Here is a 57,671-nt window from a genome sequence, read left to right as displayed (position 1 = left end):
CTACCAACTGAGCTATAGCGGCTTAACGCTAAAATATTTTTAATACTTACCGGCTAAAGCCAGTAAATGGTGCCGCCACCAAGAGTCGAACTCGGGACCCTCTGATTACAAGTCAGATGCTCTACCAACTGAGCTATAGCGGCATAATATATGCGCAGTTTACTTTTAAGTACTTCTATAAGAAGTGGTGCCGCCACCAAGAGTCGAACTCGGGACCCTCTGATTACAAGTCAGATGCTCTACCAACTGAGCTATAGCGGCTTTAATAAAAGCAAATTGTGTTTTACTCCCAAAGAGAGTTTTGACCAAAACTGGTGCCGCCACCAAGAGTCGAACTCGGGACCCTCTGATTACAAGTCAGATGCTCTACCAACTGAGCTATAGCGGCAAACTCAAATTTTGGTCGGGACGGCAGGATTTGAACCTGCGACCACTAGCACCCCATGCTAGTGCGCTACCAGGCTGCGCTACGCCCCGAAACCGACAATTCAAAAGTAAAACTCTGTCCGTGTCAGCGGGTGCGTATATTACTATAACGAATTGAAAAGGGAAGAGTTTTATTCAGTTTTTTTAAAAATTAATCACGAGCCGGGCCTTTACAGCAAAAATTGCTTAGCTATTGATCTAAATATACTTATTAACCAAGCAAATAACCAGCCAACTCCCTTCAGCAAACAATCCACTCACTTTACGAGAAACAACCCACTCTTTAAAGCTGCACGCCCCTCTTAGGAGAAGCAAAGCATAAAAAAAGCCATTCTTAGTACTAAGAATGGCTTTCTGTAGAAACAAAAGCTTTGTATATAAAGCATCGCTGCTCTATCCAATGACCAACTTGTTCTAACTGAATGAACAACAAGACAGTGGTTATTAATAGAGGCAACCTAATACATTGCCCAAGCAGGATTACTCATGCATGTAATCTTCTACTTTTGACTTAAGTTTTTGCCCAGGACGAAAAGTCACAACAGTCCGTGCGGTAATAGGAATTTCCTCACCCGTTTTGGGGTTACGACCAGGACGCTGACTCTTCTCGCGCACCTCAAAGTTACCAAATCCAGACAACTTTACCTGCTGCCTTTCAACCAGCGACTCACGAATGACATCAAAAAAACCTTCGACAAGATCTTTTGCATCTTTCTTAGACAAACCGATAGAGTCTACTAAGTTCTCAGCAAGATCCGCTTTAGTCAACGACCCCATAACACTACCCCCTTACAACAGCACTAAGCTCTTCCGATAATGCAGCAACAACCTTTTCAACAGAATTGTTCACTTCTTCATCACTAAGAGTGTGTGAAGGATGCTGCCACGTCAACCCCAAAGCAACACTTTTTTTCGTTTCATCAATGCCTTGCCCCTGATAAACATCAAAAACTAAGACATTTTTGAAAGCATCTCCAGCCGATGAACGAATCACCTTCTCTAAATCACTTACCGGTACGGAATGATCTACCAATAAAGCAAGATCGCGACGCACTTCTGGGAACTTAGAGATGGCTTTATATTCTGGTAAGCGCGCATTGAGCACTGCTTCTAAAGCAATATCAAACACGTAGAGAGGCTGATTTGCCCCAAGCGACTTCGCAAGTTGTGGGTGCAACTCACCCATAAGACCAACAAAACAACCATCAACAAAAATATCCGCCGAACGGCCTGGGTGCAAAAATTCGCAAGCAGAGCGTTCATAGGTAGGTTTTGTACCACCATTCAAAGCAAAAATTGTTTCCACATGAGCTTTAAGGTCATAAAAGTCCACCTTTTCCCCATTATGATACCAAGCCTCGCCATCACGAGGCCCTGCCAACAACCCTGCAATCTGTAACTGTTGATCAAGTTCTTCAAGCGCATCGACCGATCCAATAAAGCGGCGTCCGGTTTCAAACAAGCGAACACGAGATTGCTGACGGTTTTGGTTATACAGATACGCCTTAACCAACCCAGGCACCAAGCTTGGGCGCATAACCCCCATATCGGCAGATATCGGATTAGCCAATGGCACTGGCTCAATATTTGGCAAGAATTGCTTACTTAACACAGGGTCAATAAAACTATAAGTAACAGCTTCTTGATAGCCTTGTGAGACCAAAACAGAACGCAACACTTGAATTTGCGTTTTTGATTCAGATAAAGGCGTGAAATTTACCGCCGCCTGAGGCATGGAAGAAGGAAGATTATCATATCCGTAGATACGGGCAATTTCTTCGATCAAATCCGCCTCGATAGCAATATCAAAACGATGAGACGGCACTTTCGTTGTCCACGCTTCATCCGTCACGTCAATCATTTCCAAACCTAAACGGGTCAAAATATCCGTTACCAGCGCTTTTTCGATAGACATAGCTAGATATTGATCTAACTTCTTACGACGCAAAACCACCGTCGCAGCTTTTGGTAAAGAAGCCTCATTAACGGCATGAACAACTGGCCCAACTTGACCGCCAGCGATCTGCAATACCAATGCTGTCGCCCGTTCAACCGCCTTCTCTTGCAATGTTGCATCCACACCGCGCTCAAAACGATGAGAAGAATCCGTATGCAAGCCATAAGAACGCGCTTTACCAGCCAAGGCAAGCGGTGCAAAGAATGCACTTTCCAAGAAAATATCTTTTGTCTCTGCATTGACACCAGAGCCTTCACCCCCCATCACACCAGCAATAGCTAAAGGAGCCTTCTCATCAGCAATCACCATGGTGTCGTCACGCAACACCACTTCTTGACCATCAAGCAAGACGATTTTTTCGTCTTTATTCGCCATACGCACCACAATTGAACCGGACAAATTTGCCAGATCAAAAGCATGCATTGGCTGCCCCAATTCCAACATAACATAATTCGTAATGTCGACGATCGGGTCAATCGAGCGAATACCACTGCGACGCAATTTCTCAACCATCCATAGAGGTGTAGGCACTGAGACATCAACACCACGAATAACTCGACCTAGGTAACGAGGGCAAGCGCCTGTGACGTCGACACGAACGGGAAATGTATCATCAATGGCTACTGCTGCTGGAGCAATCTCAACGGGCGTTAAATCTATTTTATTCAAGACGCCAACTTCGCGAGCCAAACCAGCAACACTTAGACAATCACTGCGATTGGGCGTCAAATCAACATCAATAATCTGATCATCCAAGCCCAAGAAAGCACGGAAGTCTTGCCCTGTCACAGCAGAAGCAGGCAACTCCATGATGCCATCATTGTCATCATTCACCCCTAACTCAGAGGCAGAACATAACATGCCGAACGATTCAACTTGACGCAGTTTGGCTTTTTTGATTTTAAAATCGGCACCAAGCACAGCACCAATTTTAGCAAATGGAATTTTAATGCCTGGGCGCGCATTAGGCGCACCGCATACAACCTGAAACCGCTCCGTACCATCAGATACCTGACAAACTTGCAGCTTATCAGCATTTGGGTGGGGCTCAGCGCTCATAATTTCACCCACTACCACACCGGAAAATGCAGCTGCAGCAGGCAATACTTCATCCACTTCAAGGCCAGCCATAGTAATCTGAGCCACCAAATCATCACTACTGATATTTGGATTGACCCACTCTCTTAGCCAATTCTCACTAAATTTCATATAAACATCCTAGATCGACTGGTTACTTGAACTGTTTAAGGAAGCGTAAATCGTTCTCAAAAAACATACGAAGATCATCTACTTTGTAACGCAGCATGGCAAAACGCTCAACACCCATCCCAAAAGCAAACCCCGTGTACTTCTCTGAGTCAATTCCAGACATTTCAAGTACTTTTGGATGAACCATGCCACAACCCAACACTTCTAACCAAGACTCTTCGCCTTTGCTGTTAGTACGCATAATATCCACTTCGATAGATGGCTCAGTAAATGGAAAATAGCTAGGGCGGAAACGTACTTTAAGGTCATCTTCGAAAAAGACATTCAAGAACTGCTGCAATATACCTTTTAAATCTGCAAACGAGATATTTTCATCGATCAGCAAGCCTTCCACCTGGTGAAACATAGGCGTATGCGTTTGATCTGAATCACAGCGATAGACACGACCTGGACAAATAATACGGATCGGTGGCTGAGTATTTTCCATGGTACGCACTTGAACAGGTGATGTATGGGTTCTAAGCACAGTAGTAGGATTAAAGTAGAAGGTATCTTGCATCGCTCGAGCGGGATGATGCGCCGGAATGTTCAAGGCCTCAAAGTTATGGTAATCATCTTCGATTTCTGGGCCGGCAGCCACATCGAAGCCAATACCACGAAAAAAGGTTTCAATTCGTTCCATAGTACGCGTCACAGGGTGTAACCCACCCACTTCTTGACCCTTACCAGATAACGAAATATCAATGGTTTCAGTCGCAAGTTTAGCATCAAGTGCCGCCTTTGCTAACGAACTCTTACGCTCAGTAATTTTTTCCTGAACTTGGCTTTTTGCCTCATTAACCATTTGACCAAACTTTGGTCTATCCTCTGCAGAAACATGACCAAGCTGTTTCAACAAAGCCGTAAGAGCGCCCTTCTTACCCAAATAATGCACACGTACATCATCCAGTGCGGACTCACTCTCAGATGCAGCCACTGCGCTTAGCGCATCAGCAAGAATCTGCTTTAGGTTCTCCATTTATACACTCCAAAAAATAAAATAGGGGAAGAACCATTGGCTCTTCCCCTATCAAAGACTGCATTGAGTAACTCGCTCTATTAAGACAGAATCTTTCAAGATTGAATCACCCTAGGGCTACGTCAGAATTAAGCCAAGCTTGCTTTCGCTTTAGTAACGATAGCAGCAAAAACTTCTTTCTCGTACACAGCAAGATCAGCCAATACTTTACGGTCAATTTCAATGGCTGCTTTTTTCAAGCCAGCAATGAAACGGCTGTAAGATAAACCGTTGATACGCGCAGCAGCGTTAATACGAGCAATCCACAAAGCGCGGAATTGACGTTTACGCTGACGACGGTCACGGTACTGATACTGACCTGCTTTGATAACAGCTTGTTTCGCTACACGAAATACACGACTACGTGCACCGTAGTAACCTTTAGCTTGCTTTAAAATCTTCTTGTGACGGCGACGAGCCTGAACACCACGTTTTACGCGAGGCATAATATAAACCCTTTACTAGTGAAATGAATGAACTAAAAAATAAATCTAAACTTAGATGTAAGGCAACATGCGTACAATTAACGCTTTGTCGCTCTGCGCGATCTGGTTCATAGAACGAAGATGACGCTTACGCTTAGTCGATTTCTTAGTCAAAATGTGACTAGTATGAGACTGTTTATGTTTAAAACCATTCGCAGTACGTTTGAAGCGCTTAGACGCGCCACTGTGTGACTTAATTTTGGACATGATAAAACCACTCTCGCATTCGTTAATGTTAATGTAATTTCTTAATAATATTGTCTTTTAAAAACCTAAGCTTTTCTTAGAATATTATTTAAAATTACTTCTTCTTTTTGGGGCCTAGCACCATCGTCAATTGACGACCTTCCATTTTCGCGGCTTGTTCTACTACACCATATTCCTCTAAGTCTTGAGCGACTCGATTCATAAGCTGCATGCCAAGCTCTTGATGGGCCATTTCACGACCGCGGTATCGTAGTGACACCTTAGCCTTATCCCCGCCTTCAAGGAAACGTATCAGGTTGCGGAGTTTTACCTGATAATCCCCTTCCTCCGTCCCTGGACGGAATTTCATTTCTTTAACTTGGATCTGCTTAGCATTTTTCTTTTGAGCAGCTTTCGCTTTTTTTGCCTCAAAAATATGCTTACCGTAGTCCATGATTTTGCAAACAATTGGATCTGAATCAGCAATTTGCACTAGATCTAAAGAAGCGTCCTGCGCTGCTTTTAGTGCCTCGTCTAGCGAGACAACGCCAACTTGTTCGCCATCGGCTGCGATTAAACGCACTTCGTTAGCTCGGATGTTTTCGTTGATTAAAGGACGCTGCTTACTGGCACTACGTCCACGATTCATATTACCTTTTATAGCTATATCTCCATTTATTGTTTACGGCTACGGCGAGCAACTTCGTTTTGAAGCAATACTTCAAAATCGGAAACACTCATTACCCCAAGATCTTCGCCGGTACGAGTACGAACAGCAACTTGCTGTTGTTCTACTTCTTTATCCCCAACGACAATCAAATAAGGTACGCGTTGAATTGTGTGCTCGCGGATTTTAAACCCGATCTTCTCGTTTCTCAAGTCAAGTTTTGATCTAAAGCCGTTTGAATTTAATCTTTTTTCCAAATCAGAGCAGTAATCTGCCTGACGATCTGTGATATTCATGATAACAACTTGTTCAGGCGCTAGCCAGAGGGGAAACGCACCTTCACTCTCTTCAATTAAAATACCGATAAAACGTTCCAAGGAACCAACGATGGCTCGATGCAACATTACAGGTGTTTGACGAGAGCCATCTTCAGCCACATATTGCGCCCCAAGACGAGTCGGCATAGAGAAATCTACCTGAATAGTACCACATTGCCAAATACGACCAATGGCGTCTTTCAAGGAAAACTCTATTTTAGGACCGTAAAACGCCCCTTCACCAGGCAACTCTTCCCAGTCCAAATGAGCAGAATTCAATGCATCGGCTAATGCTTTTTCTGCCTTATCCCACACTTCATCCGACCCGACACGCTGTTCAGGACGAGTAGACAAGCGATAAATAATATTATCAAAGCCAAAATCCGCATACACTTCATGCAGCAACTCGATAAACTCAGACACTTCTTGCTGAATCTGACCTTCTGTCACAAAGATATGGCCATCATCTTGGACAAAATTACGCACCCGCATAATGCCATGCAACGCACCAGACGGCTCATTACGGTGGCAAGAACCAAACTCCGCCATACGAAACGGCAAGTCTCGATAGCTCTTAAGACCCTGATTGTATACTTGAATATGGCAAGGACAATTCATGGGCTTAACGGCATAGTCTCGATTTTCTGAATGGGTAGTAAACATGTTTTCATGGTACTTACCCCAGTGGCCAGACTTCTCCCATAAAACGCGATCAACGATTTGTGGGGTTTTCACCTCTTGATAGCCATTCTCACGCTGCTTATTACGCATGTATTGCTCAACAGCTTGATACAAGTTCCAACCTTTAGGATGCCAGAACACCATACCTGGCGCTTCTTCTTGGACATGAAACAAATCCAGCTTCTTGCCTAACTTGCGATGATCACGTTTTTCCGCTTCTTCAATACGTGTTAGATACGCTTTTAGCTCTTTCTTGTCACTCCAAGCAGTACCGTAAATCCGCTGTAGCATTTCATTATCGGAATCGCCACGCCAGTACGCGCCAGCCAATTTCATCAATTTAAAATGACGTAAGACACGAGTATTTGGCACATGAGGGCCACGACACATATCCACATATTCTTCATGATGATACAAACCAACACGCTCAACAGAATCATCCATATCATCAATCAAAGCGACCTTATAGGTTTCACCACGGTCCACAAAAAGTTGACGGGCCTCTGCAATAGGGGTCATATGCTTAACGACATCGTAATCGTTTTTTACCAATTCACCCATGCGTTTTTCAATCGCCGCTAGATCTTCTGGTGTAAACGGACGCTCGTAAGCGATGTCATAATAGAAACCATCGCTAATCACAGGCCCAATAGCCATTTGCGCCGTTGGATACAATTGTTTAACTGCGTGACCAACAAGGTGGGCAAAAGAATGACGAATGATTTCCACACCTTCAGGGTCTCGGCCCGTAATGATGCTCAATTCAGCGTCATCAGAAATCAGTTCACAAGCATCAACTAGCACACCATTAATGCGACCAGCCACCGTTGCCTTCGCAAGACCTGGGCCGATATCTTCAGCCACTTGCATGACAGTAACTGGATTAGAAAAAGTACGTTGGCTGCCATCTGGCAGAGTAATTACAGGCATTTTATTCCCCTATCGGAGTCAGTGGTGCTCCATACCAAAGAGCACATGTCAATTTCAGGCCGTTAAACTACCATTTTTCGCCTCATCTTGCGAATCCTTATTTGGCAGAAAAAAAGACAAACAAACCAATGAAAAAGGAATCATAGAAAATCAAGGTATTTTTCTTCCCTTTTGCCATAGACATTCTTGAGAGGCAGAGTAAAATTGGCATCCGTTTCGCAACACACTTAATATCTGAAAGGCCTTATGGATCTTAATATTCTTGACAACTACTGCATTGAGACAACTCAATCAGAACCGGACCTATTAATTGAGTTGGTTGAGAAAACCTACTCAGATATGGGTTACCCAAACAAGTTGTCAGGCAAAATTATTGGTCGTACTTTGAAACTTCTTAGTACGATCAAACAGCCTAAGCGCGCACTAGAGATCGGTATGTTTACTGGTTACTCTGCTTTATCCATCGCCGAAGGTATGCCCGAAGATGGTGAACTAATCTGTTGTGAAACCAACCCAAGAGCAATCGAGTTTGCTCAGTCCTTTTTTAATCGTAGCCCTAACGGTCACAAGATCACACCGATTTTTGGCCCCGCTTTGGATACGATTCAAGACCTTGAGGGCTCCTTCGATTTCGTCTTTATCGATGCTGATAAACGCAACTACTTGAACTACTATGAAGCAGTGCTTCCTTTAGTTGTTTCTGGCGGACTCATCATTATTGACAATTCTATTTGGCAAGGGCGCGTTCTTGACCCAAAAGAAAGCAGCGATGTTGCGGTCAATGATCTTAATCGCCTGATTGCGCACGATAAACGAGTCGAAAATGTCCACCTCAACGTCCGCGACGGTCTGAACCTCGTCGTAAAACGTTAATTCCTATTTTTTTAGAAACTTGGCTCGCTTGAGAATTTCAAAAGCGAGTCGAGTTTATATGCTATTTAAAAGACATTAAGTTAAGAGGCAGCGATTTTGGTCGTTTTTAAAATCACAAATACTATTACTGGTAAACATTATATAGGCACCTCATTCAATAGCGGCTTCCAACGCTTTGAGCAATATGTTGAGGCTGCCAACGAAGGGTTAGACTTTCCTCTATATGATGACATTCGAGAGCACGATCTTAGTGCGTTCTCTGTCGAAGAATTGTTCGAAACCGATGACAAAGAAGAGCTTTACGAACTTGAGAAAGACTACGTCTCGATTTACAACGGTGAAAGCCTTCGTGGTTACAAAATAGGCCAAACAACCACCAAAGCCGCCACACTGAGCTTTGGTAAAAAAGCGTTGTTTGACTCTAATGGCGTTTCAACTGCAGAACAGCCTAAAAAAACCAGAAAGGCCGCAACAAAAAAGTCAGTTGAGCTCCCCATCAAAAAAGAGGTAGAGCCAAAACCGACGACTCATTCCTTTTTTGGCGAGCTCATTGGTGAAGATCGTTTAGACTCTCCTGCATCGGCCGCAAAAGCAGCAGACCCAAAAAAACCATCAGACGTCTCTAAAGTGGAACGCCCTAAAAGCAAAGCCAGCATTCAACGCATGCTACGCGAAGCGGAAAAGGCAGCCAAAAAAGAACGTGAAGATAAGCTAAAAGCACAACAACAAGCTGAAGCGGAAGAAATGGCACTGATTATGGCAAAAATTGACATCACATCAAAATCTGCCATGTCGGCTTTTCGCCGACGTAAAGGGTAGCACTACGGGATAGCCCCCCCCCCTAACCAGCCCTATAAATAAAAAATCCCAATCAAGGTTGCTTGATTGGGATTTTTTTGGAAAGAGATAAAGCCTGCATCAATAAGCAAGCTTGCCGACAATTACGCCCGTGCTTTTTTCAAGGTTTCAGAAATCATAAAGGCCAACTCAAGAGACTGATCCGCATTCAAACGTGGATCACAATGGGTATGGTAACGATCACCAAGGTCGGATTCTGACACCTGAAACGCCCCGCCCACACACTCTGTCACATTCTGCCCCGTCATTTCGAAATGCACACCGCCAGCATAGCTACCTTCTGCTTTATGCACTTGGAAGAACTGCTGCACTTCACGCAACACATGATCCACGTGACGAGTCTTGTAGCCAGAGCTGGCTTTAACCGTATTGCCATGCATGGGATCACTGCTCCAGACAACCTGCTTACCTTCACGCTGAATCGCCTGAATTAGCTTAGGCATGCCCTCTTCAACTTTATCAGCCCCCATACGGACAATAATATTCAAACGTCCCGCTTCATTTTTAGGGTTCAAAGTATCACATAAACGCAACAAATCTTCAGGGTCCATTGTTGGACCAGCTTTTACTCCAATTGGGTTTTGTACACCCCGCAAAAACTCCACATGAGCGCCGTCCAGCTGGCGAGTACGATCCCCAATCCACAACATGTGAGCAGAACAATCGTACCAGTCACCAGACAAACTATCTTGGCGCGTCAAAGCTTGCTCATACGGCAACAGTAACGCCTCATGGGAGGTATAAAACTCGGTTTCATGTAGTTGACTCACATTACCGATACCACACGCCTCCATAAACTGCAGAGCATCGTCAATTTTATCGGCAATACCTTGGTATTTTTCACCTGCTGGACTGGCTTGTAAAAAGTCATTATTCCATTTGTGCACCTGATGAAGATCTGCATAGCCACCCTGAGCAAAAGCTCGCAGCAGGTTCATTGTCGAGGCACTTTGGTTATACACTTTGATCAGGCGCTCTGGATCGGGGATTCGAGCAGACGAATCGAACTCAATGCCGTTGATAATGTCACCACGATAACTGGGTAATTCGACCCCATTAATGGTTTCCGTGCCAGCGGATCGAGGTTTCGCAAACTGGCCTGCCATGCGCCCCACTTTAACCACCGGACACTTACCTGCGTAAGTCAACACCACAGCCATTTGCAGCATGACTTTAAAAGTGTCGCGAATGTTATTAGCATGAAACTCTGCAAAGCTTTCCGCGCAATCCCCACCTTGCAACAAAAAAGACTCGCCTTTAGCCACTTTGGATAAGGCTTGTTTCAACTGTCGAGCTTCACCAGCAAACACTAACGGTGGCATTTTTTCTAGTGTCTTTTCAACTTGCACCAAATGCTCCGCATTTGGGTAAACAGGCTGCTGCAGGGCCGTCTTCGTCCTCCAACTCTCTAAATTCCAGTTACTCATATCGTTTTGACCTTATTCTATTTAAATTCACTCTTTTTCTATGACTGCTTATACAGGCAAAAAAACCAACATGCCCTTTTCTTTAAAATCGATTGTCTTTTTTCTTAACGAGCGACAACCCAAAGGATTAATGCATCTTTACTAGAAGTAGAGACAACCACATGACCCATAGTGGCATCATAATACACACTGTCCCCTTCTTTTAATTCAATTGGCTCATAGAACTCAGAGAAAAAATTAATTTTCCCTTCCAACACTAACAAGAACTCTTCCCCATCATGACGCACCCACTCTTTAAATTCAGCGAAGGAGCGTGCCCGCACTGTCGTCTTAAACGGCACCATTTTTTTACGACTAATGGAGTAATTCAATAGCTCATGCTCATAGGTCGCCGTTGGGTGTGGCTCCCCTCGACCCTTACGAGTGATATCACGGCGACCAGCAATAGAATGCTCACTTGCTTCAACAAACAGCTGAGGCAAATCCATTCCCAGCCCCTGAATTAACTTCTGCACAATTGTGAAACTTGGCGATACCTGATCATTCTCAATTTTCGATAATGTTGATCGGGCAATCCCTGTTCGTTTGCTGACTTCCTCAAGCGTCCACCCCTTTGTCAGTCGAATCTCTTTTACTCGTTTACCCAGCTCTAAAGGCTCAACGAATCGATCGGGGTCTGACGCGGTAGCCGTTTCTAAAGATGGTCGACTTACCATAATTCACCTATCACGTTGATGTACTGAAAGTTTACTAAAAGACACCACGTTAACCTATCCAATATTTGCACCATCATGCTTATGCATTAAAAAACCTGCTTTCGCAGGTTTTTGTGACAACGCCATTCACTATGCTTTACGCATTATGAGTAACCAGCGGCTGCATTGCCACCTCGCAACGAGCCAGATCAAAACCTTTGACAGACACATAATCCACCAACGTCTGATAATCCTGACCCTGAGCATTATTCACCAACACCCACATAGCAGAAGAGCGAGTACCGGTACGACAAAATGCAAAAGTCTTTTTACTCTCTTCAAGGGAGGCTTGCTGTTGAGACACTTGCTTCTGCCCTAAGACACTCAAGTTAACAGGATTGTAAACATACTCTAAACCATGCTCCCGCGCCGCCATCTCTAGATCGGCTGAGACAGGCTGGTCATCAGACTCACCATCAGGGCGATTATTAATCACCCGCTCAAAACCCATGGCTTTTATCTCAGCAAAATCCTCAACCAAAGCCTGAGGACCAACAAAATACATCTCATCTAATGCAATTGGATCATTCATAACGCCTCCTTCACACACTTTTCAATTAGGATCGATACAACACTTTAATCAAATGATAACCGAATTGCGTCTTAACCGGACCTTGAATTTTCAATAACGGACCAGAAAATGCCGCTTTATCAAACGCAGGCACCATATCCCCTTTGTGGAACTCGCCCAAGTCCCCCCCTTTTTTACCCGATGGGCAAGTGGAATACTGTTTGGCTAACTTATGAAAATCCTCGCCCTTATCGAGCCTCACTTTAATCGATTCTGCTTCCGCTTTTGTTTTTACTAAAATATGACAGGCACTGGCTATTGCCATAATACTCTCCACCAAATAACCATGACTAAATACCTCATTTTAACCTAATTGATGTGCTAGGATTGTATAAGATAACTAAAAAATAGGGTAACTCAACGATGATAGGCTTCACCGCAATAAAAGACCTTTCGCTACTCCTTGTCGAACCGTCTGATACACAAAAGAAAATTATAGGCAAAGCCCTGAAAGATGCCGGAGTAAAGCAAATTGATTACACCAACAACATTAAAGAAACACTGGAAAGTCTCGCCAACTTTCCACCAGACTTAATCATCTCTTCCATGTATTTGCCCGATGGTACAGCCGATGACCTAATCGATACCATTCGCAATAACCCAGAGACTGAAAACCAGTGCTTCATGCTCGTCTCAAGTGAAAAAAATCGCGACCACTTAGAACACCTTAGACAATCCGGCGTCCTTGCCATCCTTCCCAAACCCTTCTCAACTCGAGACTTACAACGGGCAATTTACTCAGCAGTAGACTTGATTGTCGAAGAAGAAATTGATTTAGAACTGTTCGACCCAAGAACACTACGTGTCCTTGTAGTAGATGACAGCAAAATGGCTCGCAAGCATGTTAGCCGCACACTCAACACCATGGGTATAGAGCAAATCCAATTAGCAGAGAATGGTCGACAAGCCATTGAAAAACTCAACACAGAAGAATTTGATTTGATTGTCACGGACTACAATATGCCAGAAATGGATGGCAAAGAATTAACCGATGCCGTCCGTCAAAACCCTGCCATTGCACACATCCCCATTCTTATGGTCAGTTCCAACTCTGAGGACAGCCAACTCTCCAACATTGCTCAAGAAGGCGTCGACGCCATTTGCGGCAAGCCATTCGAACCTGGCACAGTAAGACAACTACTTGCCCAAATACTAAACTAGCCTATTCTTTGCCATCATTTACAAGACAAAATTCGCTTACAAGTGTTTTGAAAAACTTGTAAGCGTTAAAAAACCACCAAACAATTATGAAACAAATTAAAAACTAATCTAGTTCTATTCTATCTCGTCCATTATTCTTGGCCTCATACAGCTTTTTATCCGCAACCCTAACTGCATCATCAAGGCTATCCTGTTTTTGGTGACACACACCAATACTACACGTCACTTTTATCTTCGCCCCAGTAAATTCCTTTGTACGCAGAGACGCTTGAAAATCAACTAACTTTTGCTCAAAAACATCATCGCTTTCATTTGATACCACACAAAACTCTTCTCCACCAAAGCGACATGTTAATGATTCAGGAAAAGCAAGACTGATCTCTTTGCCAACCAACTCCAACAATGAATCGCCAATCATATGCCCATATGTGTCATTAACGAATTTGAAATGATCTATATCGATCATCGCAAATCCCCCCCCATCTCCATGGGAAAGCGCTTGCTGATAAAAAGACTCACCTTCATCGAAAAGGTAACGACGATTTTTCAACTTAGTCAGCACATCAATATTAGCCAAATCCCGAATGGTTTCGAGCATTTCTTGCGATTCCAAGTTATGAGTAATACGGCAATGAAACTCTTCGTGATAAAACGGCTTTTTCAAAAAGTCATTCGCCCCAGCCTTGATAAATTTTGCAGACAGAGCACTGTTATGACCTGTTGATAATCCAATCACCACCAGATCTTTAAAGCGGTTATTATGGCGTAGCATACGCACCAGATCGTAACCATTAATTAGAGGCATATTATGATCAGTAATAAATAGACGAATCTCAGGATCTTCTTCTAATTTTGCCAGTGCTTGCTGACCATCTTCCGCTTCAACCACATTAAAACGATATTGCTCTAGTAAGGTTTTTACAAACAGGCGACTGGTGTGGGAATCATCCGCGACTAATGCTTTAATATGTTGGTTTTTTCTTAAGCGCTCGATCACTTTCATAACATGATCGAAAGAATAACGACTGTCTTTCGTTATGTAGTCCAATACGCCTTTATTTAACAATTCTAAACGAAGGTCATCATTAAAATTTCCCGTCAGCACAATACAAGAAACACCGGACTCCAATACCAAGTCCACTACTTCTCCATTAGTAGCATCAGGCAGATTCAAATCCACTATGGCAGCAAAAAACTCATCTCCATTTTGAGACGCTAAAGTTGCTTCTGCTTCCTTGTAACAAGAACAGACAATTGGCACATAAACCGTTAGCTGGCTCAACAAATGCTTTAACACATTTTGTACAACCGGACTGTCTTCAACCACTAATATTTTATATACCATGAATAAAACGATACCTTATAAAATCACATGCTTATTTAGATTATCCTCTATGACCAACGGCTTCGATACACTAAAATAACTATGAAATATGAAAATCTACAAAAAATTGGTCAAATGCATCTTTAATGCTGCCCATCTTATTTATTAAAGAAGGTAATTTGCTTTTATGCAATGTCGTCCTCATTGTGGTGCTTGTTGTATAGCACCTTCCATCTCTTCCCCTATTCCTGGAATGCCCAATGGGAAAGCCGCAGGGGAAAGATGTATACACTTACTTGAAGATTTCCGTTGCGGGATCTTTAATAGCCCTAGTAGGCCGGCAGTTTGTCAGGATTTTACCGCTGAAGAAATGATTTGTGGTCACTCAAGAGAAGAAGCCTTACTCATCATCTCAGACTTAGAAAACGCTACGTTATCAACGGACGAAACAAAAATTAGGAGCAATCAATGACCAATGCGTTAACAAGACTCGTGACCCTAGTCTTTTTTACAGCCCTTTTAAGTGCCTGTGCCAGCCAAAAAACAGGTCAAGGATTGGTAGCCAAGCCGCCTAGCGAGTCACAAATAGAAAGCAGTGTAAAAGACCAAGTCGCCTTAATGTTACACGCCTTTACCCCTGTAGCCGGACAAGCCATTCCGAACAATACGGTTCTAGATGTGTATAAACATCGTGGCTATAGCCCTATGTGGATCAAAGACAAGCAGATCAACTTGTCTATCTACAAACTGGTCGACATTCTGGAAAAAGCCAATACCCATGGCCTCAACCCGATCCACTATCATGTGGGTATCATTAAACATTACCTTTCTCTCAAAAATCCAACGCCTCAACAATTGGCAGAAATGGATGTCATCACCACCATCGCCTTGGCAAGTTACGCTCACGATTTGAGTAATGGACGCTACGAGCCACAGCTTATTGACCCGAATTGGCAACTGGATGCACCCAGCAATGATTGGAAAACACTGCTACAAATGGCTTCCGTCAACGACATGGTCAATTCATTACATTTGCTTGCCCCAAGAAGCCCACAATATCAAATTTTACAGAAATGGCTGGTCTACTATCAGGAGTTATCTAAAAAAGAGAAAGATATTTTTGTCACCCCAGGCAAACCGCTCGCCATTGGCGATCAAGGCCCACGCGTTGCACAGTTACGCGCTCGCCTTGTACAACTGGGTGATATTCGCTTTTCCACTCGAAAAGTAGATGAAGATCGTTTTGACAAGCAACTCAAGCAAGCATTAGAACGTTTTCAGAATCGTCACCACCTTATTGCCGATGGAGCAGCCGGTCCAAACACCATTAAAACTCTCAATGTCCCACTGAAGCGTCGTGCAGAACAGATTGCCTACAACCTAGAAAGATGGCGCTGGCTTCCAAGCCAACTGGAAGCCAATCGTATATGGGTCGATTTAACCAATTATTCTGTTGATATGTATTTAAATGGCAATCACACCACCATGAAAGCCATTATTGGTACACCAGATAGGAAAACCCCCGTTTTTAAAGCCATCATGACTTATATGGTGGTAAACCCAACATGGCGGGTACCGGATCGTATCGCACGTGAAAATTTGCTACCCAAGCTACAAGCCGATCCGAACTACCTCAGCAAGCATGGCTATAAAGTGTTTGCCAATTGGGGAATTGGTGCCAAACAACTAGATCCGACACAAATCAATTGGAGAGCCATTTCACAAGAGAACCTAGCGTTTCGCTTCGAGCAAACACCAGACAAAAACAACGCGCTTGGCTCTTACAAATTCATGTTTCCTAATAGAAATGAAATCTATCTACACGACACCCCAACTAAACGCTTATTTAGAGCGAGAAACCGTGCTTTTAGCTCAGGCTGCATCCGCCTTGAAAGACCCGCTCTTTTCGCAAAAAGCTTGATGACCGATGGCAAAGACCTCAGAGAGCTAGCCGCCGCAATGAAAAGCAAGAAAACCAAAGTGCTTACCCTGCCTCATTATATTCCAGTGTATTTGGTTTATTTTACAGTGGTAGCCAATGCTAACGGCATGCCAGAGTTTCGTAATGACATTTACGGCCGAGACAAGTTGATGGAAGAAGCCATGGGTTACAAAGCCTTCAGCCCACACGACTCCATCTAGCATCATAGCTAATGAAAAGCCCCACTATGATCCATAGTGGGGCTTTTCATATTTATGCAGCGCTTAGCTTAGATCACCTCATCAAACAAGATTCAGACAGCATTTAATCGGCTTAGCTCGCGATAATGCATAACGTCACTTCTTCTCTATCATGATAAAGATGCTTTATTTGGTATTGAAAGCCAACCCCCGCCTTATGAAGCCTTTCTTCAATAAGCTCAATGCACAACATCACTTCTTGATAACGTTTTTTCATAGGCAGCTTCAAATTAAAGATCGCGCGACGCGTCCAACGCTTAGCAAACCAATCCGCCATCAATTCAGCCACTTTAATCGGACGCTCCACCATGTCACATACTAGCCAATCAACAGTATAGGGCGGCTCATACTTAAACCCATCCGCTTTTTCATGCTGGACCAAACCGCTCGACATGAGCGCTTTTTGCATTGGCCCATTATCGACGGCAAACACATGAATGCCTCTTTTAACAAACTGGTAAGTCCAACCACCAGGCGCAGCACCTAAATCCACAGCGGTCATACCTTCCGTTAAATCCTTTGCCAGCTTTTTCTCTGGCACAAACTGCAGAAAGGCTTCTTCTAACTTAAGCGTAGATCGACTCGGCCCAGCAGCAGGAAAGCGCAGGCGACGAATACCCATGGGAAACTCGCTACGACATGCGGCATAGGACACGCCTAAATACGCAGACTCACCATCCAGTAAAAACACATGATGACGCACACCAATAGCCTTGTTTCGTAATACGCCAGACTTTTTCCAGCCTTGTCTTAACGGCTTATCTAATTTTTTAATCAACCCAGACAAGGCTTTGGCATCATTCGTGTCCGCTGTTTCTATCCATACTTCTTCAGCAAGGGGCAACTGACGCGCAGCACTTAACAAAGACTCCACCCGCGAGCCAGATTCAAAATGAATCAATTCATTGACTGCAATAATTTGACGAGCAAAAATCAAACGATTAAAAACCCATTGCTCAATCAAGGTTTCCGCAGGCTCAGAATGATCAAAGTGATACACAACAAAACCGGAGTCCGGCACCACTTTCGCGTAACCATAAAACCCTTTTTCCGATGATATTTGTGCCAATTCCGCCGCACAATCTTTCTCAAAACCAGGTCGGCAATATGCCAAAATATTTTTCATTCATTATCCCGTTCTAAGTCACCTTCATAACAAACAAGGCGCCTAGATTTCATTTGCCAGAAGGCCATTTTAAAAACTTCTCAGCGAAGTGTGCACGAACAAAATCACAGAACTTTGCATTAAAGTGCTCACCGTTTGACGGCATAACACTATAACTTCTCAGTTCTCCTGCCCATTCAAATGACACAGAGTAAGCATGTAGATAGCCACGATCTGCCGGCGTTCCACTATAACGATCATCACCAAAAATAGGCGAACCAAGGCTTTTTAAGGCCACACGAATTTGGTGCGTTTTGCCTGTTAGTGGTCGCACAATGAAGGCTCGAAAACCATCGAAAGAAGTAGAAAAGAATTGCGTCACCGCCAAATTGTCATTTTCTGTGGTTAAACGCCACTGCCCTCGGCGGCTGGGTACCATACCGCCTTTCACCGCCCCTTGTTTCTTTTTAGGCTTACGGTCCGACAAAGCTATGTAACGTTTTTCTATCTGATGCAACTCAAACAATTCGCCAAACTTTGCCGCTGCCTCTTTGTTCAGTGCTACCAGCAAAATCCCAGACGTCATTTTATCAAGGCGATGAACTGGATAAAACGTCATACTGGGATAATCTTGCTTTAATGCTTCCATCACCCCGCGCTCATTAGATTCAGCGTGGAAACTCATACCAACAGGTTTATTTAACACCCAAAAATCATCACAACGAAAAATAACGTTAAGCAAAGCAACCTCATACATAAGGATATAAAAAAGGCATATAAATAATAGTGCCTCTCTCAAGTTATCAGAGAAAGGTCACAACACATAAAACACCAAGGAAAACTAACGAAACACCTTATTACGGCCCGCTTTCTTCGCCTTGTATAACGCTTTGTCAGCCAGAGCCAGCACATCTTCAAAAATTGCTGTCTCTTTAGACATAGACGCGACACCAATACTCACCGTAACAGGAATACGAATACCGTGACTCGACACAATATTCAGAGACTCAATCGATGCCCTTAAAAGTTCCATTTTCGACATGGCCTCTGAACCATCCGTATTAGGCATAATAATAACAAATTCTTCACCACCATAACGGCCTATTTTATCGTGTTTTCGCAAGCAAATGGACATCGCCTCTGCCCCTTTTTGCAACACTAGATCACCCGCTTCATGGCCATAAGAGTCATTAACTCTCTTAAAATGATCAAAATCGATAATAGCAAATGAGCACGCACTAGAGGATTCTAGCGCCTCATTAAAAATGGCCAATGCTTCATTTAAGACCTTACGACGATTCGGTAATCCCGTTAGTACGTCTCTCTCAGCCAGCTCCCTTAGTTTCATATTGACACGAAACAAACGCCCAACCAATGCTTGAACAGCCAACCCAAATGCCAACAACGAATAAACAAAGACTAGAATGACCGAAACTACCTGTTCGGATTTATCCAACAAAAGACCACTACGAGGGGCATATAGCTCACACAAGACAAACGCTAAAAATGAACTAACGATGGTGCTGGCTTGCCAAGCTCGCTCATTTCTTTGAAAACTCAAAAAAGAGTAGGACGAAAACATGACTAAAAGCCATTGCAAGCCACTTCCGGAACCTAATAAAAAAAAACAAGAAAAAACGATTTGAACAATAACTAAAAAAGGAGTAGCAATCCTCACCCATCTAAGCCATTTGCTTCGATTAACAAAGAAAAACCAAATAGAAAAGACAAAACTAATAAAATAGGAAAAACATGCGAATAAATCTGGCCGTCCTAGTGAAAAAAACAGCATTAACGATAAGTCCACCAGCATCACTAGCATTAGGACTAAATTAACAGTGTATTTATCACCAAAATCAACATCTGTTTCCAGTTCCCCTTGATTCAGTAGCCTTTCAAGCAAATTATATGAGCACAATACCGCTATATTCCTAAGACAAGACAACGACAGTTCAGCCCCTGACTCAGGGATAACAATCAACTGGAAACTTTGTATAAAATAAAGGCGCTACTCTACCATTTTCTAGCTGTAAAGTGTATAAAAATTCATATACAACAAGGAGTCAAATCCCCCAAGATTGGCACAGTCACGCTGTATCGACACTTGAGGGAACCGTTCTATTTCTCAGCTAAACGAAAACGCGCAATTTGATGAACCTGTCGCATGGCCATTTTAAACTCTTCTTGTGGAGAATGATCAACCCTTTGCTCAAAAGCCGACAAAATAGCCTCTTTGGTCGCACCTTTTACCGCCATGATAAAAGGAAAGCCGAAACGCGATTTGTAACGATCATTATAATCGGTAAAACGCATAAGCTCTTCGGGTGAACATTGATCTAACCCCGCCCCCGCTTGCTCATTACTAGAGTCTTGCGTCACTTCTCCAGCCAATGCCGCCTTACCCGCCAAATCTGGGTGAGCCCGTAATAAAGCCAGTTTTGTATCATTCGTACTTTGTTCAACTACATCAAACAACAAACGCGCTAAATGCTCTTTCTGATCATAATCAGTCAGACTGTTTTTATGATCCATTGCTTGCCATGCCTGTTCAGCAACCCAAGCAGAGTGCTCATACACTGAACCAAACACTGAGATAAAGGTCTCTTTCGTCATGGCACTTGGCTTAGCATCAAACATGCCCTCCAACACTTGAAATCCCATAGAAACGGACAGCTGGTCTGTCATGTTTTTCTCCATATAACTCATCATTTTGTATAATCAATTAAGCGGTTGCCTGATAAGGAAAATGCTCATGCCAGTGTTTGGCAATATCGATGCGTCGTGCACACCAAACATCATCAAATTGACTCACATAGCTGAGGAAGCGTCTTAACCCTGCGATGCGAGCAGGACGACCGATCAGACGACAATGCAGTCCAATAGACAACATTTTTGGTTGCGTTTTACCCTCTTCGTATAAGGTATCAAACGCGTCTTTTAAGTATTGGAAAAAATGCTCGCCTGTATTGAAGCCTTGCATCGCCGCAAAACGCATATCATTGGTATCAAGGGTATAAGGTACCATTAATTGAGGCTTCCCCCCTTCCAAGCGCCAGAACGGTAAATCATCACTATAGTCGTCTGCGTTGTATAGAAATCCTCCTTCCTCCGCGACCAAACGACGAGTATTGGGTCCTGTTCGTCCTGTGTACCAGCCTAAAGGACGCTGCCCTGTCAGTTTGGTAATAACATCAATGGCTTTTTTCATATCAGCACGCTCGGTTTCTTCATCTACATACTGATAGTCAATCCATCGATAACCATGACTACAAACTTCGTGCCCTTCTTCAACAAAGACCTTAGCTATCTCTGGATGACGCTCAAGAGCCATACCAACAGCAAAGATGGTCAACGGAATCCCCATCTCTTTAAACAATGCCAAAACACGCCAAACTCCAGCACGACTACCATATTCATACAGGGACTCCATACTCATATGACGAACACCTTCTCTGGCATCCGTCCCGATCATCTCGGATAAAAACGCCTCTGAGGCCTTATCACCATGCAGAATGCAATTCTCACCACCTTCTTCATAGTTCAAGACAAACTGCAACGCCACCTTAGCATTCTTAGGCCAATTCGGATGAACCGGTTTTCCTGCATAGCCGACCAAATCACGATCATAAGACATTACTTCACCTCATAAAAAAACAATTCCATGGCAACTTCGTCATAAACACTAGATTGCCACACAACAAATAAAAAAATTGGCACAGATATTGATTAAAAGAAACAAACATTTCATATAAACAAAATGAGCCAAGTGAACCAATCAGTCAACTATTTTTATAAGCCCAAAAAAGGGCAAGCAAAAAAACAAGGCACAAAAAAAGTGCGGTTTTTTTAGTTAAACGCGCTAATAAGAGACATGAATTGGCATAGCTTATGCGGTATGCAGTTTATATACCGAGTCACTCTATTGTTAATAACACGGCCAGACCTTTTTAAGATGGGAAATTTTTGTGAATAACACCAAAACCGCACAGCATATTTCACCTAGACTGGAACTGATCAATATCAGCAAGCAGTATCCTGGCTGTCTCGCCAATGACAATATTAGCCTGAGCCTCATGCCTGGAGAAATTCATGCCCTATTGGGAGAAAATGGTGCTGGAAAAAGCACTCTAGTCAAAACCATTTATGGAGTCGTCGCGCCAGACACAGGCCAACTTATCTGGGATGGTAAAGAGATAGAGATAAAATCACCCTCCACGGCGAGAGAGCTTGGGATAGGCATGGTCTTTCAGCACTTTTCTCTGTTCGAAACGCTAACGGTCAGCCAAAATATCGAACTCTGTTTGAGCAAACCTCAACTGGCCTCTATTGGCAATCTTGCTGAGAAGATCCGTCAATTATCCCAAGAGTATGGTTTGAATATTGACCCCCATCGTTACGTACACTCACTCTCAATTGGAGAACGACAACGGGTAGAAATAATGCGTTGTTTAGTCCAATCGGTAAAACTCTTGATTCTGGACGAACCGACCTCCGTATTAACCCCTCAAGAAGTGTCTGGTCTTTTTAGCGTACTACGCACGCTCGCCAAAGAGGGGTGCAGTATTCTATTCATTAGTCACAAACTGCATGAAGTCACCGAAATTTGTGAAAAAGCCACCATTTTACGGGGTGGCAAAGTCATCAATACTTGCTCACCCGCAGACGAAACCTCCCATTCCATTGCTAAAATGATGGTGGGCGATTTAGCAGAACAAGACGCTGGTTACTCCAAAAAAGAGGGGACGGAGGTACGCTTTCAGATTCATGATCTTTCCCTTAGCACACAACACCCCTTTGGCACCTCACTAAAACACATCAATCTTGAGCTAAAAGCAGGCGAAATTCTCGGTATTGCAGGTGTTGCCGGTAATGGACAAGACGAGTTAATGGCCATTATTAGCGGTGAAGACAGCCGTCCCGTCAATGCTCATCTAACCATGAAAAACCAACCAATTGGCAATTTAAAAACCGCTACACGACGACAGTTTGGGATGGCTTATGTCCCCGAAGAACGCTTGGGCCGAGGCGCGGTTCCCGATATGAGCTTAACGGAAAATACCCTCCTTACCCACAGTCAAGGCTTTATCAAATACGGCCTAGTCCAATGGAAGCAACTAAAAGACTATGCCAAACAACTGATCAGTGATTACAGCGTCAAATGCCACGGCGAATTTTCTGAAGCAAAAAGCTTAAGTGGCGGAAACTTGCAAAAATTCATTATGGGACGCGAAATCGGTCAACGACCTGATGTATTGATTTGCGCCCATCCGACATGGGGAGTAGATGTCGGTGCAGCATTAGCGATTCACCAAGCTTTATTAGAACTACGCGACCAAGGGGCTGCCATTTTATTGATATCAGAAGACATTGATGAACTATTCTTACTAGCAGACCGAATGGCAGCCGTATGCGATGGTTATTTGTCTCCTATTGTCCGTACTCAAGACACCAACATAGACCAAATTGGCCAATGGATGGCAGGGACCTTTATTAATAATCAACAGCATGATGCTGACATGTTACAGGAGACCACAGCATGATGCGTATTCAAGCGCGAACGCAACCTAGCCAATTAATGACATTCGTCTCGCCCCTGCTGGCGATTGCTCTCACCCTTATTTTTGGCTGTATTCTCTTTTCAGCGCTCGACAAAAACCCGATTGAGGCGTTGCATGTATTACTCATTACCCCCTTGTCTGATGGCTATAATGTGGGAGAAATGCTGGTAAAAATGTGCCCCCTGCTACTTTGTGCCGTGGGCTTATCACTGTGTTATCGGGCCAATATGTGGAATATTGGTGCGGAAGGCCAATTACTTGCTGGAGCATTAGGGGGTTCGGCGGTCGCACTAGCCTTTGGCGATTCTACCAGCGCCTTAGCCTTACCTTTAACCCTTTTGGCCGGCGTTGCCTCGGGTGTTGCCTGGTCTGCCGTTCCCACCTATTTAAAACTACGCTTCAACTCGAACCTTATTCTCACCACTATTATGTTTAACTACATTGCCTTTTATCTACTGGTGTGGGCAGTCAATGGGCCACTACGAGACCCTGATGGCTACGGTTTTCCTGAATCTGCTATGTTTTCGGATCAAACCATGCTGCCGATTCTCGTTGCGGGAACTCGAATTCATTTAGGCATTTTGTTGTCTCTACTGTCTGCTGTTGTGGCTTGGTTTATCTTGTCTAAAACCCACTTAGGCTTTCAAGTGCGCGTCTTTGGCTCTGACGAACCAGCGGCGACCTACGCAGGCTTTAGCAGCAAAAAGCTCAGTTGGTTTGTTATGCTCCTTGCTGGTGCACTAGCAGGCCTAGCAGGCGTATGTGAAGTGACGGGGCCCATAGGCCAATTGGTGCCTAACGTCTCCCCTGGATATGGCTACTCCGCCATCATCGTCGCCTATCTGGGTCGCTTACACCCTCTGGGTGCGATTATTGCGGCCATCTTTTTGGCCGTACTCTATATGGGTGGTGATCTGGCACAGATTCAAATGAATATTCCCACTGCGGTGATCGGTATGTTTCAAGGCGTTTTGCTTTTCTTCTTACTGGCGTGCGATTTCTTTATTCGCAACCGCCTTGTTTTCACTCATCAAGCCACGGCTTAGGAGCCTATTTTGGACGCAGATTTCATAGCACAAATCTTATTCTCCGCAATAAAAACAGGCACTCCCTTGTTATTTATTGCTCTTGGCGAAGTCATATGTGAAAAGTCTGGGGTACTGAACTTAGGCCAGGAAGGGATGATGCTCATGGGAGCCGTCGTTGGCTTTTTGGCAGCCTACTCAACGGGCAACATGGCATTTGGCGTGCTTGCGGCAATGGCTATGGGGTGTGTCATGAGCCTTATCTTTGGTGTTTTAGTGTTGCACCTTGGCGCCAACCAAGTGGCCACGGGGCTCGCACTAACCATCTTTGGCACGGGATTAAGCGCCTTTGTCGGATCGGATTTTGTCGGCAAAACCATTCAAGGCTTTAATCCCATCCCTATTCCGTACCTATCCTCCATTCCGTACCTTGGCAAAATTCTCTTCGAGCACGATCTGTTGGTCTACCTTTCTTTCATCATGACCGTGCTCATTATGTATGTTACTAACAAAACCCGCTTGGGACTAACACTCAAAGCCGTCGGTGAAAACCCCAATGCCGCCAATGCCATTGGCATCAAGGTACTTCGGGTCCGCTATTTGGCCATTATGTTTGGTGGTGCCATGACGGGGATCGCTGGGGCTTATATGTCCTTAGTCTATACCCCTATGTGGGCGGAAAACATGACAGCTGGCCGTGGCTGGATTGCCCTTGCGCTGGTGGTCTTTGCTTCTTGGCGGGTTGGACGCATTATGCTGGGGGCCTATTTGTTTGGCTTGGCCAGCATTATGCACTTGGTTCTTCAAGGATTCGGCTGGACCATTTCGACCAACTTATTAGCCATGTTGCCTTATGTGGCAACGGTATTTGTCATGGTCATCATCAGTGCGGATAAATTTAAAGAAAAACTGTTGGCGCCTCGATCACTCGGAAAACCGTTTGATCCAAGACATATGGCCTAACCATGACGCCAATTTGAGCCATAAAAGGCCACATACCAATAATAATAGAATAAAGCGTTCCATTAACAACGACAAAACCGCCGAAGGGCACAAGGAGTTTCATCATGAAGTTAAAGAGTTTATTACTTGGCGTAGGCCTCATGCTTGGCGTCACCATGGCTCAAGCAGAAGAGCCTTTTAAAGTAGGCTTCGTATACGTTGGCCCAGTAGGAGACCTGGGCTGGAGTTACGAGCACGACCAAGGCCGTAAAGAAATGGAGAAATATTTCAAAGGGAAAGTAAAAACGACGTATGTTGAAAACGTGGCAGAAGGCGCCGACGCAGAACGTGTCATTACCCAACTTGTCAAAGCGGGCAACAAAGTCATCTTTACGACATCATTTGGCTTCATGAATGCAACCGTTAAAGCCGCTAAACGCTTCCCTAATGTGGTGTTCGAACACGCCACAGGGTATAAGCGGGCGAAAAATTTAGGCACTTATGTTCTTCGTACCTACGAAGGCCGTTATATTTCCGGTGTTGCCGCTGGATTGCTCACTAAAACCAATACCATTGGTTACATCGGAGCCTTCCCTATTCCGGAAGTTATCCGTGATATTGATGCGACCTACATGGGAGCAAAAAGTGTTAACCCTAATATCAAGCTAAAAATTGTTTGGGCAAACACTTGGTATGACCCAGGTAAAGAAACCGACGCCGCCAATGCTCTAATGGATCAGGGAGCGGACGTACTGATTCAACATACCGACAGCCCTGCGCCACTGATTGCCGCACAAAAACGTGGTGCTCGTGCCATTGGTCAAGCATCGGATCAGAGTAAATTTGCTCCTCAAGCGCATATTTTCTCAGTACGTGATCACTGGGCACCCTACTATATAAAAACCGTACAACAAGTGATGGACGGTACTTGGAAGTCGCAGGATTTCTGGGGTGGGTTCCACGACAACATGCTGCAACTGGCTTCCATCAATCCTAATTTGCCCAAAAATGTGCGTGCTAAAATTGAGGAAACATTGGCAGCCATCAAATCAGGCAAACTCAAACCGTTCACCGGACCTATTAAAGACAATACCGGAAAAATCGTTGTGCCTGCTGGTCACTCGTTGACAGACCAAGAACTAGCAAGAGTAAATTGGTATGTTCAAGGCATTACCGATAAAATCCCCCACTAGCAGTCGTTTAATATAAATGGGTTATCGATTCTCTATAGGCGGAGAATCGATAGCTTTTCATCTATCATTTTAAAAACTGGATCAAAACAGCGAAAGCACTATTGATAAAAAAGCGAAAGCACTTTATAAAACACCCCACCCCCTTGGCAGAACACCTGTAACGTCACACTTTAAACAGTGTCGCTTTAAGTAGTGGATCAACCGGCATAAGAAAAAGCGAGCACAGGAGAGAAAACCATATGGGATACCTAACGACACACATTCTGGACACAACACACGGCACCCCAGCGGCGGGCGTTGCCATCACGCTCTATGAGCTGATCGATGGCAATAAAGTCCAACTTAACACCAGCATTACAAACAGTGATGGTCGTTGTGACCAGCCTATCCTGCCCGAGAAGGACTTTCATCAAGGTGTGTATGAACTAGAGTTTGCCATCGGGGATTATTATCGCCGCTTAGACAAACAGCTTGCGGAACCACTGTTCTTGGATGAGGTGGTGATTCGCTTTGGTATCAATGATGCCACCAGCCACTACCATGTTCCTGTTTTAGTTTCTCCCTATGGCTACAGTACATATCGAGGTAGCTAAACCATGGATACAAAATGGGTACAAGAAGCGGCTAAACTGGAAAAATCAGGCATCGACTTTGTGATGGTCTCTGTGTTTAGCATAAAAGGCTCTACACCAAGGGAAATAGGTGCTCGTATGCTTGTTACACAGCATGCCACTTATGGTACCGTAGGCGGCGGTCATTTAGAATGGAAAGCCATTGCGAAAGCAAGGGAAAAACTCAGCGAAAAAGACAGTCAAACAAGCACCGAGGATTACCCTCTTGGGGCAACATTAGGACAATGTTGTGGTGGCTTTGTGACATTACTGTTTGAAAGTGTCCTGCAATCTCCGTTAACCATTGCGATTTTTGGTGCGGGACATGTGGGGCGAGCTATTGTGCATTGCTTAGAAAATATCCCTTGCCATTTAATCTGGGTAGACAGTCGTCAAGATGAGTTCCCGACACAGGTATCGGACAAGGTGACCACTAAAATAAGCGATTACCCCGTTGATGAAGTTGCCGACATGCCAGCCAATACTTTTTATTTGGTACTCACGCACAACCATCAACTGGATTTAGAGCTCACCGAAGCCGTAATAAAACGGAACGATGCGGCCTTTATCGGGGTTATTGGATCGCAAACCAAAAGTGCTCGGTTCCGCCATAAGTTAGCCAATAAAGGCTTCACTCAAGCTCAAATAGACCAAATGCATTGCCCAATGGGTGAACACAATTTGCGCTCAAAGCAGCCTGGAGAAATCGCCATATCTGTCCTTTCCCAGCTGTTAAAAGTACGCGCATCACAACACACAAAAGCATCCCTAGCGATGCCAGTTAAATGAAAAAGAGGTACCCCATGAGTGTGGAAACACTGATGACACTGGCTGAAAAAATGCCAAAAACCGAACTACACCTTCACATTGAGGGAACCTTTGAACCCGAACAGATGTTTGCACTGGCTGAACGCAACCAGATCCCGCTAAAATACTCGACCGTTGAGGATCTCAAAGCCGCCTATCAGTTCACTAATCTTCAGGACTTCTTGGATCTGTACTATCAAGGTATGTCTGTCTTGTTAAAAGAAGCAGACTTTTACGATTTGACGATGGCCTACCTAACCAAAGTACATCAAGAAAATGTTGTTCATGTGGAGATCTTTTTTGACCCTCAAGGACACCTGTCCCGTGGAGTGGATTTCGAGCCACAAATCAGTGGCATTTATAAAGCGTTAAAAGAAGCAGAAGAACAGTGGGGAATGACCTCCAAGCTCATTATGTCCTTTCTGCGGCATTTAAGCGAAGACAGTGCGTTTGAGACCCTAGAACTTGCCAAACCCTATCTTGATTGGATAGACGGCGTAGGATTAGACAGCTCGGAAATAGGCCATCCCCCAGAAAAATTTGCTCGTGTTTTCAAAGCCTGCCAAGAGTTAGGACTAAAAGTCACCGCCCACGCTGGTGAAGAAGGCCCAGCTGACTACGTATGGCAAGCCATCGATCTTATACAAGTGGATCGCATTGACCACGGCAACAGAGCGCTTGAGGATGAACAGCTCGTTAAGCAAATCAAAGCGCGCAACTTAACCCTCACCGTTTGTCCCTTATCTAACCTAAAACTGTGTGTGGTCGATGATTTAACAGATCACCCCATTAAGCACATGTTAAAGCTTGGCCTCAATGCCACTGTCAACTCAGATGACCCTGCCTACTTTGGTGGTTACATGGTGGACAACTATCATGCTTTGATAAAAGAGTCTGATCTGAGCAAAGCAGAACTACACCAATTGGCGAAAAACAGCATTGTCGGTAGCTGGATGTCAGCAGATACAAAGCAGCGACATCTGACGACACTTGATCAACTGTTTAGCACGTATTAAAAGTCACCTAGGGAAAAGCAAAACATACTGGCCATCGCCTTCTGTTTTGCTTTTTTATCGCCTGCTGTATAATTTTCTCTAAAGTATTCCCCCTCTAGGCAGCCCCATTAAGATTTCTTATGGTAAAATGCCTTCTTTTTTCATTAGAGCAAACCCCATGACTGAGACTTCTTCTCTTAACGAGACATTTTTCCGCTTACCGAGTCGCCAACGTTACGACGAAGTCATCGCATTCATTAAGAAAAAGCACAGCATTTGGACCTTATCCGATGCACAGGGCTGCTTAATCCTCCCCCTTGGCCAAGATAAAATATTGCCTATTTGGCCAACGCCAGAATTAGCGCTTTCATGGGGACAAAAAGACTATCCCGATTTTACCCCTTTGGAGATTTCTAGCATGGATTGGGTAAGCAAATGGTTGCCAGGTATGGAAAAAGATGGTTTTGATGTAGGCGTCGCACCTAACCTTGCGGGTGAATGCATTGTGTCAAGCGCACAAGAACACGCTGGTGATATTCAAGGCTAAACAGCCTTGATATACGCTTCTCCATAAGGATTGTGTGATGACATGGTCGATGATTCAACCCAATAAGCGAACAAGACGTTTTCCCGTCTTGCTTAGTCTATTTGCGGTCATTGCCATTTATGTTGTTCCTCTCATATCACAATTAAACATGCAAGCTCATGGAATGAGCCACATGGATATGAATCCAACGATGCATCAGCATCACAATCTACACCATTCACCAACCAAAAAAGTCATAACGCTGCCACCATCATTAATGGTGCACATGGATGAACATGGTGGTGGGGAAAAAATGACGGACTCGGGCTCCATGGACTTCCATGACCCTGATCATTCCGCTAAGTCGATGGACGATGATGATACCTTAGGACTTAGGGCGGCTTGTGGCTTTTGTACACTCCTCTTCCACCTTGCCTGCTTAGCGGTACTTACCTTTATCTTGCCAATCTTAGTGGCGATTTCCTATCTTGCTATATCTTACACCATTAGCACTCACCTCTTACCCTCACGCTATTCAAGATTACAGCCAAGAGCCCCACCAAACACTTCCCACGCTACGTTTATATCATCATACAGCGATCTATTGGCATGACATCTTGATGACGGCACATGACAACCTGTCACGTCATATTATCAAGAGAAGCCGTTACCTAATAGATAACTGAGACCTTTGTACGATCACGAATAGGCCAAGTAAAGGCTTCTCAATGAACCTTTACAGCTTTTTTTACATCACGTTGGCCAATGACGTCATCGAGCCAAGGGTACCTATCGCTTACTTTATTGTTAGATAAGTTTCGCTCTTTTTAGACGAGGCTTATCCCGTTAGACAGATGAGATTTATGTCCAATTTACAGAACACAAAGAAACCAGACGTTTCGAAAAATGCCATGCTATTGCTGATCACTCGTTTACACTTTTATATTGGCATGTTTGTCGCCCCGTTTATTTTCATCGCAGCATTGACAGGAACTGTTTACGTATTGACCCCGCAACTTGAGGCTTATGTCTACAAACACGAGCTCAAGACCGACAGCACAGGGCCAAATAAACCCTTAACTGAGCAAGTAGCCGCTGCTCGCCAATCCTTGTCGAAAGACCTCACCCTATTTGCGGTGCGACCCGCACCGCTGCCAGGAGATACTACACGTGTCATGTTTCTCGATCCAAGCACACTATCGGGCGTTCGCGCCGTCTTTATTGACCCTCATAATTTAGCGGTTCGCGGCAGTTTAGGTGTCTATGGTACCAGCGGTGTCTTGCCTCTTCGTACTACTATCGACTACCTACACCGCACCCTGCTACTCGGTGATTTGGGACGAAACTACAGCGAACTGGCCGCTTCTTGGTTGTGGATTGCCGCGCTAGGTGGCATGTATCTTTGGTATAAGGGAGGCAAAAAGAACCAAACCAAGATTGCCTCTCGCACCCCCTATTTGAGAAAACGTAGAAGCCACTATCAACTTGGCTTAGTAATTTTTCTTGGACTGGTATTCTTTTCAATTACTGGTCTGACTTGGTCTAAATGGGCTGGCGGCAACATCAGCACAGTCCGCCAATACATTGGTTGGGTCACCCCTTCCGTCTCTCTAGATATTAAAAAGACAGCCCACAGCACAGACATGGGTGAACATGCGAATCACCTTGGTCATTCAAACAACGCTAATATGAGCATGACTCAAGCGGCACCCTCGGCAAAAGAAACTGATCAACTTTTCGACAAAGTGTTAAATACCGCACGAGCAGCGGGTATCCATTCCACTAAGATTGAGATCAAGCCACCAAGAAAAGCCAATACCGCTTGGTTTGTTCGTGAAATCCATCGGGAATGGCCCACTCAAGTCGACTCTGTCGCCATTGATGGCAGCACCTTGGCCGTGTTGGGCCATGCTCAATTCGCACACTTTCCATTAATCGCCAAATTAATCCGCTGGGGGATTGATACTCACATGGGCTTATTATTTGGTTTAGCCAATCAACTCATATTAGCCGCTTTTGGTTTGTCACTGTGCGTCATGATTGTATGGGGATACACCATGTGGTGGCGCCGACGTCCAACCGCTGGGGCTACCTCCAAGCCACTGCTTGACGCTTGGAGCAAACTCACACCTACATGGAAAACCATTACCATTGTGGTGAGCCTCTTTGTCGCGATCAGTCTCCCCGTGATGGGCATCAGTTTAGTCGTGTTTTTACTTATCGACGCGATTCGTTGGCAAAAACGACTGCGAACTAAGGCCACACCTCTCCAGTAAAGAAATCAAGCGCCCTATTCTAGACGGAATAGGGCGTTTTTATGGGTAGCGGCTTTATCAGTTCAATTAAGCCTTAATAAGAAGACGCAGATCGGCTACTAATGAATCCACTTTACTACTGTATACGTTACTTTTTTAATCTTGCTAACCAAACCATACTTCTTTTTTAAGATATTTATGCAACATTTTTCCATATTTAAACTATAATCAAGCGTTTTCATCCTCTAGTTTGGTTTTTAATATGGCAAATGCGTTAAATCGATACTGCTCTCCCCTTAGGCCCTTTCTCACTTTTCTATTTATAACACTATGTACTTTAACTCTAAGTCGGCTTTCTCTGATTATCTGGCAACATGAACGGGTCGATTCGTTTAAAGATTGGCTCACCATATTAGGGTTTGGTTTGCGTATTGACTTAGCCTCGCTGGCTTATCTAGCCGCCTTACCCGCACTCTTTGCCGTACTGGTCTCCGGCATTCCGTATATTAATCGTGTCTGGGATATTGCATGCCGTATTTGGCTCTCGGCAGCCTTTGTTTTTTGTGTCTTTATGGAAGCCTCAACACCCGCCTTCATCAACGAGTACAATTTACGCCCAAACCGACTGTTCGTTGAATATTTAATCTACCCCAAAGAAGTGTTTTCCATGCTTATGGCGGGGCATAAACTCACCCTTGCCTTATCGTTACTGGTCACGATTGCCGCTTTTGTGGGTATTTATTATTTAATGCGCAAACAGCACATCACCAACAAACCGCAACCAAAATGGTTTGAGCGCCCAATTCTCGCTGTACTCATTTTACTTATTGGCGTATTGGCCGCACGCTCTAGCTTGCAACACCGAGCAATTAACCCAAGCTACACAGCCTTTACCAATGATCCGTTAGTCAATAGTCTAACCCTCAACTCAGCTTACTCTATGCTCCATGCGGTCAGTCAGATGCAAGATGAGGTCAGCTCGTTTCAACTTTACCCGCAAATGAGCAAAGCAGACATTATCTCCAACATACACAAATCCATGGGTCTAAAAGAAGCGGACTTTGTGTCGAAAGACTTCCCCACTTTGCACAAGCAAACCGCGACCCATCAATACAAACACCCCAAAAACCTCGTGATTATTTTGCAAGAAAGCCAAGGGGCACAATTTATTGGCAGCCTAGGAGGCCTACCCTTATCCCCTGAATACGACAAATTAGCCAAAGAGGGCTGGGCTTTTAACCAACTTTATGCAACAGGCACGCGCTCTGTGCGAGGAATCGAGGCCGTCGTGACCGGGTTCGTCCCAACACCAGCACGCAGTACGGTTAAACTACCCAACTCTCAAACAGGCTTTTTCACCCTGGCGAAATTACTAGGACAGAAAGGATACGACACCAGCTTTATCTACGGAGGTGGTGCGCATTTTGATAACATGAAAGCCTTTTTCTTAGGCAATGGTTTCAACAGCATTATTGAAGAAAAAGACTTTGTAAATCCTGAGTTTGTTGCCTCTTGGGGCGTCAGCGACGAAGACCTGTTCAAAAAAGCCAATGCGACATTTATTGAAAAAGCTAAGCATAACAAACCTTTCTTTAGTCTTGTGTTTAGTTCCTCCAATCACGACCCTTTTGATTTTCCTGATGGCAAAATCGAAGACTACAACACACCGAAAAACTCTCGTGAGAATGCAGTAAAATACGCGGATTACGCAGTAGGCAAGTTTTTTGATATGGCGAAAGCATCTAACTATTGGAAAAATACGGTATTTCTTATTGTCGCCGATCACGATGCCCGCTCTAGCCGACCTGAACTGGTTCCCATTACCAACTTCCATATTCCTGGATTAATCTTAGGCGCAGATGTTTCACCGCAGGAAGATCATCGTCTTATTAGCCAAATTGATCTAGCACCAACCCTGCTGTCTTTAATCGGCATCAACTCGTCGCACCCGATGATTGGACAAGACCTAACCAAGCGAGATGCCAGCTATGTGGGGCGAGCCATCATGCAATTCAATCAAAACCAAGCCTTTATGCGTGGTAATCAGGTCGTCATCTTACAACCCAAATTGCCGCCAAAGACCTTTATTTATCGAAATCATCGCTTAGAAGCCTCTAAAGATGTCAGCCCAGAGCTCATCAGCGAAGCCATTGCCCATCCATTACTCGGCACTTGGCTCTATGAAGACAAAAAATACAACATACCAAGAGAAAGCGAGGAATAAACAAACAGAAGCCGAGCGATGCTCGGCTTCACATTCAATCGGTTAGCGAGTTCAAGGCTCTTAATGTAGAACCTTGCATTTCTGGATAGTGACGATCGCGAACCATGCCATCAAATTTTAGAACGGTGATAGCTAAGGACCTGCCCCTTAAAAGGTTTTACCAAATAACTCGTTTCCAACGGTTTACTTTGACTATGTTGATACCCTAGTGACACCATTTTTTTACTAAACACAGCATGATGGCCTCGACCAGGATCAACCAAAATCACTTCACAATCTGGCGCCGCATGACAATCAATAAAATCCGCTAGCATGTCCACATGGGAGCGCTCATACAACAAGTCGCTACCAATAATGCAGTCATACTGACCTAATGAGGTCTCACCATCTTGCCAACCGGTTCGTACAAATGGAATGGGGCGATCTCCATTGAGTAATACATTCGCACTCAAAAAACGACCTGCTTCTGGGTGATAATCCGTCGCGGTAATATTGGCATGACGATGATTCAACACTAAACTGGCCAAGCCAATACCACAACCCACCTCTAAGATACGCACCCCATCGATGTTATGGGTATACATCAAATGCGCTAATACCTCCCCTGAAGGCCAAATAATACCGAATAATGGCCAAGTAGCAGAGGAAATACCTAGATTTAGAGCTTCATTCTCATCATCGGAAAATTGTTGATTATCGCGAAGAGTACGTACATGAATATCGGAAAGATCAAACTCTAATGTTTGATAACGCACACGGAAAGTTGACATAGATGGCCTAATTAACGCTCAAAAACGGACAATACCATTGAGCTAAGGACGTCATACTAACCCCATCGCCGACATTTACCTACTCAATAACTCAAATTAAATGTTGCGTTATGTGCATAAAGCCCGCCATGTCTCTACTAGACCATACATTTTTAAAGCCTCCCCCTAATCCTCTCCCCAAGACATATCTAATCATTCCCTTGATAGACAGACCTTTCACAAGCGCCACTAGTAGAAAAACAAACAATAAGGAAAAAATGTGAATTAGTTGTCAGTATACTAACACCTGAACTGAACATTCATATAATAAACGCAATGATATTCATTATTATTAACATTTTAGTAATGTATTGCATTTCTTTTTATCTTTTATTACTGACGGATAAGGTGCCACCTATGTTTTTTGTTCCCTTTCTAATCATGCTCCGAGAAGGACTTGAAGCGGCATTAATCGTTAGCCTTATCGCAGGTTACCTTAAACGCACTCAACGCGGACATTGGATGCCAGCCGTTTGGGGAGGCGTTTTCAGTGCGGCACTACTTTGTCTAGCAATTGGTTATGGTATCAATGAAACCACAGGAGAGTTCCCCCAAAAGCAACAGGAATTATTCGAAGCCATCGTTGCCGCCATCGCCGTGGGTATGTTGACCTACATGGTGTTTTGGATGCGTAAAGCAGCGGCCTCTGTCAAAACAGATCTACATAGCTCCATCGATAAAGCACTGGGTAAGCACCAAGGTTCTCGCCAAGGTTGGGCCTTGGTTGGCATGGTGTTTCTAGCAGTCGCCCGTGAAGGATTAGAATCCGTCTTCTTTCTTCTCTCTGCCTTCCAACAAGGCGCTGGTACTTCTGCACCACTAGGGGCGGTGACAGGCTTAGCTTTGGCCGTCTTATTGGGCTTTGCCATTTATTTAGGTGGTCTCAAATTACCACTGGGCGCCTTCTTCCGTTGGACCAGCTTATTTATTTTATTTGTGGCAGCGGGCCTTGCAGCAGGCGCCATTCGATCACTGCACGAAGCGGGTATTTGGAACTACTTCCAGAACATCGCCTTTAATGCCAGCAATTTACTCTCGACGCACAGCGTCTTTGGCACCTTATTAGAAGGTTTATTAGGTTACCAAGAAACCCCCACGGTCAGCGAAGTCGCCATCTACTTTATTTATCTTCTTCCCGCGCTGTACTGGTTTTTCAAGAAGGATGATCTTACTTCCAGCCACACTGGTCGTCCGGTAAATAGTGGCACACCCTAAACCGATTCTGGATAACAAGAAAAACAATCTATTACAAACGCTCTACCCTTAAACAACAACGATACGGAGTCACTAATGAAAACTTCTCTCTCAACACTTGCTCTTGCTGTGTCCATCGCAGCCTGTTCAACCCTGGCTCAGGCCAAAACTCAGGCCTCCGATTTGGTCGCTCCCATTACCGACTACAAGTTCTATGTTATTGAGCAAGTCGATGGATTGGTGAAAGATACGAAAGCCTTTACGGATGCGGTCATCGCAGGGGACGTGCAAAAAGCCAAAAAACTCTACTCGCCTGCTCGTGTGCATTATGAGCGAATTGAACCAGTGGCCGAACTGTTCTCAGATCTTGATGGCAGTATGGATGCCCGAGAAGACGATTATGCCAAAGGTGCAGAAGACCCGAACTTCACAGGCTTCCATCGAATTGAAAAAGCCTTGTGGGCAGACAATACCACCAAAGGGATGAAACCTTACGCAGAGAAACTTTACCAAGACACACTCGAACTGCATAAGCGCCTCACCAACTTGGCTTTCCCTCCTAGTAAAGTAGTAGGAGGTGCCGCTGACTTAATCGAGGAAGTGGCTTCCAGTAAAATCACTGGTGAAGAAGACCGTTACGCTCGTACTGACCTTGATGACTTCCAAGCAAATGTCGATGGGGCGCAAAAAATCGTTTCCTTACTAAAACCACTTCTCATTGAGAAGAATCCAACCTTAGTCAGAAAAATCGACAACAACTTCAAACGCGTTGACAGCATTTTAGCAAAATACCGTACTCCAACAGGCTTTGAATCCTACGAAAAATTAACTAATCAAGATCGTCTAGCATTAAAAGGCCCAATCACAGTATTGGCAGAAGACTTGTCTCTGCTCCGTGGCGAACTGAACCTTAATTAATCCATTATACGATTACCTAAAACACCCGGTTTGATTGATTTCAAAACGGGTGTTGCTTACGGAGAGAAACATGTCAGCTTCATCCACTTTATTCAAAAATGTCTGGCGAAAACCTACTCTTTTGGCAGTGACGACAGGGAGTTTGCTGGCATCTTGTAGTGCATTCGCCAGCGATGTCCCGCAATACCATGTCGAGGTCAACGATAAAAAGTGTCAGCCTATGGCCCTTACCGTTCCAGCAGGCAAAGTACAATTTATTATTCGTAACCAAAGCATGCGAGCACTGGAATGGGAAATTCTTGATGGTGTTATGGTCGTTGCCGAACGGGAAAACATCATCCCAGGCTTTCAGCAAAAAATGACCGTTACCCTAGAGCCTGGAACCTATGAGATGACCTGTGGCTTATTAACCAATCCTCACGGAAAACTTATAGTACAAAGCGACGGTCAGAACAAACCTTATAAAATCACTAGTAACGATTTTATTGGGCCGATTGCCGAATACAAATTCTATGTGATGAATGAAACCCGTCAATTGACTCAGGCCACTCAAGCCTTTACTGATGCTATCCGCGCCAACGAGATGGACAAAGCTAAAGCTCTTTACAGCCAAGCACGTGTGCATTATGAGCGAATTGAACCCATTGCCGAATTGTTTTCTGATCTAGATAACCGTATCGACGCCCGTGAAGATGCCTTTGCCATGGGGGCAAAAGACCCAAACTTCACAGGCTTTCATCGTCTTGAATATGCTCTTTGGAAAGCTAATAGCTTGGCAAATACCACAGCGTTAGCCGATCAGCTTGATAAGGATGTAATGGAATTACAGGGGCGCATACGTAATCTGCCCTTCCCACCCTCTACCGTCGTTGGTGGGGCAGCCGGTCTCATAGAAGAAGTCGCGGCCAGTAAACTTAGTGGTGAAGAAGACCGTTACGCCCATACCGATCTGGACGACTTCAATGCCAATGTAGAGGGCGCTCAAAAAATCGTCTACTTATTCAAGCCGATGATGGACAAGATTAATCCCCCATTGCAAAACCGCATTGAAAACAACCTCAAACAGGTCAGTGACATTTTGGCACACTACAAAACCGACAAGGGGTTTGAACCTTATACCCAGCTATCTGAGCAGGACAGAAAGCGTTTAAAAGGGCCGATTACCGAACTGGCGGAAGATTTAGCAAAACTGCGCGGCAACCTTGGTCTGAACTAAGCAAGCCCGCACAACATATTTGACAAGCGAACAAAAGGCCATGGGCGAAGACATTCGGCCCGTTCATCAACAACCGTTAACGCAATCGCTGGAGCAGAGCGAAAGCGTAACAAGTGACCATATTTGAGGGGAATAACATGAATTGCCCGTTTCATTCTCTATTACAATCCAGACAGACACAAAAAAATAATCAAACAGAAAAAACCGAACAAAACCATGACTCAATTGTCGAGGAGCGCCGTAATTTACTTAAAGGTCTTGGCGCCTTTGGCGGGGCTGTTGCTCTCGGTAGCGCCGTCTCTACTCAGGCACTGGCCGGATCAGAGGGTATGATGGAGGGTAACATGAAAGCGGACGAAGGCTCAGTCGACGCTGAATTTTACACCAGCCGTCAAATGAAACAGCCTTTTTACGGCGCATACCAAAGCGGTATTTTAAATCCTCCGCCAGCAGCAGCTTGCCTCGTTTCCTTTGATGTGATCGCTTATAACAAGGACGATTTAAAAGGCCTCTTCAAAACCCTCACCGAACGGGCAGCGTTTCTAACCCAAGGCGGCAAGCCACCTAGTACAGGGGATAAGTTTCCCCCGTTAGACTCTGGTATTGTAGGCACTTATATCAACCCAGATAACCTAACCCTCACTGTTGCACTCGGCGCCAGCCTATTTGATGAGCGTTTTGGCTTAGCGGATAAAAAACCCAAGCATCTCGTCAACATGACGCGCTTTCCAAACGATGCCTTACAAGCCGAAAGCTGCCATGGTGATTTGTTAATCCAGTTCTGTGCGAATTCTCCCGAAACCGTGATTCACGCGATGCGCGACATCATTAAACACACTCCAGCCACACTGAGCGTGCGCTGGCGTCGCGACGGTTTTATCTCCAACCACGTGGCGGCAACGGCGGGTAAAGAAACCCCAATCAATCTACTTGGTTTCAAAGACGGAACCGTCAATCCCAATACAAAAGATCCAAAAGTGGCCGACGAAGTCATTCTCGTCACCCCAGAAAACCAAGAACCCAAATGGGCAACTGGCGGCAGTTATTTGGCCGTACGAACCATTCGCTTTTTCGTCGAACAGTGGGACAGAACACCGCTACAAGAACAAGAAGCCATTTTTGGTCGGGAGCGAGGTACGGGGGCGCCTTTAGGCATGAAACACGAACACGACATACCTGATTACTCCAAAGATCCAAAAGGCAAAATCATTCCGCTGGATGCCCATATGCGCTTAGCGAACCCCAGAACGCCAGGCTTTAACCAACACCAGCTGTTACGCCGCGCTTATAACTACTCAGATGGTGTGACCAATGCTGGCCAACTGGAAATGGGACTGCTCTTCCTAGCCTATCAAGCCGACTTAAAGGCGGGCTTTATCACAGTGCAGGAACGCTTAAACGGCGAGCCATTAGAAGAATACATCAAGCCATTTGGGGGTGGTTATTTCTTTGCCTTACCAGGCGTGAAAAAACCAGGAGATTATTTTGCCCAAGGTCTGCTAGAAAGCTAAACACACAAAACACGAAAACGTAAAAACTAGGTAAAGAATAAGGCAATCCTAGAGACCCTTATTCTTTACCTAGTACTCAAGGCAGCCATTCTTGTTTACCTAAGTAAAAAACGCTAGTATTTTTTAGCCACAAAAAATTACCTGAGTCTCGTATTCTCTTATCGCTATATCCATAAGTAGACATAAGACATTTAAGAGGGTGTCGCAAAAGGTAACGAGCGAAGATAAGGCAAGACAAAAAACGCCGAAAAAGCGGAGTTTATAACTATAAATGAGCATTTTGAGGCGATTTTTAACGCTGAATTATCAAGCGCAGTAGTTTTGCGACAGCCTCTTTAATTGAGCAGTAAAAAGGACTTTTTATGACAACATTAGATTTAACAACAGCCGTTCCTCCCGTTAGCCCATTGTATAAACCTGTCATCTATACCATTAAGAGCGGCGATACTCTAGGCCAGATCATTGCGAATTTCTATCATGCCAACTATGGTAGTGACCGATATATCGACCCCCGATTCAGTGGGCATGTGTTTAGCCTCGGATAATCAGTCCAGCCAGTCTGAGACGCACCTGATGATGAGTCCGCTAAAAAGAGAGAATTTAGATCAATATAAACTCTACATGCCAACCGATCCAAAAGAACGAGAAGCATTTTGGGCAATGGCTTGGCTGGATGATAACTATAACTGGTTATCAGGAGGTTTGGGGGCAGGATTAACCACCTTAGGTGTGCTAACCCATGAGCAAAATACCACCTTAATTAAAACCGTAGAAACTCTGTATAAACAGTATCAAATGGGCCTTATTTCTAAAGGCCAATATGACTATGGCAGAAGAAAAGCATTGTCTCTCTTTTCACAACGTCTTGGCCCTCTAGAAAAACTATTACTAAAAGGGCAAACAGCGCAACAAGCTATACAAATTGCCCGCTCTGGGGCAGTGCCTGCAACTGAAAAAATTGCCAAAAATCTAAGCCGACTAAACAAACTTTCTAAACTAGCGAGTGTGGGCGGCGTAGTACTGACAGGCGCAAGCCTTGGTATGGGCTGCTACGGTATAGCCCACACTCAGAACCGACAAAAAAAGAATGAAATTCTTGTGGGAACAATGTCTTCTACAATTGCTGGCTCTATTTTAGGTTACGCTTTAGGTGTTTTGTTAATTTCTACTCCTGTAGGTTGGGTCACGGCATTAGCGCTTGGTGCTGGCTCGGCTTTAGCGAGCTATGGTGCAGGAGAAGGAGCGGTAAAGTTATATGACATGTCTGGCGCTAAAGTGGACTTCGCGTCTATGTCAGGGGTCGATCAGATATGCAAATAAGCCAAGAATTGTTTGATCATCTATTTTTAATCATGATGTTCACCGCTATGGGGGGGTTATTATGGCAACCTCCTCTTTGGATTCTTCTAACTTTTTTTACCCCTAAAAAGCTTCTAAATACCTACTTTAAAGAGCCTCATTTTAGTCAGGGAGAGCTTATTTTTATGAGCAGATTTCCTTGGTCACTATTTAGAACATCTATTTTTGGTTGGATACTATTTCTACCTTTTTTAGATAAAAAAAGAAATATACGCAACTGCTATGAGGTTATGCCAACATGGTATCGTATAGGACTAATACTCTTAACAATAAGTACTATGTTAATTATGTTCATATTTTTTGGCATCATGTTTTTTTTACTGACCTCCCATATCACGAAATAAGAAGTGCTGTCGGTTAATGCCCTGAAAAGAGGGCATGCATATGACACATTTGTGGATCTCGCTTCTATATCAGGAGTTGATAAAGTATGCCGATAACAAAAGAAACGGGAGAATTTTTATTTTTAGCGATGATGTTTACCGCTATGGCCTGTGTCCTTTGGGTACCTATTATTTGGTCTCTTCTAACCTTTCTTACACCCAAAAAATTATTAGACACCTATTTTAAAGAACCGCACTTCACTCAGGGAGAGCTTATTTTTATGAACAGGTTTCCTCTTTCTTTATTAAGAACAGGGATGTTTGGGTGGGTGTTATTATTTCCTTTTCTCGATAAAAAAAGAAAAATACGCGACTGTCATAAAATTATGCCGACTTGGTATCGTTTAGCATTAAAATTTTTAACTATAAACGTCATTATTTTTGCCATAGCTTTTTTTGGTATTATGCTTTTTTTACTGACCTCCCATGTCGCGAAATAGGGAATATTGTCGGGTAATGCCTTAGAAAAGGAAGCGCGCATATGACATTTTTGCTTCTATGTCAGGGGGCGATCAGATATGCAAATAAGTCAAGGATTGTTTGACCAGCTATTTTTAGTGATGATGTTTACCGCTATGGGCGGCTTTTTATGGCTACCTACCATCTGGTCTCTATTGACATTTTTGACACCCAAAAAATTATTAGATACCTACTTTAAAGAGCCCCATTTTACTCAGGGAGAACTTATTTTTATGAGTCGCTTCCCCCTGTCTTTATTAAGAACAGGGATGTTTTGCTGGGTTATACTGTTTCCTTGTCTAGATAGAAAAAGAAATATACGCAACTGCTATGAAGTCATGCCCACTTGGTATCGTTTATCCTTAAATATTTTAGGGATAAGTGCTATTCTTATTGCCGTTGTCGTTTTTGGTATTATGCTTTTTTTACTGACCTCCCATATTACAGACACCTAAGCACTGTCTTTATAGAATATAATCATAAGTGTGAATACTTATGACTCCTCGTTGGCATACTGGTTAATCGCGGTTTGAATCAAATCAATGACAGACTGGGCGGCAAATTTACGTGGCACCGTGATCGCGTAGAAGTTCTCAAACGCCTGTGGAATGCTTTCATAATCCTGCAGCAACTTAGCTTGAATCTCGTCTTTGACGACTACTGGTGGTAAAACGGATAAATAGCCACTGTCACGGGCTAACAATCGCAACATGGCCATATCGTCCACTTCCGCCTTTATCTCTGGCTGATATTGATGGGCGGCACAAAAAGATTCAAACGAGGAACGAATATCGGTATTTTTTCCCGGCACAACCCATTTTTTATCCCGATAGCCCTCTGGAAAAGCCGTGTTCGGCTTGTCACCATAAGGCCCGATAATGGCCACCGCTTGGCGGGCAACCAACTGGTTTTGCCAAGTGGTCTCTTGGCTTTCGCTTAAAATCGCTCGATTAGTTAAGGCTAAATCCAACTCATGGTTCACCAAACCATTAAGTAAATCTGTCATCCCACGAGAAGACAAAGAAAAACTCACATGCTCACTTTCTAGTAACGGCTCAATAAAGCTCTCGATAAAATTTCTTGATAGATTACTCTGTATGCCCAAAGTAATGTGCTGAACTTGTGTGGCCCTGCCCTTTTGTAAAAAGTTTTCAAGCTCCTCACCGGTATTAAAAATGTCTTGCGCATAAGCCAACACGCGTCGCCCCACATCCGTCAGGATCAATTTTCGACCTTGGCGTACAAATAAGGTTACATTCAGACTGTGCTCTAATTGCTTGATTTGCGCAGACAAAGCCGATTGAGAAATATGTAAAATATCTGCGGCTTCCGTTAAGCTTGGACTCCGCGCAACCTGCCAAAAATAATACAAATGATGGTAATTCAATCGCGCCATGGGGCAGTTTCGCTCATTTAGATAATTCATCTTCATTCTACCTCAATACATACATAAAACAGAACGTTTGGTTTTAATATATGTATTTTTATTAACCAAATAAAAACTTCATAATCGGTGACATCCAATTAAGTTCTTGTTTAGAGGTAATACATGTCTCTCATTGCTTTGAGTTTTTTGCCTATCTGCATCCCGTTAGCCTATCTATTCGGTGGCTGGTATGCTGGACGCGATACCGCTACCAATGTGCCAACTAAAGCCACTTGGTTAAGCCGTGGTATACTGGCTATCTTTTTAATGACCTTCCCAGTTAGCTATTTCTTTGCCGATGATTGGCAATCTTCTGACCTTATCCTTCACACCTCATTAAGCCAAGTTATGTTGGGGTTAGTCAGCATCATGGGCTGGGTACTCATTACTTTCTCCCGTAATTACATGGCAGGACAAGCCAATAGCAACCAATACTACCGCTGGATGATGTTTACCTTGGCATCCGTCGCCATCACAGTCACGACCAATCATTTAATCATTTTTTGGTTTGGTTGGCTGGGCATTAGCTTGTCTCTTCATAATTTACTGACCTTCTATCCGGACCGACCTCGTGCCATCCTAGCGGCCCATAAAAAATTCATCTTAGCGCGTATTGCAGAGTTGTCTTTGCTAGTCGCCTTCGTATTGCTTGGCCTACAACATGGCACCCTCTATATTAGTGATATTTTAAACAGCTTAACCATTGACTCCTACGCGGGATACCGCCTCACAACAACAGACCAAATCGCCGCAGTACTCATTGCTTTTGCCGCCTTAATTAAATGTGCTCAGTTGCCTTTTCATGGTTGGCTCATACAAGTGGTCGAATCACCAACACCGGTCAGTGCTTTGCTCCACGCTGGTATCATTAACTTAGGTGGTTACATGGTACTGTTATTTACGCCACTGGTTGCGCAAAGTACCACGGCTCTTTGGTTACTACTGTTAGTGGCAGGGTTTTCGACCTTAGCCAGCGCCTTGGTAATGACAACTCGCATCAGTGTAAAAGTCCGTCTTGCTTGGTCCACCAGCGCGCAAATGGGGTTAATGTTGCTCGAATTCGCTTTAGGAATGTATGAGCTGGTTTTATTGCACTTATTGGCCCACTCTTTCTATAAGGCCTATTCATTCTTAAATTCCGGTAATGCAGTCAACGACCACCTTCGCCTACTTCTTTCTAAACCCTTTGTTAAAGGTATGCCCAAGAAAGAAGTACCAAGTGGACAAGAATGGTTTTCGACCATCGCTATCACCACCGCCTGTGTTGTTGTCGTAAAAGCCTTATTTGATTTTGAAGGCGCCTTTAGCACTTGGTGGTTATTTTCTCTAGCGCTTACTGTCTTGATTATCCAGTGGCAAACATCTGAACATGCTCCCTCGAGTGTCTACACTATAGTAGTAGGTCTATTACTGTGTGTGGTTTACGCTACGCTAAAAAAACTCATCGATATAATGATTCCTATTTCAGACATTGGCCGAATTAATGCCTTTTCTTTGGCCGACGTCTGGGCAATGCTGCTTTTCACCAGTCTCTTTGTACTAAATGCACTACTGTATTACCGAGTACATTGGCCAGCCGTACGCAGGCTATCCATTGTCTTGTTTGCTGGGCTTTATCTAGATGAATGGCTCACTCGTGTTGCCCTTAAAATCTGGCCCGTCACCTTACCTGCCAGGGCAAAAGAGCAGCATATCGCTCCCGTTACCATTCATTCACCTGCTAAATCATAGGAAGATTACATTATGGTTATGACTCATACACAAGATCCGTCACTATCTGAGCCCATACTCAGCTCACGCCAACTAGCGATCTTGACGCATGCGTCAAGTAACATTGCCCCCAGTTGGCCCCTAGATAAATTAATTGCTGTTAACCCACTGTGGTCAATGGTGAACCAGCCCTATGATCAGGTCACTAGCGAGCTATCGGCCTTAGCAAATATTAAGTCTCACCTGCCTCTGGAAACTTATATAGCGTGGTATGAAGAGGGTCGTATTTATCTTGATATGCTGGAAAAAGCCGCCAAACAGTATGGCCTTACGCTATGCTCAACGGAGTTGTTAACGCATTTAAGCAAAACGCATTTTCAACCAAACTCATGGCAATCCCTCGCAGATCTGGCTGATCAACATCGTCCAGCGACCAAAATGTCATGGCATGATGAAATCACCCATCAGGTAAGTCAGTTCTGTGCGGCCCATTATCAAAAACAAAGTCCAACCTTAAGACAAAAAGACACCCGCCATGAGATTGGTTTGTATCCTCATTGGTTAGAAATCACCACAGAAGATCGGGGGTTAAGCATTATCATGGGAGAGGCTAATCTCAGTCGCTTTTTCCACGAGCTGCCAAAAGACCAAAACGAACTGTTCGCGCTGGCGATACAGGAGCTTGGCTTAAATGATGAAACCTTAGCCGTCTACGCTCACGCCCTGCTGCTCGATATTAACGGTTGGAGTAGCTATCTTGCTTATTTAAATTGGCCAAGCAATACAGAAGGTGACCAACAAGAACAGCATGTTATCGCGTTACTTGCCATTAAAATGGCATGGGAACTTGTTATCTGGCGTTACTTAAATCACGCAAAACCATCATCATTAAGTAGAATAATCAATAAATGGACATTACAGAAAAAGAATATTGAATCGCTATACAATGCTCATCGCGATGCCTTAGTGATTCCCCAGATCTGGTCATTAGCCCTAGAATACAGTGAACAGGCCGATTTTCACCGTCTACTCAGAGAATCTGCACCATCACAGGACACAGTCGACAATCCGCTGTTGCAGGCGATTTTTTGCATCGATGTTCGCTCCGAAGTGTATCGTCGTGCCTTAGAAAAACAATCTAATCACATTCAAACATTGGGATTTGCAGGCTTTTTTGGTTTACCTATTGAGTACCAAGCAAAAGATACACAATTCGCCAGACCACAGTTGCCAGGTTTGCTCAGCCCCGCAATTACCGTGACCGAAACCAAGTCGAATTCCCAACACGTTCATCACCAGCAAGATGAAGCCCGTTGGCATCGTTGGGGACATGCCGCTCCAGCCGCCTTTTCCATGGTAGAGTCTATGGGGTGGTGGTATGCCTTTAAAATGTTTAAACAAACATTGTTTCCAACGCGTCAGGTTCATCCGGCTAACCGTCTCGCCCCAGATACACAATGGCAGCTCATTCAGCAGGGCATAGCATTAACGGATCAAGACAAGGCAAACCTAGCCAAAGGTATCTTGGATACCATAGGGCTGAAGCACTACGCCCCTATCGTCATGCTAGTCGGACATGGTAGCCACACTAGTAACAACCTCCACGCCGCTGGACTAGAATGTGGTGCCTGTGGCGGACAAAGTGGAGAAATCAATGTCAAAGTATTGGCCACTTTATTGAACGATACAAAAGTACGGACGCTTTTAACTCAAATGGGCGCCAATATTCCCGACACCACACAATTTATCGCGGCACTACACAATACCACAACCGACCAATTTAGCTGCTTTGAAAACGTCGATGACAAAATCTCAGGTTGGTTAGAACAAGCCACTTATCTTGCACAAAAAGAACGTGCCAAAAAGCTTGATGCGTCACTTGTCGACTTATCCAACTTAGAGCGCTTTCATGCTTTTATTCAACGAGCCAATGATTGGTCTCAAGTCAGTCCAGAATGGGGCTTAGCAAACAACCACTCCTTTATCATTGCACCGCGTCATAAAACCCGCCATATGGATCTAAAAGGAAGAAGCTTCTTACACGATTACGATGCGAACAATGATCCAGACTTCAGTATTCTGGAACGCTTGCTAACGGCCCCTATGCTGGTGGCCCATTGGATCAATATGCAATACAACCTTTCAGTCACAGACAACTATAAGTTCGGCAGTGGCAACAAAGTGTTACACAACGCCGTAGGTGGCAATATCGGCGTATTTGAAGGCAATGGCGGGGATCTACGAATTGGTTTACCGATGCAATCCATCAGCAATGGCACTAACTGGATGCATACCCCTGTTCGACTCGCCGTCTACATCAACGCCCCAAAGCATGCCATTGAACAAATTACTGCTAAGCACGATATCGTCAGACAACTGATCGACAACAATTGGCTTTATTTATTCCAGTGGGATAACAGTAACAACATTGAACGCTTTTATAAAAAGGAATGGTTAAACACATCAACAGATGAGTAAGGTTATTGTTAAAAGGTTACAAGATCTTTGCACTGCTACCTCGTGTAGAGATCTCTATAATCAGCTTACAACAATGAACAGATACGTTGAGATGGCATCACCAAGTAAACACCTACCCCAGTCAGTTTGGGCACTCAAGCCCAAACTGAACCTTACTCTAATTTTATATTTGAAACTTATCAGCCCCTACAACGCACCGTTATGTGACATTTTCTATAGCAAATAGAAAAAGTGACAGTAAATCAACGCGACTTCCTCTTTTAATGCAATAAAAAAACAAAATACTGAATATCAAAATCAACAAAACCATGTAGCATTCTGTAACAGAAACAAGGATTTTCTTATATAAAAAATCTAACACACAACAAATATAATTATAAAATCTGGAGTGCTTCATGAAAAAAAGATACCTAAACCTATCTTTAACCGCCGCCCTTGCAACAACCGCTTTTCTTGGCCTAGCCTCTACACAAGCGTCAGCATCTGATTTAACCGTACGATTTGCATGGTATATGCCACCGCATACTGCTACGGCTAATCAAGCAGCAACCATCGCAAAAAATATTAGAGAAATGAGCCATGGTAGCATTAAAGTACTTACCTATCCTTCTGGCTCTCTCCTCAAAGCCTCTAACATCGCCAATGGTTTAGCAAATAACACGGCTAATATGGGCATTAATGCCATGCACTGGTGGTCTAAATACGCTCCAGCGTTACAGTGGGATACCATTCCTTTCCTCGCACCAAATGCGACAACATTACTCAAAGCATTACACGGCAAACTGGGTAAAGATGTTGATGCTATTTTAGAAAAGCACGGCGTTCACGTTGTTGCTTGGGGCTTCTACGGTTATGCTAAATCTTATGTAAACAGCAAAAGAACAATCATCAAACCAGCAGATCTTAAAGGCTTAAGAATGCGCTCAGAAGGCAGCCTTTCTGCTATGTTCCTTAAGAGCCAAGGCGCCACTCCAGTTGCCATGGACTCCAGTGAAGTCTATACCTCTATGCAACGAGGCGCTTTAGATGGCGCAACCTCGGGCCTATCGACCATCACGTCACGTAAATGGTATGAAGTAGGCAAATACGTTACCGCTATTCACTATGTTCCTTTGGTTTACCCTGTTCAAGTCAACCTCAAATGGTGGAAAGGGCTAACTCAACAACAGCGTGATCTGATCACCAAAGCCGCTCAATCATCAGAAAAAGCAGCCGTTCAAGACATCGAAAATGAATTTACTAATGATATCAAACTTCTAAAAGCGAAAGGCAACCAAGTCACACAATTAACTGGCAAGCAGTTATCGCCTTGGAAAGAAACCGCTGGCGTCATGGAACGTAAATTGTATCTTAAAGAAACAGGGGCAACTGGTCAGAAAATTCTCGATGACCTAAAACCCTACAGCAAGTAACACGCCTCCTTTTCTTCTAGGTATATTCAATGACACATACAACTGAGACATCCCCATTTGGCCGTTTGGTCAAATGGGTAAGGGATTTAACGGGAGGGCTAGCTAAATTAATCAGCATCATGGCGGCACTATCCCTCATTTTATTATCCACCTCCATCATTGCCGGTATTGTCCTGCGTATGATCCACATAGATAACTCTTGGACTTACGATCTTGATTTATTTTGCCTAATTTGGCTGGCCTTTACGGGGGCCGTTGCGACAGCAATGGGCCGCCATCATGTGACAGCAGGTATTGCCCTAGAAAATCTAATCGGACGAGGAAAACTACTGATCATTCTGCGTTTTTTAATCCTATTTAGCTTTTTGTGCTTTATGTCATACGCTGGCTTTTTGCAGGTATTAGACAGTTTCACCATGCAAGAAATCACTTTAGATGTGGTTCAGTGGCCAGTATGGATTGCTAAAGCCGCTATTCCTTTGGGAGCAGGTGTCTGGGCGGTGGCAGAATTGCACAAGTTCATACTGGATATCAGCCAAACCGATTAGAAACATTGCTACGACACATGTTTCATAAATTCACGACTTCGTGAAAAAAGTCTCGATTAATTAGTATTTATTGGAACTCATAAATGACCTTTACGATCACTATCTGTGCCTTGGCTATACTCATGATTCTGGGATTGCCAATCTCCGTCTCACTACTGATTAGTGGTATGCTCGGTTACATGATAACCATTGGTGTTGGGCCTGGCATTAACGCGCTCACACAAACGGCCTACAGTGACCTCAACTCTTTTGTTATTATTGCCATTCCGCTCTATATCTACATGGGCCAGCTCATGCTCAAGGGGGGAGCTGGGAAAGACTTATTCAGCTTTGCTCATCGCATAACAAGAAAACTTCCCGGTGGTCTCGCCATCGCTGCCACGTTAGCCAGTACTATATTTGCCGCGATTTCAGGCTCCTCCACGGCAACGGCTGCGACTATTGGTTCGATTAGTATTCCTGAAATGCGTGAGCGTGGTTACCCAAAACGACTCAGTGCAGGCTGTGTTGCCGTATCGGGTACATTAGGTATTTTGATACCACCAAGCATTTCGTTCATTCTCTATTCATTAGTCACCAACACCTCTGTTAACAAATTGTTTCTAGCCGGTATTATTCCAGGCTTGATGCTAGCCGGATTATTCTCGGTCTATTCCATTTATGCGATGCGTAAAAAAGCCGTTAAGGATGTGAATGACGGACAAGCAGAAGAAACGAAAGCACCTATCACCTTCGATATGATTGCCAGTTTGTTATTGATTCCAGTGGTGCTGGGCGGGATCTATACAGGATTATTTACCCCTACAGAAGCCGCTGGTGTCGGGGTGATCTATGCCCTATTACTGACCATATTCCTCAAACGCAGCTTATCACTTAAACTCTTCTGGCAAGCGACTATGTCCAGTGTCGAAACCAGCGCCATGATACTGATGTTAATCGCAGGGGCGTCCGTATTTGGTAATACGCTATCACTTCTGCAAGTGCCTCAAGACGTAGCGCAATGGATAGATTCACTGAATTTATCTGCCATTCAGTTTTTAATCTTAATCAACATCCTTTACTTAATACTGGGTATGTTTATGGATGCGGCCGCGGCGATTCTTGTCACCGTTCCCATTCTGTTGCCAGCACTACAAGCATTGGATATCAACCTTGTCTGGTTTGGCGTGATTCTGGTTATCAATATGGAAATAGGTGCCGTGACGCCACCTGTTGGCATGAACCTATTTGTGGTCAAAGCCATCTGTGAAGACTTCACCATTAAAGATGTGCTGGTTGGCGCCTTTCCTTACGCTATGATGGGATTGTTAGGGTTAGTACTAATCATGGTCTTCCCAGACATTGCGATGTACCTCCCCAATCTATCTCCAAATTAATACTCTAGGGGCGACCTATAGAAGAAATATAGGTCGCCCCTCGTCATTTTAGATACCATTCACCGTTTAACGGTCGCTAAACCGTAGCCTCTAAACGGTTCACCTCTTCCTTATTCAGCATCATACGAGTTAACAAACACTAGAAGCGGCGAGTTCCGTTATTTCGGTGCTTTTTCCTTACCTTATCTTCAGTCGCTACTCTTTATTCCCTCCCTTCACCAACAAATGTAAGAAAATAGAAAATATGTTAATGATAATCATTATCATATTGATCAAACGAGCAAACTCTGTATTATTAACCGCAAATGAGATTCATTTGCAATAAAAGGAGTTGATAATGTCACATACTAAATCTGGCAAAGTTTTTGAAGAGCAAAGGGATAATGAATACTACTTAAATAGGCAGGATGCCTTTGAGTCTAATGTTCGAAGTTATCCAAGAAAGTTGCCTTTTGCTATTGCCAAAGCCAAAGGAGTATGGATCACGGATGTAGAAGGTAAAGAATATCTAGATTGTCTAGCCGGTGCAGGAACGCTCGCTCTAGGCCATAACCATGATGATATTTTAGAAGCCTTAAACGCTTTCCTTATTTCCGGTATGCCAATGCATACACTGGATCTTACCACGCCAATCAAAGATCAATTCAGTGAAGCTTTGTTATCTATCCTGCCAAACAAAGGCAAAGAGTATTGCTTACAGTTTTGTGGCCCTTCTGGTGCCGACGCGGTAGAGGCCGCGCTCAAACTGGCAAAGATTGCCACTAAGCGAAATACCATTATTAGCTTCACTGGTGGGTATCACGGCATGACACATGGCGCTTTAGCGGTAACGGGTAACAACGGTCCAAAAGAGCACGTTACCAACCTCATGCCTGGTGTTCAATTCTTTCCTTTTCCCCATAATTATCGCTGCCCAACGGGTATGAGTGGCGAAAAAGGCGCGGGTATACTCGCTTGTCAATTCCAGCATTTTATCGAGGATGTTGAGCGCGGGAGCCCACTGCCTGCGGCGGTTATTTTAGAAGTAGTTCAAGGCGAAGGTGGCGTTAATCCAGCACCAATACACTGGCTTCAACAAATCAGAAAAGTCACTCAAGAGCATGGCATTTTAATGATAGTCGACGAAGTGCAAAGTGGCTTTGGTCGTACGGGACGAATGTTTGCTTTTGAAGAAGCGGGTATTGAGCCAGATATGATCGTCATGTCCAAAGCCATTGGTGGTGGGCTTCCTTTGGCCATTCTGGGTATCAAAAAGCAATTTGATGCTTGGCATCCAGGTGCTCATTCAGGCACATTTCGAGGAAATCAATTAGCCATGGCGGCAGGCATTAGCACCTTAAACACACTCAATAAGCCGCATTTTTTGGGCTCTGTGATGCAGCGCGGTCACTGGCTAACTGGCCAACTACAAGCGCTTCAGTCTCACTATCCTTGTCTCGCACAAGTACGTGGTCGAGGCTTAATGATTGGCATCGAGATTGTCGACGAAGGTTTGCCTTCTGACTCATCCGGTGCCTATGTCGGTGATGGGTTACTGGCAGCAGAAATACAAAGACAGTGTTTCAAACAGGGACTCATCCTTGAACGAGGTGGTCGCAATGGCAATGTGATCCGCCTACTCCCTCCTCTCATTATTACACAAGATGAATGTTTTGAAGTAGTACTTCGTTTTGAAAGCGCTCTTGAACGAGCAATCAAACAAATGCGTAACGCCTGATCTAAAAGGAATATAGACATGAAACAGCCACAACGCATGATGGCAAAAATCGTCAGCGAACTTGCTATGACACATGCATTACTCAATTGCCTGATCAAAGAGTTTGCTCTACCAGAAAAAAAACTACGCCATAATTGGCCTGAAGAGTTAAAAGGCTTACAGCCAGAAAGCTGCCTTAATGGTATTCGCCTCAAAGCGTTGCCTATTCTTATCGAGTTGTCACCCAAACGAGAATTGTTTGTTCTGGTCGATCGCTATAATTCACTCGGTAGCCAACGCTATCTTTCCGATGTGTATGTAAAGCACAAGGGGTCACCTTGGGCTATTTTAGAATTCGAGGCATTGGCTAAATTTATTCTAGAAGGTTGTGTCGTTTCAACCGGTTCTTTTAACTTGGAACTATTTGAACAGGTTTTATCTAGCCAACAACTTGTGAGCGATATTCTGTCTCACCAAGAAGACACTCAACAAAACGCTACTTTTTCAAACTATATTACAAGTGAACAAAGCTTATGGTTTGGTCATCCAAGTCACCCAGCACCTAAAGCTCGAATGTGGCCCGATGTTATCGCTCAGCAAGATGTTACACCAGAGTTTCAAGCGTCGGCCTTCCTACATTGTTTTGAAGTCCCTATCCAAGGGCTACAAACCCAGTCCAACAGTATCACTCAATCGGATATTTTAAACGCCGTTGCTCCTCAAGGCTCCTTACAAAGTTATACTCAAAAACAGCCTCAGAGTGAAGAAGACTACGCACTAATTTCTATGCATCCAGTGCAAGCACAGCTCTTCATGCAAGACGACAGGGTGAAATCTCTTCTACAGCAAAACATTATTCGCGACAAAGGACAAACAGGCTTTTATGCCCAGCCGACAGCGTCCATCCGTACTTGGTATATTGATAACAGCGACTACTTTATTAAAGGCTCTCTAAACGTTCGCATTACCAACTGTGTCAGAAAAAATGCTTGGTATGAATTAGAAAGTGCCATGGCTGTGGATCATTTGCTTAATCAGTTAGTAATGTCATCCCCCAACGCCTTTAAAGATGTCATCATTGCCAGAGAACCAGCCACCTTAAGCTGGAGTCCTTTGGACGCTAATGAAGAAGATCAACGCTGGTTCCGAGAGCAAACAGGCATCATCCTGCGTGAAAACTTCTGTAAGAAACAACCGACTGAAGCATTTCTTCTCGCTGCCACAGCCTTTGCACGAGATAACCATTTGCAACCTATGATCTGGAAACTATTAGGCAGTGATGCTTCTAATGAAGCCCGCTTGGCTTGGTTTTCACGCTATCAACAAGCACTATTACCACCGATCCTTAACCTCTTCTTTGATCACGGCATTGTGACAGAACCACACTTACAGAATACCGTTTTCACACATGAAAAAGGGGTGCCTAAGCAAATTCTGCTAAGAGACTTTGAGGGCGTAAAACTAACAGATGATTTAGGTTGCCATTATCTAGACACTCACTTTGAAGAAACCATTCATCCTACTGTCAAAGCGTCTTTAATCTACTCGCGAGAAAAAGGATGGAAACGCATTGCCTATTGCCTCTTCGTTAACAATCTATCGGAAGCCATTTTAGCATTAAGCTGGGATAGACCTCATCTTGCTGATGCCATGTGGGCGGGCGTAGAAGAAACATTAGTGTCTGTCTTACAGTCACTTAGCCAGCCCGCACCGGAGTTAAAAGCATTATTGCAAACAGGTGAGATAGCCTGTAAATGCAACTTAAAAGTACGCTTAGCGGCGCAAGCGGATAAACAAGCCGATTACGTACCGTTAACAGCACCTTGGTGTCAGGAGGTGACGTATGCATAATCTTCCTAGCACAGTGAAAAACGCTATTGTCGACCTCCGAGCGCGCTCGGCTGATCCTATATCTGCATTCGTTTACGACTTAGAGGGACTACAAACACACATTAAGCAAGTCATGGCGGCACTCCCCGAGAACGTCGAACTGTTTTATGCCATTAAAGCCAATAGTGATACAGAGATCCTCAATACTCTTGCTCCTTGGGTAAATGGTTTTGAAATTTCTTCTGGTGGCGAAATTGAGCGTATCGCTCGCTGCCAACAGAGGCTGCCTTTTATTTTCTCAGGTCCTGGAAAGTTAGATTCCGAGCTGGAAGCAGCGATTCACCAGAAGGTGGCGGCCATTCATGTGGAAAGCATTAGCGAAATTCATCGGCTTCAGGCCATTGCCAAAAAACTCAATCACACGCAAGCCGTCTTTTTGCGCATTAACCCGACGCTTCCTGACACCTTGAGTAGCCGTTTAACCATGGCAGGTAGAGCCACGCCATTTGGTATTGATGAAATGGACTTGCAAGAAGCCGTTAATGCGGTAGACGACTCCCCTAACCTGTTATTAGAGGGATTTCATGTTCATGCCATGTCTCACCAAAAGTCTCTGACGAAACATCAAATGCTCATCGACTTTTATCTAGAGCGCTGGCCTCACTGGAAAGCTCTATCCAATAAACCAGATAACATTACCCATATGAACGTTGGTGGTGGCATTGGCGTTAACTATAGGCAAGAAACACAATTTGATTGGTCGGCGTTCTGCCACTATTTAGATTGTGTCCTAAAACGCACCCCCGACTCACCTATTCTTCGTTTTGAACCAGGGCGCTTTATTAGCGCATTCTGCGGCTACTATGCGATGGAAGTGCTCGATAAGAAAACCAGCCATGGTGAATCTTTTGTCATTTGTCGCGGGGGCACCCATCAGTTTAGGCTACCTGTGGCACAAAGCCATGATCATCCGGTTATCCATCTTCCGTTGCACAATAATATATCCGAAGATCACAAACCCGAAGATAAACGCCGCTGGACACTCGTTGGTCAGCTCTGCACACCAAAAGACATACTCAGTCGTACCTGTGAGCTTAGCCTCTGCGAAGTAGGTGATATTTTGGTACTGCCACTAGCAGGCGCCTATGGCTATAACATTTCTCATGCCGCGTTTCTGTGTCACCCGACCCCCTTAATGACCTATCTTCCTATTCAAACACCAATAGAACATGGAAGTACGACTCGGGTAAAACAAACGTTTAATGAGGAGACATCGTGCGTGGCATCATAACGATTCATCCCGCTTGGGTCTTGTTTTGTGTGATTTTAGGGACAACAACGGTCAGCTTAAACAACAGCACCATTAACCCTGCTATCCCTGTTTTTATAGAACACTTTCATCTATCACCCATGGTCGCTACTTGGATTATGGCCGCATTTATGACCAGCATGGGCATCACCATGCCTCTGACCAACTATCTCAGTCAGAAATTCGGTCGTAAGTGTCTCTATTTAACAGGGATTGGCATTTTCTTGGTTGGTTCGATCATGGGGGCTTGGGCAAGTTCGATCGAAGCGATTTTGACCGCACGAGTGATCCAAGGTATCGCCAGTGGTTTGATCATTCCTCTGTCACTGGCGTTGATCTATGCTGTCTACCCTAAACCGGAACGTGGACGTATTACGGGGATTTGGGGCGCTGCGGTGATGCTATCACCAGCGGTTGGCCCGCTAATCGGTAGTCTTATTATTGAGACCTTCTCGTGGCCAGCTCTGTTTTTGATTAACTTGCCTTTTGCTTTTGTAGCGCTCGTCGTTGGTATTGTGGTTTTACCAAAAACAAAGCAAGAAAGCAGTGCCTCCTTCGATGGCATTGGCTACTTATTGATCGCGTTTGGCATAGGGGTTTTACTCTTTGCAACCGGACAAATCCGCTCATTAGAAGACTTTCAGCAACTAAATAACCTCCTTCTTATCTGTGTTGGTATCAGCCTGCTAATTGGATTTGTTATTTGGTCTTTAAGACATCCGCACCCACTGTTGGACTTAACACTTTTCAGCATAACGGGTTACCGTTATAGCACTATCATCGCAGTCGCCCAAGCCATTGCAATGTTTGAGACCTTGTTTTTGCTGCCACTGCTGATTCAAATGGTGCTAGGTCTCAGCCCTATTGTCACTGGGCTGCTACTGCTTACTACCGCGATATGCGCCAGTTTAGCAGGTCAATTTGCTGGAAAACAGCTGGATCAAAAAGGGCCTCAATGTGTGGTGACTTGCGGATTAATCATCGCTGGTGGAGCCACCCTTGGCTTAGGTTTCATTTCCATTTACAGCCCATTGTGGCTGCTGTATTTGGTCTGCGCATTGCGAGGTGTGGGGGTTGGGCTTTCTTATATCCCCATAACCACTGCTGGCATCAATACCTTACCTGACAAAATGGTGACGCAAGGCTCAGTGATGAACAATATCTCTCGACGCCTCTGCTCATCACTAATGCTCGTTTTAGGCGCAATATGGCTTGAGCTCAGCTTGAATCAAACTGGCATGAGTTTACCCGACCAATATGCCTCAGCCATTAGTAGCTTATTTCTAATGACTGGCTCACTTATTTTACTCACGTTTCCCCTGGCTCTCTTTTTTCCAAAAGAGCATGACACTTTTCCCAAAAAGCGTGGCATGAGTCACCCTCTTTCTATTAATCACCAACCCTTATCAAACAAGGAAGATACACTATGATACGCACACCATTCGTTGATGCGCCCTCACTCACTTGGTTTCATCACGATAAGCAGGACATTATCGAAAAAGTAGAACAAAGAGTAACGGGGCAATTATTGCAAACCCTTCTCTATGAAGACGTCATTCCATTCACAATAGAGGAGTCATCTAACAAACCCTCTCTTTTCGTTGTGACAGGAAAAGATGTGCAAAATAAAACGATAGAGTACCGCTGTTATGGCTACAAAAGTACGAGCTTTGATTTAATCCGTCTGGATTTCCAAAGCTTAGAACGCCTTGATCAAAAAGGTCATAAAAC

52 protein-coding genes and 5 tRNA genes (2 of these 57 running past the window's edge) are annotated in these 57,671 nt (G+C 44.2%); 33 read left to right on the top strand and 24 right to left on the bottom strand.

What is annotated here, in order from left to right; translation table 11 throughout:
• From MSP8886_RS11765 to thrS, 12 genes are all read right to left on the bottom strand, one after another.
• A tRNA-Thr gene (locus tag MSP8886_RS11765) sits at window positions 1-22 on the bottom strand (it extends 54 nt beyond the left edge of the window).
• 45 nt (window positions 23-67) lie between these two features.
• A tRNA-Thr gene (locus tag MSP8886_RS11760) sits at window positions 68-143 on the bottom strand.
• Between the two features lie 42 nt (window positions 144-185).
• Window positions 186-261, bottom strand: a tRNA-Thr gene (locus MSP8886_RS11755).
• A gap of 51 nt (window positions 262-312) precedes the next feature.
• Window positions 313-388, bottom strand: a tRNA-Thr gene (locus MSP8886_RS11750).
• A gap of 12 nt (window positions 389-400) precedes the next feature.
• Window positions 401-477 (bottom strand) — tRNA-Pro (locus MSP8886_RS11745).
• Window positions 478-906: 429 nt separating this feature from the next.
• Window positions 907-1,203: an integration host factor subunit alpha gene (locus MSP8886_RS11740; RefSeq protein ID WP_067016604.1), complete on the bottom strand. Its 297-nt coding sequence runs from the start codon at window positions 1,201-1,203 to the stop codon at window positions 907-909.
• Window positions 1,204-1,207: 4 nt separating this feature from the next.
• Window positions 1,208-3,592, bottom strand: coding sequence for a phenylalanine--tRNA ligase subunit beta (gene pheT, locus MSP8886_RS11735; protein WP_067016602.1), 2,385 nt, complete (start codon window positions 3,590-3,592; stop codon window positions 1,208-1,210).
• 22 nt (window positions 3,593-3,614) lie between these two features.
• Window positions 3,615-4,610 carry a phenylalanine--tRNA ligase subunit alpha gene (gene pheS / locus MSP8886_RS11730; protein ID WP_067016600.1) on the bottom strand — a complete coding sequence of 332 codons (996 nt, stop codon included), beginning with the start codon at window positions 4,608-4,610 and terminating at the stop codon, window positions 3,615-3,617.
• A gap of 128 nt (window positions 4,611-4,738) precedes the next feature.
• Entirely contained in the window at window positions 4,739-5,095 is a 357-nt protein-coding gene (rplT, locus tag MSP8886_RS11725; protein WP_067016598.1) for a 50S ribosomal protein L20, read from the bottom strand.
• A gap of 51 nt (window positions 5,096-5,146) precedes the next feature.
• Window positions 5,147-5,341, bottom strand: a complete 195-nt coding sequence (rpmI, locus tag MSP8886_RS21925) for a 50S ribosomal protein L35 (protein WP_067343164.1) — start codon at window positions 5,339-5,341, stop codon at window positions 5,147-5,149.
• 94 nt (window positions 5,342-5,435) lie between these two features.
• On the bottom strand, window positions 5,436-5,969 hold the full coding sequence (gene infC / locus MSP8886_RS11720) for a translation initiation factor IF-3 (RefSeq protein ID WP_067016596.1): 534 nt from the start codon (window positions 5,967-5,969) through the stop codon (window positions 5,436-5,438).
• Between the two features lie 26 nt (window positions 5,970-5,995).
• Window positions 5,996-7,915, bottom strand: coding sequence for a threonine--tRNA ligase (gene thrS / locus MSP8886_RS11715; RefSeq protein WP_067016594.1), 1,920 nt, complete (start codon window positions 7,913-7,915; stop codon window positions 5,996-5,998).
• Window positions 7,916-8,161: 246 nt separating this feature from the next.
• Between thrS and MSP8886_RS11710 the strand changes: the two genes are divergently transcribed.
• Window positions 8,162-8,788 carry an O-methyltransferase gene (locus tag MSP8886_RS11710; protein ID WP_067016592.1) on the top strand — a complete coding sequence of 209 codons (627 nt, stop codon included), beginning with the start codon at window positions 8,162-8,164 and terminating at the stop codon, window positions 8,786-8,788.
• 96 nt (window positions 8,789-8,884) lie between these two features.
• On the top strand, window positions 8,885-9,607 hold the full coding sequence (locus MSP8886_RS11705; RefSeq protein WP_067016590.1) for a GIY-YIG nuclease family protein: 723 nt from the start codon (window positions 8,885-8,887) through the stop codon (window positions 9,605-9,607).
• 122 nt (window positions 9,608-9,729) lie between these two features.
• On the opposite strand, the gene MSP8886_RS11700 is transcribed toward MSP8886_RS11705, so the two are convergent.
• The 4 genes from MSP8886_RS11700 to MSP8886_RS11685 form a co-directional block, all read right to left on the bottom strand.
• The gene (locus MSP8886_RS11700) at window positions 9,730-11,073 is read right to left on the bottom strand and encodes a class II 3-deoxy-7-phosphoheptulonate synthase (protein ID WP_067016589.1); all 1,344 of its coding nucleotides are present in this window, start codon (window positions 11,071-11,073) and stop codon (window positions 9,730-9,732) included.
• Between the two features lie 104 nt (window positions 11,074-11,177).
• Window positions 11,178-11,789, bottom strand: a complete 612-nt coding sequence (locus MSP8886_RS11695; RefSeq protein ID WP_067016587.1) for a helix-turn-helix domain-containing protein — start codon at window positions 11,787-11,789, stop codon at window positions 11,178-11,180.
• Between the two features lie 136 nt (window positions 11,790-11,925).
• A complete protein-coding gene (locus MSP8886_RS11690) occupies window positions 11,926-12,360 on the bottom strand; it encodes a protein tyrosine phosphatase family protein (protein WP_067016585.1) in 435 nt (144 codons plus the stop codon).
• 25 nt (window positions 12,361-12,385) lie between these two features.
• A complete protein-coding gene (locus MSP8886_RS11685) occupies window positions 12,386-12,664 on the bottom strand; it encodes a peptidylprolyl isomerase (protein ID WP_067016583.1) in 279 nt (92 codons plus the stop codon).
• A gap of 98 nt (window positions 12,665-12,762) precedes the next feature.
• On the opposite strand from MSP8886_RS11685, the gene MSP8886_RS11680 reads away from it, so the two are divergent.
• Window positions 12,763-13,560: a response regulator transcription factor gene (locus tag MSP8886_RS11680; protein WP_067016582.1), complete on the top strand. Its 798-nt coding sequence runs from the start codon at window positions 12,763-12,765 to the stop codon at window positions 13,558-13,560.
• Window positions 13,561-13,663: 103 nt separating this feature from the next.
• Here MSP8886_RS11680 and MSP8886_RS11675 read toward each other — a convergent pair whose 3' ends face one another.
• Window positions 13,664-14,905: a GGDEF domain-containing response regulator gene (locus MSP8886_RS11675; protein WP_067016580.1), complete on the bottom strand. Its 1,242-nt coding sequence runs from the start codon at window positions 14,903-14,905 to the stop codon at window positions 13,664-13,666.
• 166 nt (window positions 14,906-15,071) lie between these two features.
• On the opposite strand from MSP8886_RS11675, the gene MSP8886_RS21920 reads away from it, so the two are divergent.
• Together MSP8886_RS21920 and MSP8886_RS11670 are read left to right on the top strand one after the other, a co-directional pair.
• On the top strand, window positions 15,072-15,356 hold the full coding sequence (locus tag MSP8886_RS21920; RefSeq protein ID WP_083200922.1) for a YkgJ family cysteine cluster protein: 285 nt from the start codon (window positions 15,072-15,074) through the stop codon (window positions 15,354-15,356).
• Window positions 15,353-17,026: a L,D-transpeptidase family protein gene (locus MSP8886_RS11670; protein ID WP_067016578.1), complete on the top strand. Its 1,674-nt coding sequence runs from the start codon at window positions 15,353-15,355 to the stop codon at window positions 17,024-17,026. Before MSP8886_RS21920 ends, MSP8886_RS11670 begins: the two co-directional genes overlap by 4 nt.
• Window positions 17,027-17,138: 112 nt before the next feature.
• Here MSP8886_RS11670 and rlmM read toward each other — a convergent pair whose 3' ends face one another.
• From rlmM to puuE, 5 genes are all read right to left on the bottom strand, one after another.
• A complete protein-coding gene (gene rlmM, locus MSP8886_RS11665; RefSeq protein WP_067016575.1) occupies window positions 17,139-18,191 on the bottom strand; it encodes a 23S rRNA (cytidine(2498)-2'-O)-methyltransferase RlmM in 1,053 nt (350 codons plus the stop codon).
• Between the two features lie 49 nt (window positions 18,192-18,240).
• Window positions 18,241-18,912: a TIGR01621 family pseudouridine synthase gene (locus MSP8886_RS11660; protein WP_217491345.1), complete on the bottom strand. Its 672-nt coding sequence runs from the start codon at window positions 18,910-18,912 to the stop codon at window positions 18,241-18,243.
• A gap of 99 nt (window positions 18,913-19,011) precedes the next feature.
• Window positions 19,012-19,752 (bottom strand): GGDEF domain-containing protein, encoded by a 741-nt coding sequence (locus tag MSP8886_RS11655; RefSeq protein WP_175365302.1) that lies wholly within the window; start codon window positions 19,750-19,752, stop codon window positions 19,012-19,014.
• A 536-nt stretch (window positions 19,753-20,288) separates the two neighbouring features.
• Entirely contained in the window at window positions 20,289-20,855 is a 567-nt protein-coding gene (uraD, locus tag MSP8886_RS11650) for a 2-oxo-4-hydroxy-4-carboxy-5-ureidoimidazoline decarboxylase (protein ID WP_245659092.1), read from the bottom strand.
• 37 nt (window positions 20,856-20,892) lie between these two features.
• The gene (gene puuE / locus MSP8886_RS11645) at window positions 20,893-21,804 is read right to left on the bottom strand and encodes an allantoinase PuuE (protein ID WP_067016568.1); all 912 of its coding nucleotides are present in this window, start codon (window positions 21,802-21,804) and stop codon (window positions 20,893-20,895) included.
• A 331-nt stretch (window positions 21,805-22,135) separates the two neighbouring features.
• On the opposite strand from puuE, the gene MSP8886_RS11640 reads away from it, so the two are divergent.
• The 11 genes from MSP8886_RS11640 to MSP8886_RS11590 all read left to right on the top strand — a co-directional run bounded on the left by MSP8886_RS11640 (window position 22,136) and on the right by MSP8886_RS11590 (window position 34,306).
• Complete coding sequence (locus tag MSP8886_RS11640; RefSeq protein WP_245659091.1) at window positions 22,136-23,710, top strand: ABC transporter ATP-binding protein; 1,575 nt, start codon at window positions 22,136-22,138, stop codon at window positions 23,708-23,710.
• On the top strand, window positions 23,707-24,774 hold the full coding sequence (locus tag MSP8886_RS11635) for an ABC transporter permease (RefSeq protein ID WP_067016566.1): 1,068 nt from the start codon (window positions 23,707-23,709) through the stop codon (window positions 24,772-24,774). Before MSP8886_RS11640 ends, MSP8886_RS11635 begins: the two co-directional genes overlap by 4 nt.
• Window positions 24,775-24,783: 9 nt before the next feature.
• Entirely contained in the window at window positions 24,784-25,716 is a 933-nt protein-coding gene (locus MSP8886_RS11630; RefSeq protein ID WP_067016564.1) for an ABC transporter permease, read from the top strand.
• Window positions 25,717-25,820: 104 nt separating this feature from the next.
• Complete coding sequence (locus MSP8886_RS11625; RefSeq protein ID WP_067016562.1) at window positions 25,821-26,888, top strand: BMP family ABC transporter substrate-binding protein; 1,068 nt, start codon at window positions 25,821-25,823, stop codon at window positions 26,886-26,888.
• Between the two features lie 239 nt (window positions 26,889-27,127).
• On the top strand, window positions 27,128-27,481 hold the full coding sequence (gene uraH / locus MSP8886_RS11620) for a hydroxyisourate hydrolase (RefSeq protein ID WP_067016560.1): 354 nt from the start codon (window positions 27,128-27,130) through the stop codon (window positions 27,479-27,481).
• A 3-nt stretch (window positions 27,482-27,484) separates the two neighbouring features.
• On the top strand, window positions 27,485-28,288 hold the full coding sequence (xdhC, locus tag MSP8886_RS11615; RefSeq protein ID WP_067016559.1) for a xanthine dehydrogenase accessory protein XdhC: 804 nt from the start codon (window positions 27,485-27,487) through the stop codon (window positions 28,286-28,288).
• 14 nt (window positions 28,289-28,302) lie between these two features.
• Window positions 28,303-29,322, top strand: a complete 1,020-nt coding sequence (locus MSP8886_RS11610; RefSeq protein ID WP_083200920.1) for an adenosine deaminase — start codon at window positions 28,303-28,305, stop codon at window positions 29,320-29,322.
• Window positions 29,323-29,479: 157 nt separating this feature from the next.
• A complete protein-coding gene (locus MSP8886_RS11605; protein WP_067016557.1) occupies window positions 29,480-29,848 on the top strand; it encodes a DUF2750 domain-containing protein in 369 nt (122 codons plus the stop codon).
• Window positions 29,849-29,885: 37 nt separating this feature from the next.
• Window positions 29,886-30,440: a DUF2946 domain-containing protein gene (locus MSP8886_RS11600; RefSeq protein WP_067016555.1), complete on the top strand. Its 555-nt coding sequence runs from the start codon at window positions 29,886-29,888 to the stop codon at window positions 30,438-30,440.
• 250 nt (window positions 30,441-30,690) lie between these two features.
• Window positions 30,691-32,103: a PepSY-associated TM helix domain-containing protein gene (locus MSP8886_RS11595; protein ID WP_067016553.1), complete on the top strand. Its 1,413-nt coding sequence runs from the start codon at window positions 30,691-30,693 to the stop codon at window positions 32,101-32,103.
• A gap of 241 nt (window positions 32,104-32,344) precedes the next feature.
• Window positions 32,345-34,306 carry an LTA synthase family protein gene (locus MSP8886_RS11590; RefSeq protein WP_067016551.1) on the top strand — a complete coding sequence of 654 codons (1,962 nt, stop codon included), beginning with the start codon at window positions 32,345-32,347 and terminating at the stop codon, window positions 34,304-34,306.
• Between the two features lie 110 nt (window positions 34,307-34,416).
• Here MSP8886_RS11590 and MSP8886_RS11585 read toward each other — a convergent pair whose 3' ends face one another.
• Complete coding sequence (locus MSP8886_RS11585) at window positions 34,417-35,076, bottom strand: class I SAM-dependent methyltransferase (RefSeq protein WP_067016549.1); 660 nt, start codon at window positions 35,074-35,076, stop codon at window positions 34,417-34,419.
• A 396-nt stretch (window positions 35,077-35,472) separates the two neighbouring features.
• Here MSP8886_RS11585 and efeU point away from each other — a divergent pair, with 396 nt between their 5' ends.
• From efeU to MSP8886_RS11545, 7 genes are all read left to right on the top strand, one after another.
• On the top strand, window positions 35,473-36,330 hold the full coding sequence (gene efeU, locus MSP8886_RS11580) for an iron uptake transporter permease EfeU (RefSeq protein ID WP_067016547.1): 858 nt from the start codon (window positions 35,473-35,475) through the stop codon (window positions 36,328-36,330).
• A 75-nt stretch (window positions 36,331-36,405) separates the two neighbouring features.
• Window positions 36,406-37,227 (top strand): iron uptake system protein EfeO, encoded by an 822-nt coding sequence (gene efeO / locus MSP8886_RS11575; RefSeq protein WP_083200919.1) that lies wholly within the window; start codon window positions 36,406-36,408, stop codon window positions 37,225-37,227.
• 70 nt (window positions 37,228-37,297) lie between these two features.
• Window positions 37,298-38,443: an iron uptake system protein EfeO gene (gene efeO / locus MSP8886_RS11570; protein WP_067016545.1), complete on the top strand. Its 1,146-nt coding sequence runs from the start codon at window positions 37,298-37,300 to the stop codon at window positions 38,441-38,443.
• A gap of 137 nt (window positions 38,444-38,580) precedes the next feature.
• On the top strand, window positions 38,581-39,954 hold the full coding sequence (efeB, locus tag MSP8886_RS11565; protein ID WP_083200918.1) for an iron uptake transporter deferrochelatase/peroxidase subunit: 1,374 nt from the start codon (window positions 38,581-38,583) through the stop codon (window positions 39,952-39,954).
• A 477-nt stretch (window positions 39,955-40,431) separates the two neighbouring features.
• Complete coding sequence (locus MSP8886_RS11560) at window positions 40,432-41,274, top strand: hypothetical protein (protein WP_139063135.1); 843 nt, start codon at window positions 40,432-40,434, stop codon at window positions 41,272-41,274.
• 469 nt (window positions 41,275-41,743) lie between these two features.
• Window positions 41,744-42,136, top strand: a complete 393-nt coding sequence (locus tag MSP8886_RS11550) for a hypothetical protein (RefSeq protein WP_067016539.1) — start codon at window positions 41,744-41,746, stop codon at window positions 42,134-42,136.
• A 78-nt stretch (window positions 42,137-42,214) separates the two neighbouring features.
• Complete coding sequence (locus MSP8886_RS11545; RefSeq protein ID WP_067016538.1) at window positions 42,215-42,610, top strand: hypothetical protein; 396 nt, start codon at window positions 42,215-42,217, stop codon at window positions 42,608-42,610.
• A gap of 38 nt (window positions 42,611-42,648) precedes the next feature.
• Here MSP8886_RS11545 and MSP8886_RS11540 read toward each other — a convergent pair whose 3' ends face one another.
• Window positions 42,649-43,581 (bottom strand): LysR family transcriptional regulator, encoded by a 933-nt coding sequence (locus tag MSP8886_RS11540; protein ID WP_245659090.1) that lies wholly within the window; start codon window positions 43,579-43,581, stop codon window positions 42,649-42,651.
• Between the two features lie 123 nt (window positions 43,582-43,704).
• Between MSP8886_RS11540 and MSP8886_RS11535 the strand changes: the two genes are divergently transcribed.
• The 10 genes from MSP8886_RS11535 to MSP8886_RS11490 all read left to right on the top strand — a co-directional run.
• A complete protein-coding gene (locus MSP8886_RS11535; RefSeq protein ID WP_067016536.1) occupies window positions 43,705-45,312 on the top strand; it encodes an NADH-quinone oxidoreductase subunit L in 1,608 nt (535 codons plus the stop codon).
• Between the two features lie 12 nt (window positions 45,313-45,324).
• Window positions 45,325-47,769, top strand: coding sequence for a YbcC family protein (locus MSP8886_RS11530; protein ID WP_245659089.1), 2,445 nt, complete (start codon window positions 45,325-45,327; stop codon window positions 47,767-47,769).
• 395 nt (window positions 47,770-48,164) lie between these two features.
• Window positions 48,165-49,181: a TRAP transporter substrate-binding protein gene (locus MSP8886_RS11525; protein ID WP_067016534.1), complete on the top strand. Its 1,017-nt coding sequence runs from the start codon at window positions 48,165-48,167 to the stop codon at window positions 49,179-49,181.
• A gap of 29 nt (window positions 49,182-49,210) precedes the next feature.
• Window positions 49,211-49,729: a TRAP transporter small permease gene (locus MSP8886_RS11520; protein ID WP_067016532.1), complete on the top strand. Its 519-nt coding sequence runs from the start codon at window positions 49,211-49,213 to the stop codon at window positions 49,727-49,729.
• 83 nt (window positions 49,730-49,812) lie between these two features.
• Window positions 49,813-51,105 carry a TRAP transporter large permease gene (locus MSP8886_RS11515; RefSeq protein ID WP_067016530.1) on the top strand — a complete coding sequence of 431 codons (1,293 nt, stop codon included), beginning with the start codon at window positions 49,813-49,815 and terminating at the stop codon, window positions 51,103-51,105.
• A gap of 337 nt (window positions 51,106-51,442) precedes the next feature.
• Window positions 51,443-52,822: a diaminobutyrate--2-oxoglutarate transaminase gene (locus MSP8886_RS11510; protein ID WP_067016528.1), complete on the top strand. Its 1,380-nt coding sequence runs from the start codon at window positions 51,443-51,445 to the stop codon at window positions 52,820-52,822.
• Window positions 52,823-52,840: 18 nt separating this feature from the next.
• The gene (locus tag MSP8886_RS11505) at window positions 52,841-54,652 is read left to right on the top strand and encodes an IucA/IucC family protein (protein WP_067016526.1); all 1,812 of its coding nucleotides are present in this window, start codon (window positions 52,841-52,843) and stop codon (window positions 54,650-54,652) included.
• The gene (locus MSP8886_RS11500; RefSeq protein WP_067016524.1) at window positions 54,645-55,922 is read left to right on the top strand and encodes a type III PLP-dependent enzyme; all 1,278 of its coding nucleotides are present in this window, start codon (window positions 54,645-54,647) and stop codon (window positions 55,920-55,922) included. Before MSP8886_RS11505 ends, MSP8886_RS11500 begins: the two co-directional genes overlap by 8 nt.
• Entirely contained in the window at window positions 55,907-57,370 is a 1,464-nt protein-coding gene (locus tag MSP8886_RS11495; RefSeq protein WP_067016522.1) for a DHA2 family efflux MFS transporter permease subunit, read from the top strand. The genes MSP8886_RS11500 and MSP8886_RS11495 overlap by 16 nt, the downstream gene beginning before the upstream one ends.
• Window positions 57,367-57,671, top strand: partial view of an IucA/IucC family protein gene (locus tag MSP8886_RS11490; protein ID WP_067016520.1) — the start only. It continues 1,546 nt past the right edge of the window; only the first 305 of its 1,851 coding nucleotides appear in the window; it begins with the start codon at window positions 57,367-57,369; its stop codon lies off the right edge, out of view. Before MSP8886_RS11495 ends, MSP8886_RS11490 begins: the two co-directional genes overlap by 4 nt.

This window comes from Marinomonas spartinae, assembly GCF_900089775.1.
Taxonomy (GTDB): domain Bacteria; phylum Pseudomonadota; class Gammaproteobacteria; order Pseudomonadales; family Marinomonadaceae; genus Marinomonas; species Marinomonas spartinae.
This window is presented reverse-complemented; position numbering and strand designations above follow the sequence as displayed.

Excerpts from the sequence above, each read along its gene's own strand:
- MSP8886_RS11590 (WP_067016551.1), top strand. The coding sequence starts at position 32,345 with ATGGCAAATGCGTTAAATCGATACTGCTCTCCCCTTAGGCCCTTTCTC.
- MSP8886_RS11625 (WP_067016562.1), top strand. The coding sequence starts at position 25,821 with ATGAAGTTAAAGAGTTTATTACTTGGCGTAGGCCTCATGCTTGGCGTC.
- MSP8886_RS11505 (WP_067016526.1), top strand. The coding sequence starts at position 52,841 with ATGAAACAGCCACAACGCATGATGGCAAAAATCGTCAGCGAACTTGCT.
- MSP8886_RS11710 (WP_067016592.1), top strand. The coding sequence starts at position 8,162 with ATGGATCTTAATATTCTTGACAACTACTGCATTGAGACAACTCAATCA.
- MSP8886_RS11670 (WP_067016578.1), top strand. The coding sequence starts at position 15,353 with ATGACCAATGCGTTAACAAGACTCGTGACCCTAGTCTTTTTTACAGCC.
- MSP8886_RS11635 (WP_067016566.1), top strand. The coding sequence starts at position 23,707 with ATGATGCGTATTCAAGCGCGAACGCAACCTAGCCAATTAATGACATTC.
- MSP8886_RS11685 (WP_067016583.1), bottom strand. The coding sequence starts at position 12,664 with ATGGCAATAGCCAGTGCCTGTCATATTTTAGTAAAAACAAAAGCGGAA.
- MSP8886_RS11585 (WP_067016549.1), bottom strand. The coding sequence starts at position 35,076 with ATGTCAACTTTCCGTGTGCGTTATCAAACATTAGAGTTTGATCTTTCC.
- efeO (WP_083200919.1), top strand. The coding sequence starts at position 36,406 with ATGAAAACTTCTCTCTCAACACTTGCTCTTGCTGTGTCCATCGCAGCC.
- MSP8886_RS11680 (WP_067016582.1), top strand. The coding sequence starts at position 12,763 with ATGATAGGCTTCACCGCAATAAAAGACCTTTCGCTACTCCTTGTCGAA.
- MSP8886_RS11600 (WP_067016555.1), top strand. The coding sequence starts at position 29,886 with ATGACATGGTCGATGATTCAACCCAATAAGCGAACAAGACGTTTTCCC.
- MSP8886_RS11675 (WP_067016580.1), bottom strand. The coding sequence starts at position 14,905 with ATGGTATATAAAATATTAGTGGTTGAAGACAGTCCGGTTGTACAAAAT.
- rplT (WP_067016598.1), bottom strand. The coding sequence starts at position 5,095 with ATGCCTCGCGTAAAACGTGGTGTTCAGGCTCGTCGCCGTCACAAGAAG.
- MSP8886_RS11655 (WP_175365302.1), bottom strand. The coding sequence starts at position 19,752 with ATGTTTTCGTCCTACTCTTTTTTGAGTTTTCAAAGAAATGAGCGAGCT.
- MSP8886_RS11595 (WP_067016553.1), top strand. The coding sequence starts at position 30,691 with ATGTCCAATTTACAGAACACAAAGAAACCAGACGTTTCGAAAAATGCC.
- MSP8886_RS11515 (WP_067016530.1), top strand. The coding sequence starts at position 49,813 with ATGACCTTTACGATCACTATCTGTGCCTTGGCTATACTCATGATTCTG.
- MSP8886_RS11510 (WP_067016528.1), top strand. The coding sequence starts at position 51,443 with ATGTCACATACTAAATCTGGCAAAGTTTTTGAAGAGCAAAGGGATAAT.
- MSP8886_RS11500 (WP_067016524.1), top strand. The coding sequence starts at position 54,645 with ATGCATAATCTTCCTAGCACAGTGAAAAACGCTATTGTCGACCTCCGA.
- MSP8886_RS11520 (WP_067016532.1), top strand. The coding sequence starts at position 49,211 with ATGACACATACAACTGAGACATCCCCATTTGGCCGTTTGGTCAAATGG.
- xdhC (WP_067016559.1), top strand. The coding sequence starts at position 27,485 with ATGGATACAAAATGGGTACAAGAAGCGGCTAAACTGGAAAAATCAGGC.
- uraD (WP_245659092.1), bottom strand. The coding sequence starts at position 20,855 with ATGACAGACCAGCTGTCCGTTTCTATGGGATTTCAAGTGTTGGAGGGC.
- efeO (WP_067016545.1), top strand. The coding sequence starts at position 37,298 with ATGTCAGCTTCATCCACTTTATTCAAAAATGTCTGGCGAAAACCTACT.
- MSP8886_RS11535 (WP_067016536.1), top strand. The coding sequence starts at position 43,705 with ATGTCTCTCATTGCTTTGAGTTTTTTGCCTATCTGCATCCCGTTAGCC.
- MSP8886_RS11530 (WP_245659089.1), top strand. The coding sequence starts at position 45,325 with ATGGTTATGACTCATACACAAGATCCGTCACTATCTGAGCCCATACTC.
- puuE (WP_067016568.1), bottom strand. The coding sequence starts at position 21,804 with ATGTCTTATGATCGTGATTTGGTCGGCTATGCAGGAAAACCGGTTCAT.
- efeB (WP_083200918.1), top strand. The coding sequence starts at position 38,581 with ATGAATTGCCCGTTTCATTCTCTATTACAATCCAGACAGACACAAAAA.
- MSP8886_RS11545 (WP_067016538.1), top strand. The coding sequence starts at position 42,215 with ATGCAAATAAGTCAAGGATTGTTTGACCAGCTATTTTTAGTGATGATG.
- rlmM (WP_067016575.1), bottom strand. The coding sequence starts at position 18,191 with ATGAAAAATATTTTGGCATATTGCCGACCTGGTTTTGAGAAAGATTGT.
- MSP8886_RS11610 (WP_083200920.1), top strand. The coding sequence starts at position 28,303 with ATGAGTGTGGAAACACTGATGACACTGGCTGAAAAAATGCCAAAAACC.
- MSP8886_RS11525 (WP_067016534.1), top strand. The coding sequence starts at position 48,165 with ATGAAAAAAAGATACCTAAACCTATCTTTAACCGCCGCCCTTGCAACA.
- rpmI (WP_067343164.1), bottom strand. The coding sequence starts at position 5,341 with ATGTCCAAAATTAAGTCACACAGTGGCGCGTCTAAGCGCTTCAAACGT.
- MSP8886_RS11540 (WP_245659090.1), bottom strand. The coding sequence starts at position 43,581 with ATGAATTATCTAAATGAGCGAAACTGCCCCATGGCGCGATTGAATTAC.
- MSP8886_RS11605 (WP_067016557.1), top strand. The coding sequence starts at position 29,480 with ATGACTGAGACTTCTTCTCTTAACGAGACATTTTTCCGCTTACCGAGT.
- MSP8886_RS11560 (WP_139063135.1), top strand. The coding sequence starts at position 40,432 with ATGCCAACTATGGTAGTGACCGATATATCGACCCCCGATTCAGTGGGC.
- MSP8886_RS11550 (WP_067016539.1), top strand. The coding sequence starts at position 41,744 with ATGCCGATAACAAAAGAAACGGGAGAATTTTTATTTTTAGCGATGATG.
- pheT (WP_067016602.1), bottom strand. The coding sequence starts at position 3,592 with ATGAAATTTAGTGAGAATTGGCTAAGAGAGTGGGTCAATCCAAATATC.
- infC (WP_067016596.1), bottom strand. The coding sequence starts at position 5,969 with ATGAATCGTGGACGTAGTGCCAGTAAGCAGCGTCCTTTAATCAACGAA.
- efeU (WP_067016547.1), top strand. The coding sequence starts at position 35,473 with ATGTTTTTTGTTCCCTTTCTAATCATGCTCCGAGAAGGACTTGAAGCG.
- thrS (WP_067016594.1), bottom strand. The coding sequence starts at position 7,915 with ATGCCTGTAATTACTCTGCCAGATGGCAGCCAACGTACTTTTTCTAAT.
- MSP8886_RS11695 (WP_067016587.1), bottom strand. The coding sequence starts at position 11,789 with ATGGTAAGTCGACCATCTTTAGAAACGGCTACCGCGTCAGACCCCGAT.
- MSP8886_RS11690 (WP_067016585.1), bottom strand. The coding sequence starts at position 12,360 with ATGAATGATCCAATTGCATTAGATGAGATGTATTTTGTTGGTCCTCAG.
- pheS (WP_067016600.1), bottom strand. The coding sequence starts at position 4,610 with ATGGAGAACCTAAAGCAGATTCTTGCTGATGCGCTAAGCGCAGTGGCT.
- MSP8886_RS21920 (WP_083200922.1), top strand. The coding sequence starts at position 15,072 with ATGCAATGTCGTCCTCATTGTGGTGCTTGTTGTATAGCACCTTCCATC.
- MSP8886_RS11700 (WP_067016589.1), bottom strand. The coding sequence starts at position 11,073 with ATGAGTAACTGGAATTTAGAGAGTTGGAGGACGAAGACGGCCCTGCAG.
- MSP8886_RS11740 (WP_067016604.1), bottom strand. The coding sequence starts at position 1,203 with ATGGGGTCGTTGACTAAAGCGGATCTTGCTGAGAACTTAGTAGACTCT.
- uraH (WP_067016560.1), top strand. The coding sequence starts at position 27,128 with ATGGGATACCTAACGACACACATTCTGGACACAACACACGGCACCCCA.